57 protein-coding genes (2 of these 57 cut by a window edge) are annotated in these 56,379 nt (G+C 56.2%); 45 read left to right on the top strand and 12 right to left on the bottom strand.

Annotation, left to right across the window (positions count from 1 at the left end):
- Window positions 1-903: the 5' portion of a flagella biosynthesis regulator Flk gene (gene flk, locus AC2FAJ_RS07705; protein WP_028013964.1), read on the bottom strand. Its footprint begins 102 nt before the window's first position; only the first 903 of its 1,005 coding nucleotides appear in the window; it begins with the start codon at window positions 901-903; its stop codon lies beyond the left edge, outside the window.
- Between the two features lie 113 nt (window positions 904-1,016).
- Between flk and pdxB the strand changes: the two genes are divergently transcribed.
- The 15 genes from pdxB to hisP all read left to right on the top strand — a co-directional run bounded on the left by pdxB (window position 1,017) and on the right by hisP (window position 15,015).
- A complete protein-coding gene (gene pdxB, locus AC2FAJ_RS07700) occupies window positions 1,017-2,153 on the top strand; it encodes a 4-phosphoerythronate dehydrogenase PdxB (protein ID WP_319880248.1) in 1,137 nt (378 codons plus the stop codon).
- A gap of 67 nt (window positions 2,154-2,220) precedes the next feature.
- A complete protein-coding gene (locus AC2FAJ_RS07695; RefSeq protein WP_319880250.1) occupies window positions 2,221-3,234 on the top strand; it encodes an aspartate-semialdehyde dehydrogenase in 1,014 nt (337 codons plus the stop codon).
- Window positions 3,234-4,046, top strand: a complete 813-nt coding sequence (truA, locus tag AC2FAJ_RS07690) for a tRNA pseudouridine(38-40) synthase TruA (protein WP_041908896.1) — start codon at window positions 3,234-3,236, stop codon at window positions 4,044-4,046. Before AC2FAJ_RS07695 ends, truA begins: the two co-directional genes overlap by 1 nt.
- A gap of 28 nt (window positions 4,047-4,074) precedes the next feature.
- Window positions 4,075-4,734 (top strand): DedA family protein, encoded by a 660-nt coding sequence (locus AC2FAJ_RS07685; protein ID WP_008502599.1) that lies wholly within the window; start codon window positions 4,075-4,077, stop codon window positions 4,732-4,734.
- A 154-nt stretch (window positions 4,735-4,888) separates the two neighbouring features.
- Window positions 4,889-5,794 (top strand): acetyl-CoA carboxylase, carboxyltransferase subunit beta, encoded by a 906-nt coding sequence (accD, locus tag AC2FAJ_RS07680; RefSeq protein ID WP_003861408.1) that lies wholly within the window; start codon window positions 4,889-4,891, stop codon window positions 5,792-5,794.
- 70 nt (window positions 5,795-5,864) lie between these two features.
- Window positions 5,865-7,133 carry a bifunctional tetrahydrofolate synthase/dihydrofolate synthase gene (gene folC / locus AC2FAJ_RS07675; RefSeq protein WP_041908898.1) on the top strand — a complete coding sequence of 423 codons (1,269 nt, stop codon included), beginning with the start codon at window positions 5,865-5,867 and terminating at the stop codon, window positions 7,131-7,133.
- Entirely contained in the window at window positions 7,123-7,815 is a 693-nt protein-coding gene (gene dedD, locus AC2FAJ_RS07670; RefSeq protein WP_045631481.1) for a cell division protein DedD, read from the top strand. The genes folC and dedD overlap by 11 nt, the downstream gene beginning before the upstream one ends.
- A gap of 164 nt (window positions 7,816-7,979) precedes the next feature.
- Entirely contained in the window at window positions 7,980-8,468 is a 489-nt protein-coding gene (cvpA, locus tag AC2FAJ_RS07665) for a colicin V production protein (protein WP_000262116.1), read from the top strand.
- A 33-nt stretch (window positions 8,469-8,501) separates the two neighbouring features.
- Window positions 8,502-10,019: an amidophosphoribosyltransferase gene (gene purF / locus AC2FAJ_RS07660; protein WP_014884664.1), complete on the top strand. Its 1,518-nt coding sequence runs from the start codon at window positions 8,502-8,504 to the stop codon at window positions 10,017-10,019.
- Between the two features lie 88 nt (window positions 10,020-10,107).
- Complete coding sequence (locus AC2FAJ_RS07655; RefSeq protein WP_028013957.1) at window positions 10,108-10,677, top strand: UbiX family flavin prenyltransferase; 570 nt, start codon at window positions 10,108-10,110, stop codon at window positions 10,675-10,677.
- 290 nt (window positions 10,678-10,967) lie between these two features.
- A complete protein-coding gene (argT, locus tag AC2FAJ_RS07650; protein ID WP_028013956.1) occupies window positions 10,968-11,750 on the top strand; it encodes a lysine/arginine/ornithine ABC transporter substrate-binding protein ArgT in 783 nt (260 codons plus the stop codon).
- Between the two features lie 213 nt (window positions 11,751-11,963).
- Entirely contained in the window at window positions 11,964-12,746 is a 783-nt protein-coding gene (gene hisJ, locus AC2FAJ_RS07645; protein WP_028013955.1) for a histidine ABC transporter substrate-binding protein HisJ, read from the top strand.
- A gap of 87 nt (window positions 12,747-12,833) precedes the next feature.
- Window positions 12,834-13,520, top strand: coding sequence for a histidine ABC transporter permease HisQ (locus tag AC2FAJ_RS07640; protein WP_028013954.1), 687 nt, complete (start codon window positions 12,834-12,836; stop codon window positions 13,518-13,520).
- On the top strand, window positions 13,517-14,233 hold the full coding sequence (locus AC2FAJ_RS07635) for an ABC transporter permease (RefSeq protein WP_028013953.1): 717 nt from the start codon (window positions 13,517-13,519) through the stop codon (window positions 14,231-14,233). Before AC2FAJ_RS07640 ends, AC2FAJ_RS07635 begins: the two co-directional genes overlap by 4 nt.
- Window positions 14,234-14,241: 8 nt before the next feature.
- Entirely contained in the window at window positions 14,242-15,015 is a 774-nt protein-coding gene (gene hisP, locus AC2FAJ_RS07630) for a histidine ABC transporter ATP-binding protein HisP (protein ID WP_010433274.1), read from the top strand.
- Between the two features lie 99 nt (window positions 15,016-15,114).
- Here hisP and AC2FAJ_RS07625 read toward each other — a convergent pair whose 3' ends face one another.
- The 4 genes from AC2FAJ_RS07625 to yfcG all read right to left on the bottom strand — a co-directional run bounded on the left by AC2FAJ_RS07625 (window position 15,115) and on the right by yfcG (window position 17,649).
- A complete protein-coding gene (locus AC2FAJ_RS07625) occupies window positions 15,115-15,624 on the bottom strand; it encodes a GNAT family N-acetyltransferase (RefSeq protein ID WP_041908905.1) in 510 nt (169 codons plus the stop codon).
- A 44-nt stretch (window positions 15,625-15,668) separates the two neighbouring features.
- Window positions 15,669-16,562, bottom strand: a complete 894-nt coding sequence (locus AC2FAJ_RS07620; protein WP_045631478.1) for a TIGR01777 family oxidoreductase — start codon at window positions 16,560-16,562, stop codon at window positions 15,669-15,671.
- A gap of 13 nt (window positions 16,563-16,575) precedes the next feature.
- Complete coding sequence (gene folX, locus AC2FAJ_RS07615) at window positions 16,576-16,944, bottom strand: dihydroneopterin triphosphate 2'-epimerase (protein ID WP_028013950.1); 369 nt, start codon at window positions 16,942-16,944, stop codon at window positions 16,576-16,578.
- A 75-nt stretch (window positions 16,945-17,019) separates the two neighbouring features.
- Window positions 17,020-17,649, bottom strand: a complete 630-nt coding sequence (gene yfcG, locus AC2FAJ_RS07610) for a GSH-dependent disulfide bond oxidoreductase (RefSeq protein WP_028013949.1) — start codon at window positions 17,647-17,649, stop codon at window positions 17,020-17,022.
- A 140-nt stretch (window positions 17,650-17,789) separates the two neighbouring features.
- Between yfcG and yfcF the strand changes: the two genes are divergently transcribed.
- From yfcF to yfcD, 3 genes are read left to right on the top strand one after another with little or no spacing between them, the layout of a single operon-like run.
- Window positions 17,790-18,434, top strand: a complete 645-nt coding sequence (yfcF, locus tag AC2FAJ_RS07605) for a glutathione transferase (RefSeq protein ID WP_041908907.1) — start codon at window positions 17,790-17,792, stop codon at window positions 18,432-18,434.
- Between the two features lie 55 nt (window positions 18,435-18,489).
- Window positions 18,490-19,041 (top strand): phosphodiesterase, encoded by a 552-nt coding sequence (gene yfcE / locus AC2FAJ_RS07600; protein ID WP_309257373.1) that lies wholly within the window; start codon window positions 18,490-18,492, stop codon window positions 19,039-19,041.
- Between the two features lie 55 nt (window positions 19,042-19,096).
- On the top strand, window positions 19,097-19,663 hold the full coding sequence (gene yfcD, locus AC2FAJ_RS07595) for an NUDIX hydrolase YfcD (protein WP_006811396.1): 567 nt from the start codon (window positions 19,097-19,099) through the stop codon (window positions 19,661-19,663).
- 3 nt (window positions 19,664-19,666) lie between these two features.
- On the opposite strand, the gene AC2FAJ_RS07590 is transcribed toward yfcD, so the two are convergent.
- Window positions 19,667-20,686 (bottom strand): LacI family DNA-binding transcriptional regulator, encoded by a 1,020-nt coding sequence (locus AC2FAJ_RS07590; protein ID WP_041908911.1) that lies wholly within the window; start codon window positions 20,684-20,686, stop codon window positions 19,667-19,669.
- Between the two features lie 232 nt (window positions 20,687-20,918).
- Here AC2FAJ_RS07590 and AC2FAJ_RS07585 point away from each other — a divergent pair, with 232 nt between their 5' ends.
- The 5 genes from AC2FAJ_RS07585 (at window position 20,919) to AC2FAJ_RS07565 (ending at window position 24,901) form a co-directional block, all read left to right on the top strand.
- Window positions 20,919-21,362, top strand: a complete 444-nt coding sequence (locus AC2FAJ_RS07585; protein WP_028013945.1) for a PTS sugar transporter subunit IIA — start codon at window positions 20,919-20,921, stop codon at window positions 21,360-21,362.
- A gap of 80 nt (window positions 21,363-21,442) precedes the next feature.
- Window positions 21,443-21,715 (top strand): PTS sugar transporter subunit IIB, encoded by a 273-nt coding sequence (locus AC2FAJ_RS07580; RefSeq protein WP_041908914.1) that lies wholly within the window; start codon window positions 21,443-21,445, stop codon window positions 21,713-21,715.
- 21 nt (window positions 21,716-21,736) lie between these two features.
- Complete coding sequence (locus AC2FAJ_RS07575) at window positions 21,737-23,128, top strand: PTS ascorbate transporter subunit IIC (protein ID WP_045631476.1); 1,392 nt, start codon at window positions 21,737-21,739, stop codon at window positions 23,126-23,128.
- The gene (locus AC2FAJ_RS07570; protein WP_028013942.1) at window positions 23,125-23,955 is read left to right on the top strand and encodes a transketolase; all 831 of its coding nucleotides are present in this window, start codon (window positions 23,125-23,127) and stop codon (window positions 23,953-23,955) included. Before AC2FAJ_RS07575 ends, AC2FAJ_RS07570 begins: the two co-directional genes overlap by 4 nt.
- Complete coding sequence (locus AC2FAJ_RS07565; RefSeq protein WP_485453971.1) at window positions 23,948-24,901, top strand: transketolase family protein; 954 nt, start codon at window positions 23,948-23,950, stop codon at window positions 24,899-24,901. The genes AC2FAJ_RS07570 and AC2FAJ_RS07565 overlap by 8 nt, the downstream gene beginning before the upstream one ends.
- A 112-nt stretch (window positions 24,902-25,013) precedes the next feature.
- Here AC2FAJ_RS07565 and pta read toward each other — a convergent pair whose 3' ends face one another.
- Window positions 25,014-27,155, bottom strand: coding sequence for a phosphate acetyltransferase (gene pta, locus AC2FAJ_RS07560; RefSeq protein WP_041908921.1), 2,142 nt, complete (start codon window positions 27,153-27,155; stop codon window positions 25,014-25,016).
- Window positions 27,156-27,230: 75 nt separating this feature from the next.
- Complete coding sequence (ackA, locus tag AC2FAJ_RS07555) at window positions 27,231-28,433, bottom strand: acetate kinase (protein WP_041908924.1); 1,203 nt, start codon at window positions 28,431-28,433, stop codon at window positions 27,231-27,233.
- A 337-nt stretch (window positions 28,434-28,770) separates the two neighbouring features.
- Between ackA and yfbV the strand changes: the two genes are divergently transcribed.
- The 4 genes from yfbV to AC2FAJ_RS07535 all read left to right on the top strand — a co-directional run bounded on the left by yfbV (window position 28,771) and on the right by AC2FAJ_RS07535 (window position 32,392).
- Window positions 28,771-29,226 carry a terminus macrodomain insulation protein YfbV gene (gene yfbV / locus AC2FAJ_RS07550; protein ID WP_028013938.1) on the top strand — a complete coding sequence of 152 codons (456 nt, stop codon included), beginning with the start codon at window positions 28,771-28,773 and terminating at the stop codon, window positions 29,224-29,226.
- A 92-nt stretch (window positions 29,227-29,318) separates the two neighbouring features.
- Window positions 29,319-29,813: a YfbU family protein gene (locus AC2FAJ_RS07545; RefSeq protein WP_003861461.1), complete on the top strand. Its 495-nt coding sequence runs from the start codon at window positions 29,319-29,321 to the stop codon at window positions 29,811-29,813.
- Between the two features lie 11 nt (window positions 29,814-29,824).
- Complete coding sequence (locus AC2FAJ_RS07540) at window positions 29,825-30,484, top strand: sugar phosphatase (RefSeq protein WP_485453970.1); 660 nt, start codon at window positions 29,825-29,827, stop codon at window positions 30,482-30,484.
- Window positions 30,485-30,559: 75 nt separating this feature from the next.
- On the top strand, window positions 30,560-32,392 hold the full coding sequence (locus AC2FAJ_RS07535; RefSeq protein WP_252008246.1) for an SLC13 family permease: 1,833 nt from the start codon (window positions 30,560-30,562) through the stop codon (window positions 32,390-32,392).
- Window positions 32,393-32,444: 52 nt separating this feature from the next.
- Here AC2FAJ_RS07535 and yfbR read toward each other — a convergent pair whose 3' ends face one another.
- The gene (gene yfbR, locus AC2FAJ_RS07530; RefSeq protein WP_028013935.1) at window positions 32,445-33,044 is read right to left on the bottom strand and encodes a 5'-deoxynucleotidase; all 600 of its coding nucleotides are present in this window, start codon (window positions 33,042-33,044) and stop codon (window positions 32,445-32,447) included.
- Window positions 33,045-33,138: 94 nt separating this feature from the next.
- On the bottom strand, window positions 33,139-34,353 hold the full coding sequence (alaA, locus tag AC2FAJ_RS07525) for an alanine transaminase AlaA (RefSeq protein ID WP_485453969.1): 1,215 nt from the start codon (window positions 34,351-34,353) through the stop codon (window positions 33,139-33,141).
- 938 nt (window positions 34,354-35,291) lie between these two features.
- On the opposite strand from alaA, the gene lrhA reads away from it, so the two are divergent.
- The 14 genes from lrhA to nuoN all read left to right on the top strand — a co-directional run bounded on the left by lrhA (window position 35,292) and on the right by nuoN (window position 51,801).
- Window positions 35,292-36,230 carry a transcriptional regulator LrhA gene (lrhA, locus tag AC2FAJ_RS07520; RefSeq protein ID WP_028013934.1) on the top strand — a complete coding sequence of 313 codons (939 nt, stop codon included), beginning with the start codon at window positions 35,292-35,294 and terminating at the stop codon, window positions 36,228-36,230.
- A gap of 630 nt (window positions 36,231-36,860) precedes the next feature.
- Complete coding sequence (gene nuoA / locus AC2FAJ_RS07515; RefSeq protein WP_014171000.1) at window positions 36,861-37,301, top strand: NADH-quinone oxidoreductase subunit NuoA; 441 nt, start codon at window positions 36,861-36,863, stop codon at window positions 37,299-37,301.
- Window positions 37,302-37,316: 15 nt separating this feature from the next.
- Complete coding sequence (nuoB, locus tag AC2FAJ_RS07510) at window positions 37,317-37,991, top strand: NADH-quinone oxidoreductase subunit NuoB (protein ID WP_003861482.1); 675 nt, start codon at window positions 37,317-37,319, stop codon at window positions 37,989-37,991.
- Between the two features lie 89 nt (window positions 37,992-38,080).
- The gene (gene nuoC / locus AC2FAJ_RS07505; RefSeq protein ID WP_028013933.1) at window positions 38,081-39,883 is read left to right on the top strand and encodes an NADH-quinone oxidoreductase subunit C/D; all 1,803 of its coding nucleotides are present in this window, start codon (window positions 38,081-38,083) and stop codon (window positions 39,881-39,883) included.
- 2 nt (window positions 39,884-39,885) lie between these two features.
- Window positions 39,886-40,386 (top strand): NADH-quinone oxidoreductase subunit NuoE, encoded by a 501-nt coding sequence (gene nuoE / locus AC2FAJ_RS07500; RefSeq protein WP_006176513.1) that lies wholly within the window; start codon window positions 39,886-39,888, stop codon window positions 40,384-40,386.
- Window positions 40,383-41,720, top strand: a complete 1,338-nt coding sequence (gene nuoF / locus AC2FAJ_RS07495) for an NADH-quinone oxidoreductase subunit NuoF (RefSeq protein ID WP_006811381.1) — start codon at window positions 40,383-40,385, stop codon at window positions 41,718-41,720. Before nuoE ends, nuoF begins: the two co-directional genes overlap by 4 nt.
- Window positions 41,721-41,775: 55 nt before the next feature.
- Window positions 41,776-44,499 (top strand): NADH-quinone oxidoreductase subunit NuoG, encoded by a 2,724-nt coding sequence (gene nuoG, locus AC2FAJ_RS07490; protein ID WP_045629895.1) that lies wholly within the window; start codon window positions 41,776-41,778, stop codon window positions 44,497-44,499.
- Window positions 44,496-45,473 (top strand): NADH-quinone oxidoreductase subunit NuoH, encoded by a 978-nt coding sequence (nuoH, locus tag AC2FAJ_RS07485; protein WP_008500211.1) that lies wholly within the window; start codon window positions 44,496-44,498, stop codon window positions 45,471-45,473. Before nuoG ends, nuoH begins: the two co-directional genes overlap by 4 nt.
- 13 nt (window positions 45,474-45,486) lie before the next feature.
- Complete coding sequence (nuoI, locus tag AC2FAJ_RS07480; protein ID WP_003861491.1) at window positions 45,487-46,029, top strand: NADH-quinone oxidoreductase subunit NuoI; 543 nt, start codon at window positions 45,487-45,489, stop codon at window positions 46,027-46,029.
- 10 nt (window positions 46,030-46,039) lie between these two features.
- Window positions 46,040-46,594, top strand: a complete 555-nt coding sequence (gene nuoJ / locus AC2FAJ_RS07475; RefSeq protein WP_008500212.1) for an NADH-quinone oxidoreductase subunit J — start codon at window positions 46,040-46,042, stop codon at window positions 46,592-46,594.
- Window positions 46,591-46,893 (top strand): NADH-quinone oxidoreductase subunit NuoK, encoded by a 303-nt coding sequence (gene nuoK, locus AC2FAJ_RS07470; RefSeq protein WP_003861496.1) that lies wholly within the window; start codon window positions 46,591-46,593, stop codon window positions 46,891-46,893. Before nuoJ ends, nuoK begins: the two co-directional genes overlap by 4 nt.
- Window positions 46,890-48,731 carry an NADH-quinone oxidoreductase subunit L gene (nuoL, locus tag AC2FAJ_RS07465; protein ID WP_028013930.1) on the top strand — a complete coding sequence of 614 codons (1,842 nt, stop codon included), beginning with the start codon at window positions 46,890-46,892 and terminating at the stop codon, window positions 48,729-48,731. Before nuoK ends, nuoL begins: the two co-directional genes overlap by 4 nt.
- Before the next feature lie 76 nt (window positions 48,732-48,807).
- On the top strand, window positions 48,808-50,337 hold the full coding sequence (gene nuoM, locus AC2FAJ_RS07460) for an NADH-quinone oxidoreductase subunit M (protein ID WP_008500214.1): 1,530 nt from the start codon (window positions 48,808-48,810) through the stop codon (window positions 50,335-50,337).
- A 6-nt stretch (window positions 50,338-50,343) separates the two neighbouring features.
- Window positions 50,344-51,801: an NADH-quinone oxidoreductase subunit NuoN gene (gene nuoN / locus AC2FAJ_RS07455; protein WP_028013929.1), complete on the top strand. Its 1,458-nt coding sequence runs from the start codon at window positions 50,344-50,346 to the stop codon at window positions 51,799-51,801.
- Window positions 51,802-51,892: 91 nt separating this feature from the next.
- Here nuoN and AC2FAJ_RS07450 read toward each other — a convergent pair whose 3' ends face one another.
- Both AC2FAJ_RS07450 and rbn read right to left on the bottom strand, forming a co-directional pair.
- The gene (locus tag AC2FAJ_RS07450) at window positions 51,893-52,897 is read right to left on the bottom strand and encodes a chemotaxis protein (RefSeq protein ID WP_028013927.1); all 1,005 of its coding nucleotides are present in this window, start codon (window positions 52,895-52,897) and stop codon (window positions 51,893-51,895) included.
- A 64-nt stretch (window positions 52,898-52,961) separates the two neighbouring features.
- Window positions 52,962-53,879 carry a ribonuclease BN gene (gene rbn / locus AC2FAJ_RS07445; RefSeq protein WP_447087532.1) on the bottom strand — a complete coding sequence of 306 codons (918 nt, stop codon included), beginning with the start codon at window positions 53,877-53,879 and terminating at the stop codon, window positions 52,962-52,964.
- Window positions 53,880-53,950: 71 nt separating this feature from the next.
- On the opposite strand from rbn, the gene AC2FAJ_RS07440 reads away from it, so the two are divergent.
- The 4 genes from AC2FAJ_RS07440 to menD form a co-directional block, all read left to right on the top strand.
- Entirely contained in the window at window positions 53,951-54,412 is a 462-nt protein-coding gene (locus tag AC2FAJ_RS07440; RefSeq protein ID WP_045629890.1) for a GNAT family N-acetyltransferase, read from the top strand.
- 53 nt (window positions 54,413-54,465) lie between these two features.
- Complete coding sequence (gene elaB / locus AC2FAJ_RS07435; RefSeq protein WP_028013924.1) at window positions 54,466-54,771, top strand: stress response protein ElaB; 306 nt, start codon at window positions 54,466-54,468, stop codon at window positions 54,769-54,771.
- Between the two features lie 85 nt (window positions 54,772-54,856).
- The gene (menF, locus tag AC2FAJ_RS07430) at window positions 54,857-56,152 is read left to right on the top strand and encodes an isochorismate synthase MenF (RefSeq protein WP_045259697.1); all 1,296 of its coding nucleotides are present in this window, start codon (window positions 54,857-54,859) and stop codon (window positions 56,150-56,152) included.
- Between the two features lie 88 nt (window positions 56,153-56,240).
- Window positions 56,241-56,379: the 5' portion of a 2-succinyl-5-enolpyruvyl-6-hydroxy-3-cyclohexene-1-carboxylic-acid synthase gene (gene menD, locus AC2FAJ_RS07425; RefSeq protein WP_060571949.1), read on the top strand. It continues 1,532 nt past the right edge of the window; 139 of the gene's 1,671 nt are visible here — the first part of the coding sequence; the start codon lies at window positions 56,241-56,243; the stop codon falls past the right edge of the window.

Genomic DNA, 56,379 nt, shown 5'->3' with positions numbered 1-56,379 from the left:
CAGCGGGCTGTAGATCGGCTGAACGTTTCTTACCTCCGGCACGCCGCCTTCCCGCTCGGCGCGGCGAACAAAGATCTGATTCAGCACATCCTGCACCTGCGCGGTGGTCAGTACCGTTTGCGGCGTGGCCTGCCAGTTCTGCTGGGCGTAATCCCGAATCACCTCGAACTCGTGCGGTTCCAGCGGCTGTTTAAGCGCCGCCTGAACGGTATGCAGGGTAGGGGCGCTCTGGGTGCTGAGCGTCTGGCGCGCCTGGAGCCAGGTCACCAGATGGGTAAACTGTTTGGCCGGAATCAGCTCGCCCGCCTTCACGCCGGACAGTTCCAGCATGGATTGCCAGATAAGCTTCGTCGACTCGCCGGTGGCGGCGGCCAGTTTGGTCACCATCTGGTTCAGCGTGTTGTGCTCGGCAGGCTGCAGCGGGCGCTCGGTTGAGGGGCGCACCTGAGGCTGCGGAATAGACAACTGATTGTTCTGCAACAGCGTCAGCACGGTTTTAAGCTGGTCTGGCGTCAGCTGGCTCAGGGCGGTCTGGCCATACTGCTGACGGATAAAGTCACTGACAGCCTGACGGTTATTTCCCTGGCCCAGCAGCTCAGTCAACTGCGTGACAATCTGACGCGTGGTGTGGTTCTGCTGCGCGGTCGTAATACGCTGGTTGAGATTTTGCTCGGCGGCAGGGAAATGGCGCGACTGCAGCGGTGCGTCGTTCCTCACGCCTAAATCATGCTTTACCCCGGCCCAGACTTCCGCGTTTTGCTGCGAAGTCAGCGCTATCAGGCGCGTGATCAGTCGCTCCAGCACGGTGCGCTGTTGCGTGGATAGTGGCTGTTCACCGGCAACGTTTGGCGTGACAGGGCCTTCACCCGGAGGGCGTGGCGGCGTACCTGAAATGGGCTGCATCGTCAAAAATCCTTAAAGTCAAAACTCAGCGTAAACCCGGCATACGTATATGCCTGGCGGCCAGATTATGGCACACTTGGCAGGTTTTCTTCCTCTCAAACAGGTACTCAGACGTGAAAATCCTCGTTGATGAAAATATGCCTTACGCCCGCGAGCTGTTTAGCCGCCTCGGCGACGTTAAGGCTGTCCCTGGTCGCCCGATCCCGGTTAACGAACTGGATGACGCAGACGCGCTGATGGTGCGCTCGGTGACCAATGTAAATGAGGCGTTGCTTGCCGGTAAAGCGATTAAGTTTGTCGGAACCGCAACGGCAGGGACCGATCATGTGGATGATCAGTGGCTGAAGCAGGCCGGAATCGGTTTTTCCGCCGCGCCGGGCTGTAACGCCATTGCCGTCGTGGAATACGTTTTCTCCTCGCTGCTGATGCTGGCCGAGCGCGATGGTTTTGCGCTGAAAGACCGCACCGTGGGGATTGTCGGCGTGGGTAACGTCGGCGGGCGTCTGCAAAAGCGCCTTGAAGCGTTAGGTATCCGCACGCTGCTGTGCGATCCGCCGCGTAAAGACAACGGTGACGACGAGGATTTCCGCGCGCTGGATGAGCTGGTTGAACAGTGCGATGTGCTGACGTTCCACACGCCGCTGTTTAAAGAGGGGCCGTATAAGTCCCTGCATCTGGCGGACGAGGCGCTGATTCGCCGTCTGAAGGCTGGCACTATTCTGATAAATGCCTGTCGTGGCCCGGTGGTGGATAATGCCGCGCTGCTGAAATGTCTGAATGAAGGACACGATCTCAGCGTGGTGCTGGACGTCTGGGAGCCGGAGCCGGATCTCAACGTTGAGTTGCTGAACAAGGTTGACGTTGCCACCGCGCATATCGCGGGCTATACGCTTGAAGGCAAAGCGCGCGGCACGACGCAGGTATTTGAAGCCTACAGCGCCTTTATCGGCCATCCGCAGCAGGTGGCGCTTGATACTTTACTCCCCGCGCCTGAATTTGGCCGCATTACCCTGCATGGCCCGCTCGATCAGGCAACGCTGAAAAGGCTGGTGCATTTGGTGTATGATGTGCGCCGCGACGATGCGCTGCTGCGTAAGGTGGCGGGGATCCCGGGTGAATTTGATAAGCTGCGCAAGAACTACGTTGAGCGCCGCGAGTGGTCTTCCCTGTATGTGATGTGCGACGACGCAGCGGCTGCGACGTTGCTCAAGAAACTGGGTTTTAACGCCGTTCATCACCCGGCGCATTAATGTCTTCTTAATGCTCCCTGTCGGATACGCCGACAGGGACGCTTTTTTATTTCTGGAGTAAACCACCATGTCTGAAGGCTGGAACATTGCCATTTTAGGTGCCACGGGTGCCGTGGGCGAAGCCCTGCTCGAAACTCTTGCCGAGCGTCAGTTCCCGGTGGGAGATATCTATGCGCTGGCGCGCACCGACAGCGCTGGCGAACATCTGCGTTTTGGCGGTAAATCCGTGATGGTTCAGGATGCGGCCACGTTTGACTGGACCCAGGCGCAGCTGGCGTTTTTTGCCGCAGGTGCTGAAGCCACGGCGTCTTACATTGAAGAGGCGACCAATTCGGGCTGCCTGGTGATCGACCTGAGCGGTCTGTTCTCCCTGGAGCCGGACGTGCCGCTGGTGGTCCCGGACGTCAATCCGTTTGTGCTGGCTGACTACCGCAACCGTAACGTTATCGCGGTACCGAACAGCCTGACCAGCCAGCTGCTGACTGCCCTGAAACCGCTGATTGACGACGGCGGCCTGTCGCGCATTACCGTCACCAGCCTGCTGTCCGCGTCGGCGAACGGTAAAAAGGCCGTTGACGCGCTGGCCGGGCAGAGTGCGAAGCTGCTGAACGGCATCCCGATCGACGAAGATGATTTCTTTGGCCGCCAGCTGGCGTTCAACATGCTGCCGCTGCTGCCGGATCGTGAAGGTTCCGTGCGCGAAGAGCGTCGTCTCGTCGACGAAGCGCGCAAGATTCTGCAGGACGAGGGGCTGATGATTTCCGCCAGCGTCGTACAGTCCCCGGTATTCTACGGCCACGCGCAGATGGTCGGTTTTGAAGCCCTGCGCCCGCTGGCGGCAGAGGAAGCGAGCGACGCGTTTGGCCGCGGTGAAGATATCGTCCTTTCCGAAGAGAGCGAGTTCCCGACCCAGGTGGGCGACGCCACCGGCAGCGCGCATCTTTCCGTTGGCTGTGTGCGTAACGACTACGGTATGCCGGAGCAGGTTCAGTTCTGGTCCGTTGCCGATAACGTTCGCTTTGGCGGCGCGCTGATGGCGGTCAAGATCGCCGAGAAGCTGGTGCAGGAGTATCTGTACTGATGTCCGAAGTGGATCAAAAGCCGGTTCATAAAATTGCCCTCGGTATTGAGTACGATGGCAGTAAATATTATGGCTGGCAGCGTCAGAATGAGGTGCGCAGCGTTCAGGAAAAGCTGGAGAAAGCGCTCTCTCAGGTAGCAAACGAGCCGATTAACGTCCTGTGCGCGGGGCGTACGGACGCGGGTGTTCATGGCACGGGGCAGGTGGTTCACTTTGAAACCACCGCCGTGCGTAAGGATGCCGCCTGGACGCTGGGTGTAAATGCGAATTTACCTGGTGACATCGCGGTGCGTTGGGTGAAATCTGTGCCGGATGATTTTCACGCGCGCTTCAGCGCAACGGCGCGTCGCTATCGCTATGTCATCTACAACCAGCGTCTGCGTCCGGCGGTGTTAAGCCAGGGCGTGACGCATTTTTATGAACCGCTCGATGCAGAACGCATGCATCGCGCGGCGCAGTGTCTGATTGGTGAAAATGACTTTACGTCGTTTCGTGCGGTGCAGTGTCAGTCCCGTACGCCGTGGCGTAACGTCATGCACATTAACGTCAGTCGTTTTGGCGCGTATGTGGTGGTGGATATCAAAGCCAATGCCTTTGTACATCATATGGTGCGGAATATTGTGGGCAGCCTGATGGAAGTGGGCGCCGGACACCAGCCGGAGAGCTGGATTGCAGAACTGCTGGCAGCGAAGGACAGAACGCTTGCGGCAGCAACGGCGAAAGCGGAAGGGCTTTATCTGGTCTCGGTAGACTATCCGGATCGGTTTGACCTGCCAAAACCGCCAATGGGCCCGCTGTTTTTAGCGGACTAAACAAAGGTGCAATTAAGGCTTAGACAATATGGACGTAATACGTTTTCTGATTGATTTCATTCTGCATATTGATGTTCACCTGGCGGAGCTGGTCGCACAGTACGGCGTCTGGGTTTACGCCATTCTGTTCCTGATTCTGTTCTGTGAAACCGGTCTGGTCGTTACCCCGTTCCTGCCGGGAGACTCGCTGCTGTTTGTGGCCGGTGCGTTGTCGGCGCTGCCCACCAATGATTTGAACGTGCATCTGATGGTGGTGTTGATGGTGATTGCCGCGATTGTCGGGGATGCGGTCAACTATACGATTGGCCGGGTGTTCGGTGAGCGGTTGTTCAGTAATCCGGACTCGAAAATTTTCCGCCGCAGCTATTTAGACAAGACCCATGCCTTCTATGAACGTCATGGTGGAAAAACCATTATCCTTGCGCGTTTTGTGCCTATTGTGCGCACATTTGCGCCGTTTGTGGCGGGAATGGGCCATATGTCCTATCGTCATTTTGCAATGTATAACGTGGTGGGCGCACTGCTTTGGGTGTTGCTCTTTACCTATGCAGGCTACCTGTTTGGCGACTTGCCGGTGGTTCAGGAAAACCTTAAGTTACTGATTGTAGCGATTATTGTGCTTTCCGTACTGCCTGGCGTGATTGAAATTATTCGTCACAAACGCGCGGCAGCAAAGCAAGCGAAGTAAATGCACGCTGGCGGTTCGACCACTTTTTTATCCAAAGTTTCGGGCTGTTATGTTTTAATGTGCAACATTCATGGTCTGTTGGAGGCAAAAATGGCATTATTCGCCTCTTATAGCAAAACTGGCATACGACCAGGTTCAGGCAGAAAGGTTATCAATGAGCTGGATTGAACGAATTAAAAGCAACATTACCCCGACGCGCAAAGCGAGCATTCCTGAAGGGGTATGGACGAAGTGTGATAGCTGCGGCCAGGTTCTGTATCGTGCAGAGCTGGAACGCAATCTTGAGGTGTGTCCGAAGTGTGACCACCACATGCGTATGTCGGCGCGCAACCGCCTGCATAGCCTGCTGGACGAAGGTTCTCTGGTAGAACTGGGCAGCGAACTGGAGCCAAAAGATGTGCTCAAGTTCCGCGACTCCAAAAAATACAAAGATCGTCTGGCCTCTGCACAGAAAGAGACCGGCGAGAAAGACGCGCTGATCGTCATGAAAGGCACCCTGCACGAGATGCCGGTGGTTGCCGCTGCGTTTGAGTTCTCCTTTATGGGCGGCTCAATGGGCTCCGTGGTCGGCGCGCGTTTCGTGCGTGCCGTTGAGCAGGCGCTGGAAGACAACTGTCCGCTGATCTGCTTCTCCGCCTCCGGTGGTGCACGTATGCAGGAAGCGCTGATGTCCCTGATGCAGATGGCGAAAACCTCTGCAGCGCTGGCGAAAATGCAGGAGCGCGGTCTGCCGTACATCTCGGTACTGACCGACCCAACCATGGGTGGCGTCTCCGCAAGCTTCGCGATGCTGGGTGACCTGAACATCGCTGAGCCAAAAGCGCTGATCGGCTTTGCCGGTCCTCGCGTCATCGAGCAGACCGTTCGTGAAAAACTGCCGCCGGGCTTCCAGCGCAGTGAGTTCCTCATTGAGAAAGGCGCTATCGATATGATCGTCCGCCGTCCGGAAATGCGCCTGAAACTGGCCAGCATTCTGGCGAAGCTGATGAATCTGCCAGCGCCTAACCCGGATGAGCCGCGCGAAGGCGTGGTGGTACCGGATCAGGAACCCGAGGCCTGATAACTGAAAAGGGCAGGGCCAGATGGCGCTGCCCTTTTGCTTTATAACCTGTTAATGACAACCGGGCATTATGGAAAATAAAAGCATTCCCCAAGCCACGTCGCCCCTGGCCGCGTGGCTTTCTTATCTGGAAAACCTGCACAGTAAAACCATCGATATGGGCCTTGAGCGCGTAAGCCAGGTTGCCGCGCGTCTCGACGTGCTGAAACCGGCTCCGTTCGTGTTCACCGTTGCAGGTACTAACGGTAAAGGGACGACCTGCCGCACGCTGGAGTCAGTCCTGATGGCGGCGGGGTACAAGGTTGGCGTTTACAGCTCACCGCATCTGGTGCGCTATACCGAGCGCGTGCGGGTGCAGAACACCGAGCTGGCGGAATCTGCCCATACGGCGTCGTTCGCGGCTATCGAAGCGGCGCGCGGGGAAACCTCATTAACCTATTTTGAATACGGCACCCTGTCGGCGCTGTGGCTGTTCAAACAGGCGCAGCTGGACGTGGTGATCCTGGAAGTGGGGCTGGGCGGGCGTCTGGATGCCACCAATATGGTGGATGCGGACGTGGCGGTGGTCACCAGCATCGCGCTGGATCATACCGACTGGCTGGGCCCGGACCGTGAAAGCATTGGCCGCGAGAAGGCCGGTATTTTCCGGGCGAATAAGCCCGCCGTGGTGGGCGAGCCGGACATGCCGCATACCATTGCCGACGTGGCGAAAGAGAAGGGCGCACATCTGTTGCGCCGAGGCGTTGACTGGCAGTATGCGGTGCAGGGCAACGGCTGGCGCTTTAGCGATGCGCAGGGCGTGCTGGAGAATCTGCCGCTGCCGCAGGTGCCACAGCCGAACGCGGCAACCGCGCTGGCGGCACTGCGCGCCAGCGGATTAGCTGTAAGTGAGCAGGCGATCCGTGACGGCATTCAGAATGCGCTGCTGCCGGGGCGTTTCCAGATAGTCAGCGAGTCACCGCGTCTGATTCTGGATGTGGCGCACAACCCACATGCGGCGGCGTATCTCGCAGGACGTCTCAAATCGTTACCAAAAACCGGGCGCGTGCTGGCGGTTATCGGTATGCTTCATGATAAAGATATCGGCGGCACCCTGGCCTGCATGGAGAGTGTGGTCGATAGCTGGTATTGTGCTCCTCTGGAGGGGCCGCGCGGTGCGACTGCTGAGCAGTTGATGGAACATCTCGGTAAAGGTGCAATCTACAGTAGCGTGGCGCAGGCCTGGCATGCCGCGATGGCGGATGCAAAACCAGAAGATACCGTGCTGGTGTGTGGCTCTTTCCACACGGTGGCACATGTCATGGAAGTGATGGACGCGGGGAGAACCGGTGGCGAGTAAGTTTCAGAACCGTTTAACAGGAACCATTGTGCTGGTCGCGCTCGGGGTGATTATTCTTCCCGGGCTGCTCGACGGGCAGAAAAAACATTATCAGGACGAGTTTGCAGCCATTCCGCTGGTGCCGAAGCCGGGCGACCGCGATGAGCCGGATATGCTGCCTGCGGCGACTCAGGCGCTGCCTGCTCAGCCGCCTGAAGGGGCGGCGGAAGAAGTTCGCGCGGGCGATGCCGCTGCACCGTCACTCGACCCGTCGCGTCTGGCGGCGAATAACAACATCGAGATCGATCCGGTACCGGTAGAGAAGCCTAAGCCTGCTGAAAAACCGAAGCCGGTAGAGAAACCGCAGCCGAAGCCTCAGCAACAGCGAGATAAAGCAGCAGAGCAGCTTGCTGCAGCGTCTGAAACTCCACCACCTGCGAAGCAAGACGCAGCGCCGACCGGCAAAGCCTACGTTGTGCAGCTGGGTGCGCTGAAAAACGCCGATAAAGTCAACGAGGTTGTGGGTAAACTGCGCAGCGCGGGCTATCGCGTTTACACTTCACCTTCCACGCCGGTACAGGGTAAAATTACCCGTATCCTCGTGGGGCCGGAGGCGTCGAAAGACAAGCTGAAAGGGTCGTTGGGCGAGCTGAAGCAGATCTCCGGGCTGAGTGGTGTGGTGATGAGCTACAGCGCGAACTAAGTACGACCTGCTCCTTTAGAGAGAGGCGATAAGCCACGGCGTTGAACATTTTTTCAGCGCCTTTTTTATTTACGCGCGGGAAGGAAATCCCTACGCAAACGTTTTCTTTTTCTGTTAGAATTCGCCCCGAATTGGATGACAGGGCGTTTAATCGTGGGACACATATGGTCTGGATTGATTACGCCATCATTGCGGTGATTGGTTTTTCCTGTCTGGTTAGCCTGATCCGTGGCTTTGTTCGTGAAGCGTTATCGCTGGTAACCTGGGGTTGTGCTTTCTTTGTTGCCAGTCATTACTACACTTACCTGTCTGTCTGGTTCACGGGCTTTGAAGATGAACTGGTCCGAAATGGAATCGCCATCGCGGTGCTGTTTATCGCGACGCTGATTGTCGGCGCTATCGTGAATTACGTGATAGGTCAGCTGGTCGAGAAAACCGGTCTGTCAGGAACGGACAGGGTACTCGGGATCTGTTTCGGGGCATTACGAGGCGTGCTGATTGTGGCCGCGATCCTGTTCTTCCTGGATACCTTCACCGGGTTCTCCAAAAGCGAAGACTGGCAAAAATCGCAGCTCATTCCAGAGTTCAGCTTCATCATCAGATGGTTCTTTGACTATCTGCAAAGCTCGTCGAGTTTTTTGCCCAGGGCATAAACCCTGAGATGTGGCTTAACGAGGAAAAGACGAATGTGCGGTATTGTCGGTATCGCCGGTTTCATGCCGGTAAACCAGTCGATTTATGACGCGTTAACGGTGCTTCAGCACCGTGGGCAGGATGCTGCGGGTATCATCACCATTGATGCAAACAACTGCTTCCGTTTACGTAAGGCCAATGGCCTGGTAAACGATGTGTTTGAAGCCCGCCATATGCAGCGTCTGCAAGGTAATATGGGGATCGGTCACGTTCGTTATCCTACTGCTGGCAGTTCCAGCGCCTCTGAGGCACAGCCTTTCTACGTCAACTCACCGTATGGCATCACGCTTGCCCATAACGGCAACCTGACCAACGCTCATGAGCTGCGTAAGAAGCTGTTCGAAGAGAAACGTCGCCACATTAATACCACCTCTGATTCAGAAATCCTGCTCAATGTGTTCGCCAGCGAGCTGGATAACTTCCGTCACTACCCGCTGGAAGCAGACAATATCTTCGCTGCCATTGCCGCGACCAACCGCCAGATCCGCGGTGCGTACGCCTGCGTGGCGATGATCATCGGTCACGGCATGGTCGCCTTCCGCGATCCAAACGGCATTCGTCCGCTGGTGCTGGGCAAGCGCGACCTCGGCGATGGCCGTACCGAATATATGGTTGCCTCTGAGAGCGTGGCGCTGGATACCCTGGGCTTCGAATTCCTGCGCGACGTTGCGCCGGGCGAAGCGGTGTATATCACCGAGAAGGGCCAGCTGTTCACCCGGCAGTGTGCCGACAACCCGGTCAGCAACCCGTGCCTGTTTGAATACGTCTATTTTGCCCGTCCGGATTCGTTCATCGACAAGATTTCCGTCTACAGCGCGCGCGTCAATATGGGCACGAAGCTCGGCGAGAAGATTGCCCGCGAGTGGGACGATCTCGACATCGACGTGGTGATTCCTATCCCGGAAACCTCCTGCGATATCGCCCTGGAGATCGCCCGCATTCTGGACAAGCCGTACCGTCAGGGCTTCGTGAAGAACCGCTACGTTGGCCGCACGTTTATCATGCCGGGCCAGCACCTGCGCCGTAAGTCCGTGCGCCGCAAGCTGAACGCCAACCGCGCGGAATTCCGCGACAAAAACGTTCTGCTGGTGGATGACTCCATCGTTCGTGGCACCACCTCTGAGCAGATTATCGAGATGGCGCGCGAAGCGGGTGCGAAGAAAGTCTACCTGGCGTCTGCCGCGCCGGAGATTCGCTTCCCGAACGTATACGGCATTGATATGCCAACCGCCAACGAGCTGATTGCCCACGGCCGTGAAGTGGATGAGATTCGCCAGATCATCGGTGCCGACGGCCTGATTTTCCAGGATCTGAACGATCTCATCGACGCGGTGCGCGCCGAGAATCCGGAGATTCAGCAGTTCGAATGCTCCGTGTTCAATGGCGTCTACGTGACGAAAGACGTTGATCAGCAGTACCTCGACTACCTTGATTCGCTGCGCAACGACGATGCGAAAGCCGTTCAGCTGCAAAACGATCTCGAAAGCTTAGAGATGCACAACGAAGGTTAATCTCTCCGCAGGTGAGGGCGCTCGCCCTCACTTGCAACTCCCCGCAAAATCCTGCACAGTCAGCCCAGAATTCAGCAAGGGCGAAATCATGAAACGACTCATAATAGGCATCAGCGGTGCCAGCGGCGCGATTTACGGCGTACGCCTGCTACAGGTTTTGCGTAACGTGGCAGAAGTGGAAACGCATCTGGTGATGAGCCAGGCGGCGCGGCAAACCCTCTCCCTTGAAACGGATCTCTCCCTGCGCGATGTCCAGGCGATGGCGGACGTGGTTCACGATGCCCGCGATATCGCCGCCAGCATCTCCTCAGGCTCGTTTAAAACCGCCGGTATGGTGATCCTGCCCTGTTCAATCAAAACGCTCTCCGGGATTGTGAACAGCTATACCGACACGCTGGTGACGCGCGCGGCGGACGTGGTGCTGAAGGAGCGCCGCCCGCTGGTGCTCTGCGTGCGGGAAACGCCGCTACACCTGGGCCATCTGCGCCTCATGACCCAGGCCGCCGAGCTGGGCGCGGTGATCATGCCGCCGGTGCCGGCGTTCTATCACCGGCCACAGTCGCTGGACGATGTGATTAATCAGACCGTCAATCGCGTGCTGGATCAGTTTGACATCGACCTGCCCGAAGACCTCTTCACCCGCTGGCAGGGAGCCTGATTCTGTGCACAAATGCTGTGCATGAAAAGAGACGTTGCCCTGTTTCAGGGCAATTATGCAACGGCGATCATATCCTCGACATTTAATTCGCTTTTTCCCTTTTTCTCTTTCCGGTTCGTTCGGCAGACCTGCTATCTTTCACCATTAAGGCAATATCGCAACGTTTTATTAACATATTTAACGTCGAACTTTTGACCAGACGGCAATGTGGCATAAGACCTGCAAGAGAAGCCTGCAACACAACACACAACACAATACATAATAAAATCACGGTACTTGAGGGTAAATGTATGAAGAAGACGGTTCTGGCTCTGTCTTTGCTGGTGGGGTTAAGTGCGGCGGCAGGTAGCTACGCAGCGCTTCCACAGACGGTTCGTATCGGTACAGACGCAACCTACGCGCCATTCTCTTCCAAGGATGCGAAAGGCGATTTCGTGGGGTTTGATATCGATCTGGGAAATGAAATGTGCAAACGTATGGAAGTGAAATGCACATGGGTGGGCAGCGACTTCGACGCGTTAATCCCGTCGCTGAAGGCAAAGAAAATCGACGCCATTATCTCTTCTCTCTCCATCACCGAAAAACGCCAGCAGGAGATTGCCTTCTCTGACAAGCTCTACGCTGCGGATTCGCGTCTGATTGCCGCGAAAGGTTCCCCGATCCAGCCGACCATCGACTCGCTGAAAGGCAAGCATGTGGGCGTGCTCCAGGGCTCGACCCAGGAAGGTTACGCGAATGCCAACTGGCGCGAGAAGGGGGTCGACGTGGTGGCTTACCAGAACCAGGATCTGATCTACTCTGACCTGGCGGCAGGCCGTCTGGATGCCGCGTTCCAGGATGAAGTCGCGGCGAGCGAAGGCTTCCTGAAGCAGCCGGCCGGTAAAGATTACGCCTTTGCGGGCCCGTCCGTGAAAGACAAAAAATACTTTGGTGACGGCACCGGCATCGGCCTGCGTAAGGACGATAAAGAGCTGAAAGCCGCCTTTGACAAAGCATTCACGGAGCTGCGCAAAGACGGTACCTACGACAAACTGGCGAAGAAATACTTCGACTTCAACGTCTACGGTGATTAACGCACCAGCGTGGTGCGTGGCGGGTGTGGGTGATTCAATATGGTGCAATTTGTGCACCATATTGGGTCGCTATGTGCATACTTAAGCATTTATAATGCAAAAATTCCCGTCTGAAAGGCATTATTCTTTGCCTGACAGCGTGGATTAATGGCACATTAACCCCACCCCGTCGTCGTAAAAAAACCGTATGAAGACAGTTTGTTGAGGACAAATATGAAAAAACTCGTGTTGTCATTATCTCTGGTACTGGCCTTTTCCAGCGCCACCGCGGCCTTCGCAGCCATTCCGCAGAAAATTCGTATTGGCACCGATCCCACCTACGCGCCGTTTGAATCGAAGAATTCAAAGGGTGAACTGGTGGGTTTTGACATCGATCTGGCCAATGAGCTGTGCAAACGCATCAAAGCACAGTGTACTTATGTAGAGAACCCGCTGGATGCGCTGATCCCTTCACTGAAAGCTAAAAAAATAGACGTGATTATGTCCTCGCTTTCCATCACCGAGAAACGTCAGCAGGAGATTGCCTTCACCGACAAGCTCTATGCGGCCGATTCACGTCTGGTAGTGGCTAAGTCTTCTGACATTCAACCGACCCTCGAGTCGCTGAAGGGGAAACGCGTAGGCGTGCTGCAGGGCACCACGCAGGAAACCTACGGTAACGAACACTGGGCGCCGAAGGGGATCGAAATCGTCTCCTATCAGGGCCAGGAAAATATTTACGCAGACCTGACGGCAGGCCGTATTGATGCGGCATTCCAGGATGAAGTCGCGGCAAGCGAAGGTTTCCTGAAAACGCCGGTGGGTAAAGATTATAAGTTCGGCGGTCCGTCCATTAAGGACGAGAAGCTCTTTGGCGTGGGTACCGGTATGGGCCTGCGTAAGGAAGACAACGAACTGCGTGAGGCGCTGAACAAAGCGTTTGCTGAAATGCGCGCTGACGGTACCTACGACAAGCTGGCGAAAAAGTACTTTGATTTCAATGTGTACGGCGGCTAATCGCTCCGTCAAATAACGTGCGGCCCCTCCCGCTGGGGGAGGGGATAAGACACGGTTTACCACTCACGATACGACAGGGCTCGCGGTATGCTGTACGGATTTTCTGGCGTTATTTTACAGGGCGCGCTTGTCACCCTTGAGCTGGCTATCAGCTCCGTGGTGCTGGCGGTGCTGATAGGTCTGGCGGGCGCAGGGGCGAAGCTTTCGGCAAACAAACCGCTGGCGCTCATTTTCGAAGGCTATACCACGCTCATTCGCGGCGTACCCGATCTGGTGCTGATGCTGCTTATTTTTTACGGCCTGCAGATTGCCCTGAACAGCGTGACGGATGCGATGGGCATGGGACAAATTGATATCGACCCGATGGTGGCCGGTATTATCACCCTCGGTTTTATCTACGGTGCCTACTTCACGGAAACCTTCCGTGGCGCTTATATGGCGGTTCCCAGAGGACACATTGAAGCGGCAACCGCATTTGGTTTTACCTCTTCACAAACGTTTCGCCGGATTATGTTCCCGGCCATGATGCGCTATGCGCTGCCGGGCATCGGCAACAACTGGCAGGTTATCCTCAAAGCGACGGCGCTGGTCTCGCTGCTCGGTCTGGAAGACGTCGTGAAAGCGACTCAGCTGGCGGGCAAGAGCACCTGGGAGCCGTTCTACTTTGCGGTGGTCTGCGGCGCGATCTATCTGGTCTTTACGACCGTCTCCAATGGTGTGCTGCTTCTGCTCGAGCGTCGCTACTCCGTGGGTGTGAAGAGGGCTGACCTGTGATTGAGATTATTCAGGAATACTGGAAATCCCTGCTGTGGACGGATGGCTACCGCTTTACCGGCGTGGCGATCACGCTCTGGCTGCTGATTTCTTCCGTGGTGATGGGCGGCATTCTGGCGGTGTTTCTCGCCATCGGTCGCGTGTCGAACAATAAATTTATTCAGTTCCCGATTTGGCTATTTACCTATGTGTTTCGCGGCACGCCGCTGTACGTGCAGCTGCTGGTGTTCTATTCGGGGATGTATACGCTGGAGATCGTAAAAGGCACTGAAATGCTGAATGCGTTCTTCCGCAGCGGCCTGAACTGTACGGTGCTGGCGCTAACGCTCAACACCTGCGCCTATACCACCGAGATTTTCGCCGGGGCCATTCGTTCCGTGCCGCACGGTGAGATCGAGGCGGCGCGCGCGTACGGCTTCTCCTCGGTGAAGCTTTACCGCTGCATTATTCTGCCGTCGGCGCTGCGCATTGCGCTACCGGCCTACAGCAACGAAGTCATTTTGATGCTGCACTCCACCGCGCTCGCCTTTACCGCCACGGTGCCGGACCTGCTCAAAATCGCGCGCGATATCAACTCCGCGACCTATCAGCCGTTTACCGCGTTTGGCATTGCGGCGGTGCTCTATTTAATTATCTCTTATGTTCTGATTAGCCTGTTCCGTAAGGCTGAAAAACGCTGGTTGCAGCATATAAAACCTTCTTCGACGCACTGAGAAAGATGATGGCTGAGAACAAATTAAACGTTATTGATTTGCACAAACGCTACGGCGAACATGAAGTGCTGAAAGGGGTGTCGCTGCAGGCTAACGCAGGCGACGTGATCAGTATCATCGGTTCATCCGGTTCGGGTAAAAGTACCTTCCTGCGCTGCATTAACTTCCTCGAAAAGCCGAGCGAAGGCTCGATTGTGGTGAGCGGGCAGAACATCAACCTGGTGCGTGACAAAGACGGCCAGCTGAAGGTGGCGGATAAGCATCAACTGCGCCTGCTGCGTACTCGCCTGACAATGGTGTTCCAGCATTTCAACCTCTGGAGCCACATGACGGTGCTGGAGAACGTGATGGAAGCGCCGGTTCAGGTGCTCGGTCTAAGCAAGCAGGAAGCCCGGGAACGCGCGGTGAAATACCTGGCGAAAGTGGGTATCGACGAGCGCCAGCAGATGAAGTATCCGGTACACCTTTCCGGCGGCCAGCAGCAGCGTGTCTCCATCGCCCGCGCGCTGGCGATGGAGCCGGAAGTGCTGCTGTTCGACGAACCGACCTCCGCGCTGGACCCGGAACTCGTCGGCGAAGTGCTGCGCATCATGCAGAAGCTGGCCGAAGAGGGCAAAACGATGGTGGTGGTGACGCACGAGATGGGCTTCGCCCGTAACGTCTCGAACCACGTGATTTTCCTGCATCAGGGGAAAATTGAAGAGCAGGGGCACCCTGACGAGGTGCTGGCAAACCCGCAGAGCCCGCGTTTGCAGCAGTTCCTTAAAGGATCTCTGAAATAAAGAGGGCATCAGCCCGCAGTGCAGCCCAATCGCCCGGTGACGCTTCGCTTACCGGGCCTACACAACCCCAGGCCGGGCAAACGCAGTGCCGCCCGGCATTCAGGCCGCACCACACTCCAGGCGATACACCCAGTCGTCATACCGCACACCGTCAATCTCATACGCCTTTTCAAGCACCTGCGTGCGCACAAACCCGGCTTTCTCAAGCACCCGCACAGACCCGCCGTTGTCCGCCAGCACGTACGCGTTAATCGCCTTCACGGCGGTCTGGTTAAACGCGTAGTCACATACCGCGCGCAGCGCCTCGCTGGCGATGCCTTTTCCCTGCGCGGCAGGCACAACCGTGTAGCCGATGTCCGCCTCTTCACGATTCTCAGGGCTGATTTGCAGGCCGATATCGCCGAGTGGCGTATCTTCATTCAGAAAGCGGATCACGAAGACATGCTCCGCCATCAGGCGTGCGGCAAACACGCGTCGGGTCTCTTTCTCAGGCGCAATCGCGGCCATATAGCGCATAATGTCGCGGTTTTCGCGCAGCGAGCGGAAGAACGCCCAGTCAGAGAGTTCGAAAGGGGTGAGATGAAGCCGGGGAGTGGTGATGGTTGCCATTGTTACGCCATTTCATCGGAACATGGCGTATCACTGTAACATATTCAGCGTACCACATCCCCCAGCGCCTCTTCTAAGTCATACCAGCGAAACGCAAACCCCGCCGCTTCCAGCCGTTTTGGCAGCGCGCGCTGACCGCCCAGCACCAGCACGGACGCTTCGCCCATCAACAGGCGAATCGCCGTCGCAGGCACGCGTAATATCGCCGGGCGATGCAGGGCATGCCCCAGCGCGTGGGCAAACTGTTCATTTCGCACCGGATACGGCGCAACCATGTTAAATGGCCCGCGCAGTTCGTTATCCAGCAGCCATATAATGCCGTTCACCATATCGTCGATATGGATCCAGGCCAGGTACTGTCGCCCGTTGCCGATCGGCCCGCCGAGCCCCAGCCTGAAGGGCGGAAGCATTTTACCCAGAATGCCGCCTTTCGGCGCAAGCACCACGCCGGTACGCAGCAGGCAGACGCGGGTAATATCGCTTTGCGCCGCGCAGGCGATGCGCTCCCACTGGGCGCAGAGTTTATGGGTGAACTCGTTGTGGGGCGGCTCTTCCTCGGTCACCACCACTTCGCCGAGATCGCCGTAATAGCCCGTTGCAGAGCCTGAAATCAGCACCGACGGCGGGGTCTGGCTGTTGCGAATCAGCTCAACCAGTTTCTCAGTGATGTTCCAGCGGCTGCTGCACAACCGCTGTTTCTGCTCTTCGGTCCAGCGCTTATCGGCGATGGGTTCACCCGCAAGGTTGATGACGGCGTCGAAGCCGTCCAGATTCTGCCGATCGGCCAGCCCTTTCCAGATATCGACCCCCGCGCCCAGCACCTGGCGCGCTTTCTCCGGGCTGCGGGTCACTACGGTAATGTCGTGATGCAGCGCCTGCAAACGCGCAATGAGATGGCGCCCAATCAGGCCTGTACCGCCGGTCAGCAGAATCTTCATACAACCTCCAGGTTTACGCCTGGCGTCGCCAGCTTAACGTCATGGAGACGGAGTCGGCATAGCGCAGGGCGTGAAGTTTATCGATCTCTACTTCAGCATAAGTGACCCAGTGATGATCGCGTGCGATATCGAGCACATCCTGGGTTAATTTCTCCAGCAGCGAGAAGCGGTTGTTTTCCACGTACTGGATGATGTTTTTAGTGATCGTGCGATAGTTCAGCGCGTCATTGATGTCTTCGCTGGCCCGCGCTTTGTCTGCCGGGTAGTGAATCACCACATTAATGACAATATCCTGACGGTTGGCAATCTCTTCCTCTTTGATACCAATGAACGTGCGCAAGCGTAAATTTTTTATACGAATAATAGCGTCTGGCTGTGACATTGCAGGTCTTCTCCGTGTCAGTATTTCCCGCCCATAATACATGAGAGCCTCTCAGCCACCCAGCCTCATAGGTGATTAAACCTGCTGGATTTTTTGCATTGCGCGTTCGGTGGCCGGGCGGGTCCGGATACGCTCAAACCAGTTGTTCACCGCCGGGTAAGACGCTAAGTCAATCCGGTGTTTATCATGCGTATTTACCCACGGCCAGCAGGCGATATCGGCAATGCTGTAATGGTCGCCCCCGAGCCACGGCGTTTTCTCCAGCCGCTGGTTCAGAACGCCGTAAAGACGCTGGGTTTCAACCTGATATCGCTCAATGGCGTAGGGAATGGTCTGCGGCGCGAAGGCGGTGAAGTGGTGGTTCTGCCCCAGCATCGGCCCAAAGCCGCTTGACTGCCAGAAAAGCCACTGCAGAGTGTGGTGACGCTCGCGCAGTTCACCGCTCAGCAGCTTGCCGGTTTTCTCTGCCAGATAAAGCAAAATTTCACCGGATTCAAACAGGCTTAACGGCCTGCCTCCGTCCGCCGGCTGGCTATCAATAATGGCCGGAATTTTATTGTTGGGCGAGATAGCCAAAAACACAGGGTTGAACTGTTCGCCTTTGCTGATATCCACGCGGATGATTCTGTAATCCAGTTCGGCTTCTTCGAGAAAGAGGGTGATCTTGTGGCCATTTGGGGTAGGGGCGTAATAAAGGTCAATCATTCTCAACTCCTGTCCATGCGAATAGTGGTGCCATGACAAATGAGTATAGGTGCTTGTTGTAAATCGTGAGTTTTCATCAAGTGACAGCGAAGCAAAGAGATTATATGTTGAGTAAAAACCGATCAGCCGATGAGGATGTTATGAACCAGCCCGTAATTACGTTGTGGTCCGATGCAAATTTCTTTTCTCCCTATGTTATGAGCGTTTACGTCGCGCTGGCCGAAAAGGGGCTCTCTTTTACGCTGAAGACCGTCGATCTCGACGGTGGTGAACACCTCAAACCCCAGTGGCAGGGTTACGACCTGACGCGACGCGTGCCGGTGCTGGAACTGGATGGTTTTGCACTGAGCGAATCCTCGGCGATCGATGAATATCTGGAAGATCGTTTTGCGCCGCCGGAGTGGGAGCGCATCTATCCTCACGATCTGCAAAAGCGCGCCCGCGCCCGGCAGATCCAGGCGTGGCTGCGTAGCGACCTGGTGCCGATTCGCGTCGAGCGCTCCACGGATGTCGTGTTTGCCGGTGTGAAAAAGCCAGCGCTCAGCGCAGAAGGCGTCGATAGCGCGCAAAAGCTGATTGAAACTGCAACCTCGCTGCTCGCTCACGGCAACCCGAACCTGTTCGGTGAATGGTGTATTGCCGATACCGATCTGGCGCTGATGCTGAACCGTTTGATCCTCAACGGCGATGAGATCCCTCAACTGCTGGTGGACTATGCGGCGTTCCAGTGGCAGCGAGCCTCCGTACAGCGCTATGTGGCACTCTCCGCTAAGCGCGCGGGCTGATAAGCCCTGACGCTTCAGGTATGATAAGGGGAGTTTTTTTACCAGGGAGTGACGGATGAAACTGATGTTTGCGTCAGATATCCATGGATCGCTGCCCGCGACCGAGCGAGTGCTTTCTCTGTTTTCGCAAAGCGGGGCCCAATGGCTGGTGATTCTGGGGGATGTGTTAAATCATGGTCCGCGTAATGCGCTGCCGGAAGGCTATGCCCCGGCGCAGGTGGCGGAAAAGCTTAACCCGTTTGCCTCGCGCATTATCGCCGTTCGCGGTAATTGCGACAGCGAAGTCGACCAGATGCTGCTGCATTTTCCCCTTACCGCGCCATGGCAACAGGTTCTGCTGGAAAACAGCCGCCTGTTTCTTACCCACGGACACCTTTTCGGCCCGGATAATCTCCCGGCGCTCGCGGCTGGCGATGTCCTGGTTTACGGCCATACTCATATTCCGGTGGCTGAAAAACGCGGTGAGATTTATCACTTTAATGCGGGGTCGGTCAGCATCCCGAAAGGCGGATATCCTGCGAGCTATGGCCTGCTGGATGGAAATACCCTGAGCGTTATCGCACTTAATGATCAGCAAGTTATTGCGCAGGTAGCGATTAATCCGTAAGTTACACCACAACTGCAAACGCGCCGAAAGAGCGCTTAGACGAGAAGGTTTCCCGATGGTGGAGCAGAATCATTTGGCAAGTACTGAATGGGTTGACATTGTCAGCGAAGAAAATGAAGTGATCGCGCAGGCGAGCCGCGAACAAATGCGTGCAGAGCGCCTGCGTCACCGTGCAACGTACATCGTTGTGCATGACGGCATGGGCAAGATTCTGGTCCAGCGCCGCACGGACACCAAAGATTTTCTTCCGGGCATGCTTGATGCCACCGCAGGCGGCGTCGTGCAGGCCGATGAAGTGCTGCTGGATTCCGCACGTCGTGAAGCGGAAGAAGAGTTAGGTATCGCCGGGGTGCCGTTTGCCGAGCACGGGCAGTTCTATTTCGAAGACGAACATTGCCGCGTCTGGGGTGGACTGTTTAGCTGCGTTTCCCATGGGCCTTTCGCCCTGCAGGAAGAGGAAGTGAGCGAAGTCTGCTGGATGACGCCGGAAGAGATTACCGCCCGCTGCGACGAGTTCACGCCGGATTCGTTAAAAGCGCTGGCGCTGTGGATGACCCGCAACGCCAAAAACGAATCCGCTAAGCCGGAAAACAAAGCGGAAAAAGAGGAAGAGGCTGAGTAAGCCTTAACAGCTTTCCCGCAGGCACAGGCTGGACGCGATGGGTTTTTGGTCGCGCCAGTCTCCGTCATTCAGACGTTCCAGTAGCGCTTTACCTGCCTCAATCCCAATCTTTCGATGCGGTACCGCCATCGTCGTCAGCGGCGGCTGGCAGACGCGGCTCACGTCGCTATCGCCAAAGCCCACGACAGCCAGATCGTCCGGCACTTTAATGCGTCGACGCTGACACTCATACAGCGCGCCGCAGGCCAGCTCGTCTGATACGCACACCAGCGCATCCAGCTCCGGCCACGCCAGCAAGAACTCTGGCAGCTGTGCCGCGCCGGTCGAGAAGCTCGGCGGCATCGCCGCGTTAATCACCCGGTTCGGCGACAGATGATGGCGCAGCATCGCCTTGTACCAGCCCTGCAAATGCTGCTGGAAAATCCACTGCTCCTGGTTGGCGCACAGCAGGCCGATATTCTGGTAGCCGCGCCTGATCACCATTTCCGTCAGCTCGTACATGGCCGCCACGTTATCGATCCCGATATTCATATCGATCGGATCGGCGCGCATCGCACCCATCTCCATTACCGGAATCGAGGCGTTTTTCAGCCAGTGGCGAACGGTGTCGGTGTGCTCGACGCTGAGCAAAATCGCGGCGGCGATATTTGACGCCAGCAGGGTCTCAAGCAGCTTCTCTTCCTGCTCAAGCCGATGCTGGGACTCTGCCAGCATAATCTGGTATCCGGCGGGCTGCAGCACCTGCTGTAGGCCCGCAAACATTTCAGAGCAACCGGCTTCGGAAAGATTGGGAACAACCATCGCAATCGTCCATGAGGACGCGGATGCCAGTGCGCTGGCGGCGAGATTGGGCATATAGCCCAGCTCCTGCACCGCAGCTTCAATTTTTTCACGCAGTTTATCGGAAACCTGTTCGGGCGTGCGAAGCGCACGGGAGACGGTCATCGTGCCGACTCCGGCAAGCTGCGCGACATCAGCGAGCGTGACTTTTCCGGTACTGCGCCGTTTTCGGGTTAAAGACATACACCTTCCTGCTGACCAGACGCGTTCTTTTTTCCTTCATTTCAGGTGACAGGCAGTATACGCCTTAAATCCCTTTTTTTGCTGTGATTTCACACCATGATTACATTTTGATAGCGCTATCACATTTCTGCATGTTGGTAATTGGTAGCGCTATCTTTGTGATCGCGATCGCAGTCAATGATTGAGGGGTTGAATAAAGTTTGCCCATCTTTAGCGTTTGGCGGGAGGGAAAATGCTCAAAAAGTGGATATATGATACAACCATCACGCTGCAGGATAGCGTGGAAAGCTGGCCACAGGCGCTGGAGATATGCGCGAAACCGCTGCTGGATCTGCAGGTGATTGCACCGGAATACGTGACGGCAATCATTCAGCAGCACCATACGTTAGGACCCTATTATGTGCTGGCACCAGGGCTAGCCATGCCGCATGCGCGGCCGGAGGAAGGCGCCAAAGGATTGGGTTTGTCATTACTAAAACTAAAACAGGGCGTCTCTTTTGGTGCCGGAGAGTTTGACCCTGTCGATCTGATTATTATGCTCGCGGCACCGGATAAACATAGCCATATCGAAATGATATCCGCGCTCGCTGAATTATTTTCCAGCGACGAAGATATGGAGAAATTACATCAGGCGAATACCCTGGAGGATATTAAAGCCATTATTGACCGCTTCTGATTTAATTTTTTAATCCGATTATTCACAACATTACGCGCCAGCGTGATGGGGCGTGCTCTACTCAAAATAAGGGGACAACAATGAAAATCATGGCTATTTGCGGTTCTGGCCTGGGCAGCAGTTTTATGGTCGAAATGAACATTAAAAAAGTGCTTAAAAAGCTGGACATTGAGGCCGAGGTTGAACACTCCGATCTCTCCTCCGCCACGCCGGGCGCGGCGGACCTGTTCGTGATGGCGAAAGACATCGCGGCCAGCGCCAGCGTGCCGGAAAGCCAGCTGGTGGTGATCAACAACATCATTGATATCAACGAACTCGAAGCGCAGCTGCGCGCCTGGTTCGACAGACAATAACCCTGATAAGGCGAGGTGGATATGTTTATCCTTGAAACGCTGAATTTCGTTGTCGATATTTTAAAAGTCCCTTCGGTGCTGGTGGGTTTAATTGCGTTAATTGGTCTGGTCGCGCAGAAAAAAGCGTTTTCTGATGTCGTAAAAGGCACAATTAAAACGATTCTCGGCTTTATTGTACTGGGCGGTGGCGCCACGGTGCTGGTGGGGTCGTTAAACCCGTTAGGCGGCATGTTTGAGCACGCTTTTAATATCCAGGGCATTATTCCAAACAATGAAGCGATTGTGTCGATCGCGCTGGAAAAATACGGTGCCTCGACCGCGCTGATCATGGCCTTCGGCATGGTGGCGAACATTGTCGTCGCGCGCTTTACCCGCCTGAAGTACATCTTCCTGACCGGGCACCACACCTTCTACATGGCGTGCATGATCGGCGTGATCCTGACGGTCGCAGGCTTCGAGGGAGTAGGGCTGGTCTTTACCGGTTCACTGATCCTCGGCCTGATTATGGCCTTCTTCCCGGCGATTGCGCAGCGCTATATGAAGCGTATTACCGGCAACGATGAGATCGCCTTCGGTCATTTCGGTACGCTGGGCTACGTGCTGTCCGGCTGGATTGGCAGCAGGGTCGGCAAAGGCTCGCGCTCCACCGAAGAGATGAACCTGCCGAAAAACCTCAGCTTCCTGCGCGACAGTTCGATCTCCATCTCCCTGACCATGATGATTATCTACCTGATCATGGCGGTAAGCGCCGGGCGTGAGTATGTGGAGTCCACCTTCAGCGGCGGGCAAAACTACCTGGTCTACGCCATCATCATGGCGATCACCTTCGCGGCGGGCGTGTTCATCATCCTGCAGGGCGTGCGCCTGATTCTGGCGGAAATCGTCCCGGCCTTTACCGGCTTCTCGGAAAAACTGGTGCCGAACGCGCGTCCGGCGCTGGACTGCCCGGTGGTCTACCCGTATGCGCCAAACGCGGTGCTGATTGGCTTCCTGTTCAGCTTCCTCGGGGGAATTGTGGGGTTGTTGATCTGCGGTCAGTTTAGCTGGGTGCTGATCCTGCCGGGCGTAGTGCCGCACTTCTTCACCGGCGCAACGGCAGGCGTGTTCGGTAACGCCACCGGTGGACGCCGCGGGGCAATGATAGGCGCCTTTGCTAACGGCCTGCTGATTACCTTCCTCCCGGTCTTGCTGCTGCCGGTACTGGGTGCGATTGGTTTTGCTAACACCACCTTCTCGGACGCCGACTTCGGCGCGGTCGGGATTGTGCTGGGCAACCTGGCGCGCTTCCTGTCACCGCTTGCCATCACCGGGCTGGTTGTGGCGCTGTTCGCGCTGCTGGTGGCCTACAACATCTTCGCGAAAAACAAACCTGCGGGTAGTAACGCGCAGGAAAATACCGGAGCCAAATCATGAATGAGAACGAGATAACCGAACTGGCGCGTCAGATCCGTCTTGAAACCCTCAAATCCCTGACGCAGCTGGGCTTTGGGCACTACGGCGGCAGCATGTCGGTGGTGGAAACCCTGGCGGTGCTGTACGGCGCAGTGATGAAGATCGACCCGGCGGATCCGGACTGGCCTGAGCGCGATTACTTTGTGCTGTCGAAAGGTCATGCAGGCCCGGCGCTCTACAGCACCCTGGCGATTAAGGGCTACTTCCCGGTTGAAGAACTGAGCACGCTGAACCAGAACGGAACGCGTCTGCCCAGCCACCCGGACCGCCTGAAAACGCGCGGCGTGGATGCCACCACCGGCTCGCTGGGGCAGGGGATCTCCATTGCGGGCGGTATGGCACTCTCGCACAGGCTGGCCGGGCGACCGAATCGGGTCTTCTGCATCGTTGGCGACGGCGAGCTGAACGAAGGCCAGTGCTGGGAAGCGTTCCAGTTTATCGCTCACCATCGTCTGAACAACCTGACCGTGTTCGTGGACTGGAACAAACAGCAGCTCGACGGCGAACTGGACGAAATCATCTGTGCCTTCGACCTGGAGGGCAAATTCCGCGCCTTTGGCTTTGACGTGGTGACGGTCAAAGGGGACGACATTCCGGCACTGCTGAAGGTGACTTCAAGGGTACCGGAGGCCGATGCGCGTCCGCGGGTGGTGATCCTCGACAGCATCAAAGGGCAGGGGGTGCCGTACCTGGAACAGCTCAGCAACTCGCACCACCTGCGATTGACCGCGGAGAGCAAAGCGGCCCTCAATGAGACCATTCGCCAACTGGAGGCTTCACATGATTAAGGTTGCACCGGCAGGACAGAAAGACGCCGTTGAGATGCGCAAGGTCTACGCGGGCTTTGTGGCAAAGCAGATTGAGGCCGGCAGCGAAATTATCGCCCTGGAAGCGGACCTGATGAGCTCAATGGCGATGGACGGCGTAGCGCGCGATTATCCGCAGCACGTGATTAACTGCGGCATTATGGAGGCCAACGTCATCGGCACTGCGGCGGGGCTGGCGCTCACCGGCCGTAAGCCGTTCGTGCACACCTTCACCGCGTTTGCCAGCCGCCGCTGCTTCGACCAGCTGTTTATGTCCCTGGACTACCAGCGCAACAACGTGAAGGTGATTGCCTCGGATGCGGGCGTGACGGCCTGCCACAACGGCGGGACGCACATGTCCTTCGAGGATATGGGCATCGTGCGCGGTCTGGCGCATTCGGTGGTGCTGGAAGTCACCGATGCGGTGATGTTCGAGGATGTGCTGCGCCAGCTTATCGAGCTCGAAGGCTTCTACTGGGTGCGCACCATCCGCAAGCAGGCGCCGAGCGTCTATGCGCCGGGCTCAACCTTCACCATTGGCAAAGGCAACGTGTTGCGCGAGGGAAGCGATATCACGCTGATTGCCATCGGTATCATGGTGGCGGAAGCGCTGGAGGCGGCGCGCCAGCTTGAACAGGAAGGGGTAAGCGCAGCGGTCATCGACATGTTTACCCTGAAGCCCATCGATCGGATGCTGGTGAAAAACTATGCCGAGAAAACCGGGCGCATCGTCACCTGCGAAAACCACAGTATTCACAACGGTCTCGGGTCAGCGGTGGCGGAAGTGCTGGTGGAGACCTGCCCGGTGCCGATGCGTCGCGTGGGCGTGAAGGAGCGTTACGGCCAGGTGGGCACACAGGACTTCCTGCAAAAAGAGTATGGCCTGACGGCGCGTGACATTGTGTCGGCGGCGCGCGAGCTGCTGTAATAAAAAAAGGCGACCAATTAAGTGGTCGCCTTTCTTGCCGGATGGCGCTTCGCTTATCCGGGCTACAACACCGTAGGCCCGGTAAGCGCTAGCGCCACCGGGCTTTTTAACATTACTGCTGCTGCGAAGACTGAATCGCCGTCAGCGCGATGGTGTAGACGATATCGTCAACCAGCGCACCACGGGACAGGTCGTTCACAGGCTTGCGCATGCCCTGCAGCATTGGCCCGATGGAGATCAGGTCGGCAGAACGCTGTACCGCTTTGTAGGTGGTGTTACCGGTGTTCAGATCCGGGAAGATGAACACGGTAGCGCGACCGGCAACCGGCGAGTTCGGCGCTTTGGATTTCGCCACGTCAGCCATGACCGCGGCGTCGTACTGCAGCGGGCCGTCGATCATCAGATCGGGACGTTTTTCCTGCGCAATACGGGTCGCTTCACGGACTTTCTCTACGTCGCTACCTGCACCAGAGGTGCCGGTGGAGTAGGAGAGCATCGCTACGCGTGGTTCAATACCGAAGGCAGTCGCGGAGTCCGCAGACTGGATAGCGATTTCTGCCAGCTGTTCTGCGGTAGGATCCGGGTTGATCGCGCAGTCGCCGTAAACGTAAACCTGTTCAGGCAGCAGCATGAAGAACACGGAGGAGACCAGAGAGCTGCCCGGTGCGGTTTTGATCAGCTGCAACGGTGGACGGATGGTGTTCGCGGTGGTGTGAACCGCACCGGAAACCAGACCGTCAACTTCGTCCTGCTCCAGCATCAGCGTGCCCAGCACGACGTTGTCTTCCAGCTGCTCGCGCGCAACGGCTTCGGTCATGCCCTTGTTCTTACGCAGCTCAACCAGACGGGCAACGTAGCTTTCGCGCACCACTTCCGGGTCAACGATTTCGATGCCTGTGCCCAGCTCAACGCCCTGAGACGCCGCAACGCGGTTGATCTCATCCGGGTTACCCAGCAGCACACAGGTCGCGATGCCGCGCTCTGCACAGATAGCCGCCGCTTTAACGGTACGTGGTTCGTCGCCTTCTGGCAGAACCACGCGTTTGCCCGCTTTACGCGCCAGCTCGGTCAGCTGGTAGCGGAAGGCTGGAGGAGACAGACGGCGGCTGCGCTCGGAGGTCGCGGTCAGGGATTCAATCCAGTCTGCGTCGATGTAGCCCGCAACGTATTCCTGAACTTTCTCGATACGCTCGTGGTCATCAACCGGCACTTCCAGGTTGAAGCTTTGCAGGCTCAGAGAGGTCTGCCAGGTGTTGGTGTTCACCATAAAGACTGGCAGGCCTGTCGCGAACGCACGTTCGCACAGCTTGCTGATGCGCGCGTCCATTTCGTAGCCGCCGGTCAGCAGAATTGCACCGATTTCCACGCCGTTCATCGCCGCCAGACAGGCAGCAACCAGCACGTCCGGACGGTCTGCGGAGGTCACCAGCAGGGAACCTGCGCGGAAGTGTTCCAGCATGTGCGGAATGCTGCGCGCGCAGAAGGTCACGGACTTCACGCGGCGGGTGTTGATATCGCCTTCGTTAACGATGGTCGCGTTCAGGTGACGCGCCATATCGATTGCACGGGTGGCAATCAGATCGAAGCTCCATGGCACTGCGCCGAGTACAGGCAGCGGGCTGGATTCCTGCAGCTTTGCCGGATCAACCTTGATGACTTTCGCTTTGGAAGAGTCGTCGAAGATTTCGGACAGGTCAGGACGCGTACGGCCCTGTTCATCAACCGGTGCGTTCAGTTTGTTAACGATCACGCCAGTGATGCTGGTGTTTTTCGCGCCGCCGAAGCTGCTGCGCGTCAGTTCGATACGCTCTTTCAGCTGCTCTGGGGTATCAGTACCCTGAGACATCACGAAAACAATCTCTGCATTCAGGGTTTTCGCGATTTCAAAGTTCAGGGACTGGGCAAACTGGTGTTTGCGGGTCGGGACCAGGCCTTCAACCAGCACCACTTCCGCGTCCTGCGCGTTAGCGTGGTAGTTGGCGATGATCTCTTCCATCAGCACGTCTTTCTGGTTGCTGGAGAGCAGAGACTCAACGTGGCTCATCTTCAGCGGTTCAGCCGCAGGAAGATTGGAATTCTTACGCACGATGGTGGTGGTCTGGTCTGGCGCATCGCCACCGGCACGAGGCTGGGCAATAGGCTTAAAGACGCTCAGACGAACGCCTTTGCGTTCCATAGCGCGGATCACGCCGAGGCTGACGCTGGTCAGGCCGACGCTGGTTCCGGTAGGGATCAGCATAATAGTACGGGACACGGTTTATCCTCTTTCGTTACCGCCGCGTTGGGCGGGTTACAAAACAGCACCGCCAGCATTGCTGGCGGTGTGGAATCAGGCAGTCAGGCGGCACGCGTCTTGCGCGATGACCAGCTCTTCGTTAGTTGGGATAACGATAGCCGGGCGGGTGCCTTCTTTGTTGATGAAGCCAGACTTGCCGAAGCGGGCAGCCAGGTTACGCTCGTGATCGACTTCGAAGCCCAGAACGCCCAGTTTGCCCAGGGACAGTTCACGTACCATTGCCGCGTTCTCACCGATGCCACCGGTGAAGATAACCGCGTCCAGACGACCATCCATCAGCGCGGTGTAAGAACCGATGTACTTCGCCAGACGGTGGCAGTAAACGTCCATTGCACGCTTCGCGTCTTCTTTGCTGTCGTAGTTGTCTTCAACGTAACGGCAGTCGCTGGTGACTTCGGTCAGACCCAGCAGGCCAGACTCTTTGGTCAGCATTTTGTTGATGTCGTCAACGCTCATGCCCAGAGTGTCGTGCAGGTGGAAGATGATCGCCGGGTCGATATCACCGGAACGGGTACCCATCACAAGACCTTCCAGCGGGGTCAGACCCATAGAGGTATCAACACATTTACCGTTGCGGATAGCAGAAACAGAACCACCGTTGCCCAGGTGGCAGGTGATGATGTTGACTTCTTCAACTGGCTTGTTCAGGACTTTTGCGGCTTCCTGAGTCACATAGAAGTGGCTGGTGCCGTGCGCGCCGTAGCGACGTACGCCGTGCTCTTTGTACAGGCTGTACGGCAGGGCATAGAGGTAAGACTCTTCCGGCATGGTCTGATGGAACGCGGTGTCAAACACGGCCACGTTTTTGTCTTTCAGATTCGGGAAGGACTTCAGCGCTTCAGCGATACCGATCAGGTGCGCCGGGTTATGCAGCGGAGCAAAAGAGGCAGAGTCTTTGATGCCCTGGATAACAGAGTCGTCGATGACAACGGAGCTGGTGTATTTTTCGCCGCCGTGGACGATACGGTGACCAATCGCAGTCAGCTGAGCAGACAGTTCTGGTTTTTGTGCCAGAATAGTGTTAACGATAAAGTTCAGCGCTTCACTGTGAGCGGCGCCTGCACCTAAAGCCGCTTCTTGTTTGCTGCCGTCCATCTTCCACTTGATACGTGCTTCAGGCAGATGGAAACATTCGGCCAAACCAGAGAGGTACTCGTCACCGTTGAGCGCATCGATGATGGCGAATTTCAGTGAAGAGCTACCGCAGTTCAGAACCAGTACTAACTTACTCGACATGGAAGTACCTATAATTGATACGTGGCTAAAAAAACGTCAATGAGCCTAAAAGCGTAACGCAAGCTGACCCAGACGTTTATGATTAACATCATGCCAAACGAACATTCTGGCAGGATGGAAGAAATACCTATGATTTTAAGCCATTTTGAACATTTTTCAGACAATGGCATAATATGCGATAATTTGACGAGTTAACGCTTCTCGTCTACGGCCCTATCAGGCTGGCACAGAATACCCGATACGGGGTAGCGATGACAAAATATTTTGAACGTTGTCATAGCCTGTTGTGGTTTTGCACAAAAATTTTAATTTTTATATGTGAAGTTGAGGTACAGCCATGTCGACACCCGAAATCCCGTCCGTGAGCTTTTTCAGTCTGTTTCGTCGGGGACAGCATTACGCAAAGACGTGGCCAATGGAAAAGCGCCTTGCGCCAATGTTTATTGAGAATCGCACGATCCGCGCCACGCGCTATGCGATTCGCTTTATGCCTCCGGTCGCTATCTTTACTCTGTGCTGGCAAATCGCCCTCGGTGGACAGCTTGGTCCTGCCGTCGCAACGGCGCTCTTCGCGTTAAGTCTGCCGATGCAGGGGCTGTGGTGGTTAGGCAAACGCTCCATTACGCCGCTTCCGCCTTCAATTTTACACTGGTTTTATGAAGTGCGTGGAAAACTGGAGGAGGCCGGGCAGGCGCTGGCCCCGGTTGAAGGCAAGCCGGATTACCAGGCGCTGGCGGACACGTTAAAGCGTGCTTTTAAGCAGCTGGATAAAACATTCCTCGATGACTTGTGATTGATCATCGAAACGACTAACAAAAGAAGGCACAGTAACACACCGTTACCGTGTCTTTTTTTTACAGTGCAATGCGCTACAGGAGTCGAAAGATGGAAATGACCCATGCTCAACGTCTGATTTTGTCTAACCAGTACAAGATGATGACTATGCTTGATCCCGATAACGCTGCGCGCTACAGCCGCCTGCAAACCATCGTCGAACGCGGTTTTGGTTTGCAAATGCGCGAACTGGACCGCGAGTTTGGCGAGCTGAAAGAAGAAACCTGCCGCATCGTGATCGACATTATGGAGATGTATCACGCTCTGCACGTCTCCTGGACGAATCTCAAAGACCAGCAGACCATTGACGAACGTCGCGTGACCTTTTTAGGCTTTGATGCCGCGACGGAAGCGCGCTACCTGAGCTATGTTCGCTTTATGGTGAACACCGAAGGGCGCTACACCCATTTTGATGCGGGAACGCACGGCTTCAACGCCCAAACCCCCATGTGGGATAAATATCAACGTATGCTGAGCGCATGGCACGCCTGCCCGCGTCAGTACCATTTAAGCAGCAACGAAATTCAACAAATCATTAATGCCTGACGGAGGTGCGTGTGCAGTGTAAAGGTTTTCTGTTTGATCTGGACGGTACGCTGGTGGATTCGCTGCCGGTGGTGGAACGCTCGTGGTGCCACTGGGCCGACCGGCACGGCATCGACCATCAGGACGTGCTGAATTTTATCCATGGCAAACAGGCCATTACCTCATTGCGGCACTTTTTAGCGGGGCGTTCTGAGGAAGAGATCCAGGTGGAGTTCAAATACCTGGAGCAGATTGAGGCCACCGACACCGAGGGCATTACCGCGCTGCCCGGGGCGCGCGAACTGCTTGAGCATCTGAATGAAGCGCAGATCCCGTGGGCTATCGTCACCTCCGGCTCTGTTCCGGTCGCGCATGCCCGCCATAAGGCGGCCGGTTTACCGAAGCCAGAGGTGTTCATTACGGCTGAGCGCGTTAAACGCGGCAAGCCGGAGCCGGATGCGTTTCTGCTTGGTGCAGAAATGCTGGGCTTCGCGCCTGCAGAGTGTGTGGTGGTGGAAGATGCGGCCGCTGGCGTGCTGGCCGGGCTGAACGCCGGGAGCCACGTCATTGCCGTTAACGTTCCGGCGGGATCTCCACGCCTGGACGAGGCGGACTTTGTGATTCATTCCCTGACGGCGCTGGCGGTGTCAAAAGCGCCCGACGGAGTTGTAACCGTCTCGCTAAAAATGTAATCCCATGATATAGCCCCACGCTGCTGGGGCTTTTTTATGGCAAAATTTCTCATCTTCCACTGACAAGGATAGGTTGTGAACGGTGAACTGATCTGGGTTCTGAGCCTGCTTTTAATCGCCATTATTCTCTTCGCCACAGGCAAGGTGCGCATGGATGCCGTCGCCCTGTTTGTCATCGTCGCGTTTGTGCTGAGCGGCACGCTCACGCTACCGGAAGCCTTCTCCGGGTTCAGCGACCCCAACGTTATCCTTATAGCTGCCCTGTTTATCATCGGCGACGGCCTTGTTCGCACCGGCGTGGCGACCATCATGGGCGCGTGGCTGGTTAAGGTGGCCGGCAGCAGTGAAACCAAAATGCTGATCTACCTGATGCTGACGGTCGCCGGACTGGGGGCGTTTATGAGCTCAACGGGCGTGGTCGCTATTTTTATCCCGGTGGTGCTGAGCGTTTCAATGCGGATGCAGAGCTCGCCGTCGCGCCTGATGATGCCCCTGAGCTTTGCCGGTTTGATCAGCGGAATGATGACGCTGGTGGCCACGCCGCCGAACCTGGTTGTCAACAGCGAGCTGATTCGTGAAGGGTTTCAGGGCTTCAGCTTTTTCAGCGTCACCCCGCTTGGGCTGGTGATTCTGGCGATGGGCGTGGTCTACATGCTGCTGACCCGTTTTGCCCTCAAAGGCGACAAACAGGATAAGAATAAAGAGGGGTGGAAGCGACGTACCTTCCGCGATCTGATCAAAGAGTACCGTCTCACCGGGCGGGCGCGCCGTCTGGCCATTCGCCCCGGCTCGCCGATGGTCGGCCAGCGGCTCGACGACCTTAAGCTGCGCGAGCGTTATGGCGCGAACGTGATCGGGGTTGAGCGCTGGCGTCGTTTTCGTCGGGTGATCGTTAACGTGAACGGGGTATCAGAGTTCCGCGCGCGTGATGTCCTGCTGATTGATATGTCAACGGCGGACGTGGATCTGCGAGAGTTCTGTAGCGAGCAGCTGCTGGAGCCGATGGTGCTACGCGGCGAGTATTTCTCCGACCAGGCGCTGGATGTGGGGATGGCCGAAGTGTCGCTGATACCGGAATCGGAACTGCTGGGTAAAACCGTGCGTGAAATGGAGTTCCGTACCCGCTATGGCCTGAATGTAGTGGGGCTGAAGCGTGATGGCGTGGCGATGGAAGGGGCCGTCGTCGATGAGCCGATCCTGCTGGGAGATATCTTCCTCGTGGTCGGCAACTGGAAGCTGATAAGCCAGCTCGGGCAAAAAGGGCGTGATTTTGTGGTGCTCAACATGCCGGTCGAGGAGAGCGATGCCTCCCCGGCGCACAGCCAGGCGCCCCATGCGATTTTCTGTCTGGTGCTGATGGTGGCGCTGATGCTGACCGATGAAATCCCTAATCCGGTCGCGGCCATTATCGCCTGCCTGCTGATGGGGAAATTCCGCTGCATTGACGCCGAAAGCGCGTATAAAGCCATTCACTGGCCGAGCATTATTCTTATCGTCGGGATGATGCCCTTTGCCCTGGCATTGCAAAAAACCGGCGGGGTGGATCTGATCGTAAAAGGCTTGATGGACGTGGGCGGCGGGTATGGACCGTACATGATGATGGTCTGTCTGTTTGTCATGTGCGCCACGATAGGGTTATTTATCTCGAATACCGCGACGGCGGTGCTGATGGCGCCCATTGCGCTGGCGATGGCGAAATCTATGGGCGTGTCGCCGTACCCGTTTGCGATGATGGTCGCGATGGCGGCATCCGCGGCGTTTATGACGCCGGTTTCATCGCCGGTGAACACGCTGGTGCTGGGGCCGGGGAATTATAAGTTCAGCGATTTCGTGAAGCTGGGCGTGCCGTTCACCGTGCTGGTGATGGTGGTGTGCGTGGTGTTAATTCCGGTGTTATTCCCGTTTTAGCGTGAGCGCAGAAACGTAGGCCGGGTAAGGCGAAGCCGCCACCCGGCTAAAATTACAACGGTGAATCCTGGCTAATCTCGTCCAGCGATAGATGGAAGCTCGGCACAAATACCTGCATGAAGTAGTCCATCTCTTCGCTGCGGCGGGATTCCAGCGTTTTTTCCAGACGCGTTTTCGCCAGTAAAAACTCATTATTGCCCGCAGACAGCTCTTCCAGACACTTCAGATAGGCGCACAGCGCGTCGGCTTGCTTGACCAGCGACTTTTCATCTTCCGTATACTGATGCTCGTCGATGAGCGGTTCAAAGATATCGCGCAGCTCTTCGGGCACCATCTCGATAAGCTTTTGCTGGGCAATCTTCTCGATAGCCTTATATTCCTGAGCAATCTGAGAATTGAAATATTTCACTGGGGTAGGCAGGTCGCCGGTCAGCACCTCTGATGCGTCGTGGTACATCGCCAGCAAAGCGATGCGCTCGGCATTCACCTGCCCGTTAAATTTGCGATTCTTAATGGCAGCCAGCGCATGAGCGACCATAGCAACCTGCAGGCTATGCTCAGACACGTTCTCTGTACGCACGTTGCGCATCAGCGGCCAGCGGTTGATCAGTTTCAGGCGGGAGAGGTGGGCAAAGAAATGGCTCTGACTCATAGGTTACCTTTTGTCTTCACTGCGACAGGACTTCATTGTGCGGGGAGGGGAGGGAAGATGCAAATCAGGCTACCGAAGTAGCCTGATTTTAAGATTACTGATGGTATCCAGAGAGGAATCGCCCGAAGCGGCTGATGGCCATTTCGAGATCGTCTTCACGCGGCAGGGTCACGATACGCACGTGGTCCGGCCACGGCCAGTTAAACGCCGTCCCCTGAACCAGCAGCACTTTTTCCTGCAACAGGAAATCGAGCACCATTTTCTGATCGTCGTGGATATTGAAGCGCTTCGCGTCAATTTTCGGGAACATATACAGCGCCCCGTTCGGCTTCACGCAGGAGACGCCCGGGATATCGTTGATCAGTTCCCATGCGCGGTTACGCTGTTCGTACAGGCGACCGCCAGGGACGATAAACTCGCTGATGCTCTGGTAGCCGCCCAGCGCCGTCTGGATCGCGTGCTGCGCAGGCACGTTGGCGCAAAGACGCATCGACGCCAGCATCTCAAGCCCTTCAATATAGCCTTTTGCGTGCTTTTTCGGGCCGTTCAGCACCATCCAGCCCTGACGGAAACCGGCCACGCGGTAGGTTTTAGACAGTCCGTTAAAGGTGACGGTCAGCAGGTCGGGTGCCAGCGCGGCGATAGAGAGGTGCTGCGCCGCGTCGTACAGGATCTTGTCGTAGATTTCGTCAGCGAAGATGATCAGGTTGTGCTGGCGGGCGATCTCCACGATCTCCATCAGCAGCTCTTTTGAATAGACCGCGCCCGTCGGGTTGTTCGGGTTGATGATCACAATCCCACGCGTGCGAGGCGTGATTTTCGCGCGAATGTCATCCAGATCCGGGAACCAGTCAGAGGATTCGTCGCAAAGATAATGTACCGCTTTACCGCTGGAGAGCGATACGGCAGCGGTCCACAGCGGATAGTCCGGCGCGGGAACCAGCATTTCGTCACCGCTGTTCAGCAGCGCCTGCATGGCCTGAACGATAAGTTCGGAGACGCCGTTGCCGATATAGATATCTTCGACGGTAACGTCACGCATACCGCGCGCCTGGTAGTGCTGCATAATGGCTTTACGGGCGGAGTAAAGTCCCTTTGAGTCACAATAGCCTTGTGCCGTAGGCAGGTTGCGGATCACATCAACCAGAATTTCATCCGGCGCTTCAAAACCAAATGGCGCGGGGTTGCCGATGTTGAGCTTCAGAACCTTGTTGCCTTCTTCTTCAAGGCGTTTTGCCTCTTTCAGAACCGGGCCACGGATGTCATAACAGACGTTATCTAGCTTGCTGGATTTTTCGATAGGGGACATGAACCTTTAACCTTTTCGCTATTATTGCCACTCCCTGCCGTGGAAGTCAGCACGGAATAATGTACTCCCCCCACGCTTCGTTTTGAAGGGTGTGCAGAAGAAGATTTTGTGCTCATAGCGAAATTGTAATGAATCTTTTTAACTATTGACTGACGCTTTCACTGCCTTAACGTCATGTGCAAACCATAAATAAAGGTTGATTGTGCTACTGATTCATGTGAATTATGTATATTGTTCTGATGGAAAATAAAAAACGCGCAGACAACAAGCAGAAGTTACGCTGGGTGACATTTCGTAAAACCTGAGTGTTGAAGGGACCTTGCAGTAATAGCCCGGAGCGGCTAAAAGTTAATCATGTGAAATTAATGTTAAGTGTTATTAATGAATGACCATAATCTAAATTAAAATTTATTTATTATTAACCAACAAAATGCAACTTTAGTTAATTCTAATAAAATTAGTTTAGAAGCTTAACAAACCTCTTTAATCCCGAATATTGCAATAAGACTTATAAATAAAGTGGATTTGGGTTAAGATGTCTATACGGAAAGCAGTAGAAAGATGCAGTGGTTTTGCATTTTTGAAACTGATTTTTCGATTTAATTGATTGTTATTGTTGGAGTTATCTCTGGCTGGAATGTGTCAAACATCTCCTGCTACGTTGACAGCGCTGCGAAAAAGATGGCAGAAAAAGTGTTACGCCTTTAATGTAATTTACATAACCCTGCGAACATCTAAATATCCTGAACGTTTAAGAGAATAAAAATAACGTCATGAAACGTGCTTTCTGACTGTTGATATAAAGCAGCACAATAACTATCTGTCAGGCAGTCTGCCGGGCCGGGATGCGAGGGAAAACCTTCAGAAGGAATTGCTTAACTGTTACACACAGCTTCAACCCGGGCAGCTCCGCACGAGCAACCTGAAAGTGAATAGATATGATAAATGCAAATCGTCCGATAATGAATCTCGACCTCGATCTGCTGAGAACGTTTGTTGCGGTCGCCGATCTCAACACTTTTGCAGCAGCTGCTGCCGCCGTCTGCCGAACTCAGTCCGCCGTTAGCCAGCAAATGCAGCGGCTGGAGCAACTGGTTGGGAAAGAGCTTTTTGCCCGTCACGGGCGTAATAAGCTCTTAACGGAACACGGTATTCAGCTACTGGGTTATGCCAGGAAAATTCTTCGCTTTAATGATGAAGCATGTATGTCATTAATGTTTAGCAACCTTCAGGGGGTGTTAACCTTAGGGGCATCTGATGAGTCAGCGGATACAATATTGCCGTTTCTTCTCAACCGAATTAGCTCGGTTTATCCGAAGCTTGCGCTGGATGTGAGCGTAAAGCGTAATGCCTTTATGGTTGAGATGTTAAATGAGAACAAGGTCGACCTGGTGGTCACGACGCATCGTCCCGGACAGTTTGATTGTCTGACCTTGCGCACATCGCCAACGCACTGGTATTGCGCAGCGGAATACGTGTTGCAAAAAGGGGAACCCGTACCGCTGGTTTTACTGGACGATCCGAGTCCTTTCCGGGATATGGTGCTTACGGCGTTAAATGAAGCCAACATTCCGTGGCGTCTGGCCTATGTAGCGTCCACGCTGCCCGCAGTGCGTGCTGCCGTGAAAGCGGGTCTTGGCGTAACGGCCCGTCCGGTAGAGATGATGAGCCCCGATCTGCGCGTTCTCGGTAAATCTGATGGTCTCCCAGCACTGCCGGATACCGAGTATCTGCTTTGCCATAACGCGTCCAGTCATAACGAGCTGGCGAAGGTGGTGTTTGAGGCGATGGAAAATTACCATAACCCATGGCAGTTCGAGCATGTTACCTCCGAAGGGGGGGATGATTCCCTGATCGTTGAAGGTGACTTTGAGTGATCAAAAGCTCAAAATTCTGGTAACAAATTGTAAGTGTAAAAAAAAGCCACTCGTGCCGTTTTCGCACGCAGTGGCTTTTTTTTGCCATTATTATCCTCTTTCGTTACAGGGTTTTCATAAATAAAACATACATATCAAGGGAATAAATGCTTCTGCTTAAATCTTGTTCACTTTCCGTTCTAACTTCATCCATAACCCCTTGATGTTAAAAAAGCAGCAAATATGTTGCCGGTTTTTTGGGTGAATTAACAAAAGCGTGTCTCAGATCAAGAAAATACTCCTATTTGGGGGGAGGAATCGTTGGCAAATCCTGTCAAAATAGGAGGGTTATTTTTTTTACTTCCAAAACGGACACGATTCAACAACATGCATTTGACGAAAAGTCAGGTAACCACCAGGGTTAAAGGGCACCAAATGTTAATGAGAATCGCTCGATGTAATTTAATGTGAAGAAACCTTTGTTAAAGTTGACAATAGGTTATAGAAAGGAGTAAAAAACCCCATCATTTTGCTGTCTACGTCTCATTTCAGACAGTTAGTGTAAGGTTATTTGTTCCTCCCCATGAATCGATGTGATGCCCATCTGCCAGCAAGAGCAGTGTCGTCGGTATCACTTTTGATGAGTAAGCAATGAGTATGTCAACATCCACAGAAGTCATCGCTCATCACTGGGCATTCGCAATCTTTCTTATTGTAGCCATTGGCCTGTGCTGCCTGATGTTAGTCGGCGGCTGGTTCCTGGGCGGTCGCGCCCGTGCAAGGCACAAAAACACACCTTTCGAATCAGGTATTGATTCAGTAGGTTCCGCTCGCTTACGCCTGTCTGCCAAGTTCTATCTGGTAGCGATGTTCTTCGTCATCTTTGACGTGGAAGCGCTCTACCTGTTCGCATGGTCGACTTCCATTCGCGAAAGTGGTTGGGTGGGCTTTGTCGAGGCCGCAATTTTCATTTTAGTGCTACTGGCCGGTCTGGTTTATCTGGTGCGTATTGGCGCGCTTGACTGGACGCCTGCGCGTTCACGTCGTGAACACATCAACCCGGAAAACAGTATCTCTAATCGTCAGCAGTAACAGCGAGGCAATAAGATGGATTATACGCTCACCCGCATAGATCCTAACGGTGAGAATGACCGTTACCCCCTGCAAAAACAGGAGATCGTAACCGACCCCCTGGAGCAAGAAGTCAACAAAAGCGTGTACATGGGCAAACTCGAACATGCCATGCACGATATGGTCAACTGGGGTCGTAAGAACTCCATCTGGCCATACAACTTTGGCCTTTCTTGCTGCTACGTTGAAATGGTGACGTCATTCACTGCGGTGCATGACGTTGCGCGTTTTGGGGCCGAGGTACTGCGTGCTTCCCCGCGTCAGGCTGACCTGATGGTGGTGGCCGGTACCTGCTTTACCAAAATGGCACCTGTTATTCAGCGTCTGTATGACCAGATGCTGGAGCCAAAATGGGTTATTTCCATGGGCGCATGTGCAAACTCCGGCGGTATGTACGACATTTATTCCGTTGTACAGGGCGTTGATAAGTTCATTCCAGTGGATGTTTACATCCCGGGCTGCCCGCCGCGCCCAGAAGCCTATATGCAGGCGCTGATGCTGCTGCAGGAGTCTATCGGTAAAGAACGTCGCCCACTCTCATGGGTTGTTGGCGATCAGGGTGTCTATCGCGCGAACATGCAGTCCGAGCGCGAGCGTAAACGCGGTGAACGTATTGCCGTCACCAACCTGCGTACGCCTGACGAAATTTAATTTGCGCCTGTAGGCCTGGAGAAAACCTTCGCATATCACTACTCAAATAGCGCGAAGCCAGGCTTAACAGTCACCACGGACCATTTGCAATGGTGAACAATATGACCGACTTAACCGCGCAAGAAGCCGCCTGGCAGACCCGGGATCATCTTGATGACCCCGTTATTGGCGAACTGCGCAACCGTTTTGGGCCGGATGCCTTTACCGTTCAGGCGACCCGCACCGGGGTACCCGTTGTTTGGGTGAAGCGTGAACAATTGCTGGAAGTTGTCGATTTCCTCAAGAAATTGCCAAAACCTTACGTCATGCTGTTTGACTTACACGGCATGGACGAACGTCTGAGAACGCACCGCCAGGGTCTCCCTGCTGCGGATTTTTCCGTTTTCTACCACCTGATCTCAATAGACCGCAACACGGATATCATGCTCAAGGTGGCATTGTCTGAAAACGACATGCATCTGCCGACGATCACCAAACTTTTCCCGAACGCTAACTGGTATGAGCGTGAAACCTGGGAAATGTTCGGCATGACCTTCGACGGCCACCCGCACCTGACGCGCATCATGATGCCGCAGACCTGGACCGGCCACCCGTTGCGTAAAGACTACCCGGCACGTGCGACCGAATTCGATCCGTTTGAGCTGACCAAAGCCAAGCAGGATCTGGAGATGGAAGCGCTGACCTTCAAGCCGGAAGACTGGGGCATGAAGCGCGGTACTGAAAACGAGGACTTCATGTTCCTCAACCTCGGTCCGAACCACCCGTCTGCGCACGGTGCATTCCGTATTATTCTTCAGCTTGATGGCGAAGAGATTGTCGACTGCGTCCCTGACATCGGCTACCACCACCGCGGTGCTGAGAAGATGGGCGAGCGTCAGTCCTGGCACAGCTACATTCCGTATACCGACCGTATCGAGTACCTCGGCGGCTGCGTAAACGAAATGCCATACGTGCTGGCCGTTGAGAAACTGGCAGGCATCACCGTACCGGATCGCGTTAACGTGATTCGCGTTATGCTGTCTGAACTGTTCCGCATCAACAGCCACCTGCTGTACATCTCCACGTTCATTCAGGACGTCGGCGCGATGACCCCGGTCTTCTTCGCCTTTACCGACCGTCAGAAAATCTACGATTTGGTGGAAGCGATTACCGGCTTCCGTATGCACCCGGCCTGGTTCCGTATTGGCGGTGTGGCGCACGATCTGCCGCGCGGCTGGGACCGCCTGCTGCGTGAATTCCTCGACTGGATGCCGAAACGTCTGGCCTCCTACGAGAAAGCCGCGCTGCGCAACACCATCCTGAAAGGCCGTTCCCAGGGCGTTGCTGCCTACGGCGCGAAAGAAGCGCTGGAGTGGGGTACCACAGGTGCAGGTCTGCGTGCGACCGGTATTGATTTCGACGTGCGTAAAGCCCGTCCTTACTCTGGCTACGAGAACTTCGACTTTGAAGTGCCGGTTGGCGGCGGCGTTTCCGACTGCTACACCCGCGTGATGCTGAAAGTGGAAGAGCTGCGCCAGAGTCTGCGCATCCTTGAGCAGTGCCTCAACAACATGCCGGAAGGCCCGTTCAAGGCGGATCACCCGCTGACCACGCCGCCGCCGAAAGAGCGCACGCTGCAGCATATCGAAACCCTGATCACCCACTTCCTGCAGGTTTCCTGGGGCCCGGTCATGCCGGCGCAAGAATCCTTCCAGATGATTGAAGCGACCAAGGGTATTAACAGTTACTACCTGACAAGTGACGGCAGCACCATGAGCTACCGTACCCGCGTGCGTACGCCGAGCTTTGCGCACCTGCAACAGATCCCGTCCGCCATCCGCGGCAGTCTGGTCTCTGACCTGATTGTGTATCTGGGTAGTATCGATTTTGTTATGTCAGATGTGGACCGCTAATTATGCACGAGAATCAACAACCACAAACCGAGGCTTTTGAGCTGAGTGAAGCAGAGCGTGCCGCCATTGAGCACGAGATGCACCACTACGAAGACCCGCGTGCGGCGTCCATTGAAGCGCTGAAAATCGTACAGAAACAGCGTGGTTGGGTGCCGGATGGGGCGATTTACGAGATCGCAAAAGTGCTGGGCATTCCGGCAAGTGACGTAGAGGGCGTAGCCACGTTCTACAGCCAGATCTTCCGTCAGCCGGTAGGCCGCCATGTGATCCGCTACTGTGACAGCGTCGTCTGCCACATTACCGGCTATCAGGGCATTCAGGCTGCGATTGAGAAAAAGCTCAATATCAAGCCGGGCCAGACCACGTTCGATGGACGCTTTACTCTGCTGCCAACCTGCTGCCTGGGTAACTGCGACAAGGGGCCGACCATGATGATTGATGAGGACACTCACAGCCATCTGACGCCGGAAGCGATTCCTGACCTGCTGGAGCAGTACAAATGAAAACTGTAATTCGTACTGCTGAGACGCATCCGCTGACCTGGCGTCTGCGCGATGACAAACAGCCGGTATGGCTCGACGAATACCAGAGCAAAAACGGCTATGCCGGTGCGCGTAAAGCCCTTGGCGGCATGGCGCCGGACGACATCGTTAATGCGGTGAAAGATTCCGGTCTGAAAGGCCGCGGCGGTGCGGGCTTCTCCACTGGTCTGAAGTGGAGCCTGATGCCAAAAGACGAATCCATGAACATCCGTTACCTGCTGTGTAACGCCGATGAAATGGAGCCAGGCACCTACAAAGACCGCCTGCTGATGGAGCAGCTGCCGCACCTGCTGGTGGAAGGCATGCTGATCTCCGCGTTTGCGCTGAAAGCGTACCGTGGCTACATCTTCCTGCGCGGTGAGTACATCGAAGCGGCAGAAAACCTGCGTCGCGCGATTGCCGAAGCCACCGAAGCCGGCCTTCTGGGTAAAAACATCCTGGGTACTGGGTTTGACTTCGAACTGTTCGTGCACACCGGTGCCGGGCGTTACATCTGCGGTGAAGAAACTGCGCTGATTAACTCCCTGGAAGGCCGCCGTGCGAACCCGCGTTCCAAGCCACCGTTCCCGGCAAGCTCCGGCGTGTGGGGTAAACCGACCTGCGTAAACAACGTCGAAACCCTGTGTAACGTCCCGGCTATCCTCGCCAACGGCGTGGAGTGGTATCAGGGCATCTCCTCAAGCAAAGATGCCGGTACCAAACTGATGGGCTTCTCCGGTCGCGTTAAAAACCCTGGCGTCTGGGAACTGCCGTTCGGTACCACCGCACGCGAAATTCTTGAAGACTACGCCGGCGGCATGCGCGATGGCCTGAAATTTAAAGCCTGGCAGCCGGGCGGGGCAGGGACGGACTTCCTGACCGAAGCCCACCTTGACCTGCCGATGGAATTCGAAAGCATTGGGAAAGCAGGCAGCCGTCTGGGTACGGCGCTGGCGATGGCCGTCGACCACGAGATCGGCATGGTATCGCTGGTACGTAACCTGGAAGAGTTCTTCGCCCGTGAGTCCTGCGGCTGGTGTACACCGTGCCGTGACGGTCTGCCGTGGAGCGTGAAGATCCTGCGCGCAATCGAACGTGGCGAAGGCCAGCCTGGCGATATCGAGACACTTGAGCAACTGTGTCGATTCTTAGGGCCAGGTAAAACCTTCTGCGCCCACGCACCGGGTGCCGTCGAGCCGCTGCAGAGCGCGATTAAATATTTCCGCGACGAATTCGAAGCAGGCATCAAGCAGCCGTTCAGCAATACCCATTCGATCAATGGTATTCAGCCGAACCTGCTGAAAGCGCGCTGGTAACGACAAGAATTTTGATTAACGCTCGGTTTCGACTGAGCCAACTGGAAGCATGCTAATGGCTACGATTCATGTAGACGGCAAAGAATACGAAGTCAACGGGGCGGACAACCTGCTGGAAGCTTGTCTGTCTCTTGGCCTCGATATTCCGTACTTTTGCTGGCATCCGGCGCTGGGCAGCGTCGGTGCTTGCCGCCAGTGTGCGGTGAAGCAATATCAAAACGCGGAAGACACGCGTGGTCGCCTGGTGATGTCCTGTATGACGCCAGCCACCGAAGGTACCTTTATTTCGATTGATGACGAAGAAGCCAAACAGTTCCGCGAAAGCGTGGTGGAGTGGTTGATGACCAACCACCCGCACGACTGTCCGGTTTGTGAAGAGGGCGGTAACTGCCACCTTCAGGATATGACCGTGATGACCGGTCACAGCTTCCGTCGCTATCGCTTTACCAAGCGTACCCACCGTAACCAGGATCTGGGGCCGTTCATCTCTCACGAAATGAACCGCTGCATCGCCTGCTACCGCTGCGTGCGTTACTACAAAGACTACGCGGATGGTCAGGATCTGGGCGTCTATGGCGCGCACGACAACGTCTACTTCGGCCGTCCGGAAGACGGCGTGCTGGAGAGCGAATTCTCCGGTAACCTGGTAGAAATCTGTCCGACCGGCGTATTCACGGATAAAACCCACTCCGAGCGTTACAACCGTAAATGGGACATGCAGTTTGCGCCAAGCATCTGCCAGCAGTGTTCCCTCGGCTGTAACACCAGCCCCGGTGAGCGCTACGGCGAACTGCGTCGTATCGAAAACCGTTACAACGGTACCGTTAACCACTACTTCCTGTGCGACCGCGGTCGTTTCGGCTATGGCTATGTGAACCTGAAAGACCGTCCGCGTCAGCCGGTCCAGCGCCGTGGCGACGACTTCATTACCCTGAATGCTGAACAGGCGATGCAGGGCGCGGCAGATATTCTGCGCCAGTCGAAGAAAGTGATCGGCATCGGCTCCCCGCGCGCCAGCATCGAAAGCAACTTCGCACTGCGCGAGCTGGTTGGAGCGGAAAACTTCTACACCGGCATCGCTCAGGGCGAGCAGGAACGTCTGCAGCTGGTACTGAAAGTGTTGCGTGAAGGCGGTATCCATACCCCTGCGCTGCGCGAAATTGAATCCTATGATGCGGTTCTGGTGCTGGGTGAAGACCTGACGCAGACCGGCGCACGCGCGGCTCTGGCGGTTCGTCAGGCGGTGAAGGGTAAAGCACGTGAAATGGCAGCGGCGCAGAAAGTGGCTGACTGGCAGATTGCGGCGATCCTCAACATCGGCCAGCGCGCGAAGCATCCTCTGTTTGTGACTAACGTCGACAATACCCGTCTGGACGATATCGCGGCGTGGACCTACTGCGCGCCGGTTGAAGACCAGGCGCGTCTTGGCTTTGCCATTGCCCACGCGCTGGACAACAGCTCACCGGCCGTTGAGCTGGATCGCGACCTGCAAAACAAGGTCGACGTGATTGTTCAGGCCCTCGCAGGTGCGAAGAAACCGCTGATTATCTCCGGAACCAACGCCGGTAGCGCTGAAATCATTCAGGCCGCCGCGAACGTTGCCAAAGCCCTGAAAGGCCGCGGTGCAGACGTCGGCGTGACCATGATTGCCCGTGCGGTAAACAGCATCGGTCTGGGCATGATTGGCGGCGGCTCGCTGGAAGAAGCGTTAAGCGAACTGGAATCCGGTTCCGCTGACGCCGTGGTGGTGCTGGAAAACGATCTGCATCGTCATGCGTCTGCCGCTCGCGTTGATGCCGCGCTCTCCAAAGCGCCGCTGGTGATGGTCATTGACCATCAGCGCACCGCGATCATGGACAAAGCGCACCTGGTGCTCTCTGCGGCAAGCTTCGCAGAAAGCGACGGTACCGTTATCAACAACGAAGGCCGTGCCCAGCGTTTCTTCCAGGTTTATGACCCGGCGTACTACGACAGCAACACCGTGATGCTGGAAAGCTGGCGCTGGCTGCACTCCCTGCACAGCACCGTGCAGAGCCGTGAAGTGGACTGGACGCAGCTCGACCACGTTATCGACGCGGTGGTGGAAAAACTGCCTCAGCTGGCAGGCATTAAAGATGCCGCGCCTGAAGCAAGCTTCCGCATCCGCGGCCAGAAGCTGGCGCGTGAACCGCACCGCTACAGCGGCCGTACCGCGATGCGTGCCAACATCAGCGTGCACGAACCGCGCCAGCCGCAGGATAAAGACACCATGTTCGCCTTCTCCATGGAAGGGAACAACCAGCCGTCTGCGCCGCGTTCGCAAATCCCATTCGCGTGGGCACCGGGCTGGAACTCCCCGCAGGCATGGAACAAGTTCCAGGCTGAAGTGGGTGGCTCCCTGCGCCACGGCGATCCGGGCGTGCGTCTGATTGAAGCTTCCGAAACCGGTCTGGACTTCTTCACCACCGTACCGGCGAGCTTCCAGGCGCAGGACGGTAGCTGGCGTATTGCCCCGTACTACCACCTGTTCGGTAGCGACGAGCTGTCCCAGCGTTCACCGGTCTTCCAGACCCGTATGCCGCAGCCTTACATCAAGCTCAACCCGGCGGATGCCGCGAAGCTTGGCGTTAACGCGGGCGCGAACATCGCCTTTAGCTATGACGGCCAGACCATCAGCCTGCCGCTGATTATTTCTGAAAATCTGACAGCAGGGCAGGTCGGTCTGCCGATGGGTATGCCTGGCATCGCGCCGGTTCTGGCGGGTGCGCGTCTTGATAATCTGCAGGAGGCAAAAGCATGAGTTGGTTAACGCCGGATCTTATCGACATCCTGCTGAGCATACTGAAAGCGATTGTTATCCTGCTGGTGGTGGTCACCTGCGGCGCGTTCATGAGCTTTGGTGAACGTCGTCTTCTCGGTCTGTTCCAGAACCGTTACGGACCGAACCGCGTGGGCTGGGGTGGTTCACTCCAGCTGGTGGCGGACATGATCAAGATGTTCTTTAAAGAGGACTGGATTCCGCGCTTCTCGGATCGCGTGATCTTTACTCTGGCACCGATGATCGCCTTCACCTCGCTGCTGCTGGCGTTTGCTATCGTTCCGGTCAGCCCGACCTGGGTGGTCGCTGACCTGAACATCGGCATTTTGTTCTTCCTGATGATGGCAGGCCTTGCGGTTTACGCGGTGCTGTTCGCAGGCTGGTCCAGTAACAACAAATACTCGCTGCTGGGTGCGATGCGTGCTTCCGCGCAGACGCTGAGCTACGAAGTGTTCCTGGGGCTCTCCCTGATGGGCGTGGTGGCGCAGGCCGGTTCATTCAACATGACCGACATCGTCAACAACCAGGCCGACATCTGGAACGTTATCCCGCAGTTCTTTGGGTTTATTACCTTTGCTATCGCGGGCGTGGCCGTGTGTCACCGTCACCCGTTTGACCAGCCGGAAGCCGAACAGGAACTGGCCGACGGTTACCACATTGAATATTCCGGCATGAAGTTCGGTCTGTTCTTTGTGGGCGAGTACATCGGTATTGTCACCATTTCCGCGTTGATGGTAACGCTGTTCTTTGGTGGCTGGCATGGCCCGTTCTTACCGCCGTTCATCTGGTTCGCGCTGAAAACCGCGTTCTTCATGATGATGTTCATTTTGATTCGCGCAGCGTTACCGCGTCCACGTTATGACCAGGTAATGTCCTTCGGCTGGAAAGTGTGCCTGCCGCTGACGCTCGTCAACTTGTTGGTAACGGCAGCTGTCATTCTCTGGCAGCAGCCATAAGGGGCTATAGACCATGACCTTAAAAGAATTACTGGTAGGTTTCGGTACCCAGGTGCGCAGTATCTGGATGATCGGCCTGCACGCGTTTGCTAAACGCGAAACCCGGATGTACCCGGAAGAGCCGGTATATCTGCCGCCGCGCTACCGTGGCCGTATCGTGCTGACGCGCGACCCGGACGGTTCCGAGCGCTGCGTTGCCTGTAACCTGTGTGCGGTTGCGTGTCCGGTCGGCTGTATCTCTCTGCAGAAAGCCGAGACGGTAGACGGCCGCTGGTACCCTGAGTTCTTCCGCATTAACTTCTCACGCTGCATCTTCTGCGGTCTGTGTGAAGAAGCGTGCCCAACCACGGCGATTCAGCTGACTCCAGACTTCGAGCTGGGTGAGTACAAGCGTCAGGACCTGGTGTACGAGAAAGAGGATCTGCTGATTTCCGGTCCGGGCAAATACCCGGAATATAACTTCTACCGGATGGCGGGTATGGCAATCGACGGCAAAGATAAGGGCGAAGCAGAGAACGAAGCTAAGCCTATCGACGTCAAGAGCCTGTTACCGTAAGGAGAGGGCAATGGAATTCGCTTTTTATATCTGTGGCCTTATCGCCATCCTGGCTACGCTGCGAGTGATTACGCACACCAATCCGGTGCATGCGCTGCTGTACTTAATCATTTCGCTGCTGGCTATTTCCGGGGTGTTCTTCGCACTGGGCGCGCACTTCGCCGGTGCGCTGGAGATCATCGTTTACGCCGGGGCCATCATGGTGCTGTTCGTGTTCGTCGTGATGATGCTGAACCTGGGCGGCTCTGAAATTGAGCAGGAACGTCAGTGGTTAAAACCGCAGGTGTGGATTGGCCCGGCAATTTTGTCGGCCATCATGCTGGTGGTGATCGTTTACGCCATTCTGGGCGTGAACGATCAGGGCATCGACGGCACGCCAATTGGTGCGAAAGAGGTGGGTATCACGCTCTTTGGCCCATACGTTCTGGCGGTGGAACTGGCCTCTATGCTTCTGCTGGCAGGCCTGGTTGTGGCTTTCCACGTTGGCCGCGAAGAGCGTGCTGGCGAGGTGCTGAGCAACCGCACTGACGACCGCGCGAAAAGAAAAACGGAGGAGCGCGCATGATCCCCTTAACACATGGACTGATCCTCGCTGCGATTTTATTCGTTCTGGGTCTGACCGGTCTGGTTATCCGCCGCAATCTGCTGTTTATGCTGATCGGTCTGGAAATCATGATTAACGCCTCCGCGCTGGCCTTCGTGGTCGCCGGAAGCTACTGGGGCCAGACCGATGGTCAGGTGATGTACATTCTCGCCATCAGCCTCGCGGCTGCTGAAGCGAGTATTGGCCTGGCGCTGTTGCTGCAGCTCCATCGTCGCCGCCAGAATCTGAACATCGATTCAGTAAGTGAGTTGCGTGGATGAACATGCTTGCCTTAACCATTATTTTTCCGCTGATTGGCTTCGTGCTGCTGGCGTTTTCTCGCGGCCGCTGGTCTGAGAATCTGTCCGCGACCGTTGGCATGGGCTCTGTCGGCCTGGCCGCGCTGGTCACAGCGTATGCGGGTATCGACTTCTTTAACAACGGACGCCAGCCTTTCAGCGTGCCGCTGTGGACCTGGATGTCGGTCGGTGATTTCAACATCGGTTTCAACCTGGTGCTGGACGGCCTCTCGCTGACCATGCTCTCCGTGGTCACCGGCGTCGGCTTCCTGATCCACATGTTCGCCTCCTGGTATATGCGCGGTGAAGAGGGTTACTCCCGCTTCTTCGCCTACACCAACCTGTTTATCGCCAGCATGGTGGTTCTGGTGCTGGCCGATAACCTGCTGCTGATGTATCTGGGCTGGGAAGGCGTGGGCCTGTGCTCTTACCTGCTGATCGGTTTCTACTACACCGATCCGAAGAATGGCGCAGCGGCCATGAAAGCGTTCGTCGTGACCCGCGTGGGTGACGTCTTCCTCGCGTTCGCGCTGTTCATTCTCTACAACGAACTGGGCACGCTGAACTTCCGCGAGATGGTGGAACTGGCGCCAGCACACTTCGAGGCAGGCAATAACATGCTGTGGTGGGCAACGCTGATGCTGCTGGGTGGTGCCGTGGGTAAATCCGCGCAGCTGCCGCTGCAGACATGGCTGGCCGACGCGATGGCGGGTCCAACCCCTGTCTCCGCGCTGATCCACGCCGCGACCATGGTCACCGCCGGTGTTTACCTGATTGCGCGTACTCATGGCCTGTTCCTGATGACTCCGGAAATTCTGCATCTGGTGGGTATCGTCGGTGCGGTCACGCTGGTGCTGGCAGGCTTTGCCGCGCTGGTTCAGACCGACATCAAGCGCGTTCTCGCGTACTCCACCATGAGCCAGATTGGTTACATGTTCCTCGCGCTGGGCGTTCAGGCGTGGGACGCGGCCATTTTCCACCTGATGACGCACGCGTTCTTCAAAGCGCTGCTGTTCCTCTCATCCGGTTCGGTGATTCTGGCCTGCCATCACGAGCAGAACATCTTCAAGATGGGCGGACTGCGTAAGTCCATCCCGCTGGTCTATGTCTGCTTCCTGGTGGGCGGCGCGGCGCTGGCGGCACTGCCGCTGATCACCGCGGGCTTCTTCAGTAAGGACGAAATCCTTGCGGGTGCCATGGCGAATGGTCATATCAATCTGATGGTTGCGGGTCTGGTCGGTGCGTTCATGACCTCCCTGTATACCTTCCGTATGATTTTCATCGTATTCCACGGTAAAGAACAAATTCACGCTCACGCAGGGAAGGGGATTACCCACCACCTGCCGCTGATTGTGCTGCTGGTACTGTCCACCTTCGTTGGCGCGATGATTGTGCCACCGCTGCAGGGCGTACTGCCAGACACCACCGAGCTTGAGCACGGTCGCGTTCTGACGCTTGAAATCACCTCCGGTGTGGTCGCTATCGCGGGTATCCTGATTGCGGCATGGCTGTGGCTGGGCAAACGTACGCTGGTCACTGCCGTGGCTAACAGTGCGCCGGGCCGCCTGCTGGGCACCTGGTGGTACAACGCGTGGGGCTTCGACTGGCTGTACGACATGATCTTCGTTAAGCCGTTCCTGGGCGTTGCGTGGCTGCTGAAGCGCGACCCGCTGAACAGCCTGATGAACATCCCGGCGATCCTCTCCCGCTTTGCAGGTAAAGGCCTGCTGTACAGCGAGAACGGTTACCTGCGCTGGTATGTGGCGTCCATGAGCATCGGTGCGGTTGTCGTGCTGGCGCTGCTGATGGTATTGCGTTGATCGTTAAGTGAATTTTATTCGAATTCGTTGAAAATCAGGCCCCTGCTGGGGGCCTTAAAAAGGAATGTAAATCGCCATGTTACTACCCTGGCTAATATTAATTCCCTTCATCGGCGGCTTCCTGTGCTGGCAGACCGAACGCTTTGGCGTGAAGATGCCGCGCTGGATCGCGCTGATCACCATGGGATTGACGCTCGCGCTTGGCCTGCAACTGTGGTTGCAGGGCGGTTACTCACTGACCCAGTCTGCGGGCATTCCGCAGTGGCAGTCTGAGTTTATCCTGCCGTGGATCCCGCGTTTCGGCATTACGATCCACCTGGCGATTGACGGTCTGTCGCTGCTGATGGTGGTGCTGACCGGTCTGCTCGGCGTTCTGGCGGTACTCTGCTCCTGGCGAGAAATCGAAAAATACCAGGGCTTCTTCCACCTGAACCTGATGTGGATCCTGGGCGGCGTGATCGGCGTGTTCCTTGCCATCGACATGTTCCTGTTCTTCTTCTTCTGGGAGATGATGCTGGTGCCGATGTACTTCCTGATCGCGCTGTGGGGCCACAAGGCGTCCGACGGTAAAACGCGTATCACGGCGGCAACCAAGTTCTTCATCTATACCCAGGCGAGCGGTCTGGTAATGCTGATTGCCATTCTGGCGCTGGTGTTCGTTCATCACAACGCAACCGGCACCTGGACCTTCAACTACGAAGACCTGCTGAAGACCCCGATGTCACACGGCGTTGAATACCTGCTGATGCTGGGCTTCTTCATTGCCTTCGCGGTGAAAATGCCGGTGGTTCCTCTGCACGGCTGGCTGCCAGACGCGCACTCCCAGGCACCAACGGCGGGTTCCGTTGACCTGGCGGGCATCCTGCTGAAAACGGCGGCCTACGGTCTGCTGCGTTTCGCACTGCCGCTGTTCCCGAATGCCTCCGCGGAGTTCGCACCGATTGCCATGTGGCTGGGTGTGATCGGTATCTTCTACGGTGCCTGGATGGCCTTCACGCAATACGACATCAAGCGTCTGATTGCTTATACCTCCGTTTCCCACATGGGCTTCGTGCTGATTGCTATCTACACCGGCAGCCAGCTGGCGTACCAGGGCGCGGTGATCCAGATGATTGCGCACGGTCTGTCCGCAGCCGGTCTCTTCATCCTGTGCGGCCAGCTGTACGAACGTCTGCACACCCGCGACATGCGTATGATGGGTGGCCTGTGGAGCAAAATTAAATGGCTGCCAGCGCTCTCCATGTTCTTCGCGGTGGCTACCCTGGGGATGCCGGGTACCGGTAACTTCGTCGGCGAATTCATGATTCTGTTCGGCAGCTTCAAAGTGGTACCGGTGATTACCGTGATCTCCACCTTTGGTCTGGTGTTCGCTTCCGTGTACTCGCTGGCGATGCTGCACCGCGCTTACTTCGGTAAAGCGAAGAGCGAAATTGCTGCACAAGAACTGCCGGGGATGTCGCTGCGTGAGCTGTTCATCATCCTGCTGCTGGTCGTACTGCTGGTGCTGTTGGGCTTCTTCCCGCAGCCGATTCTGGATACCTCGCACAGCGCGATGGGCAATATCCAGCAGTGGTTTGTTAATTCTGTTTCTACTACAAGGCCGTAATTCGCCATGACAATAACTCCACAACAACTGATCGCGCTGCTACCGCTGCTGATCGTCGGATTGACGGTGGTGGTTGTGATGCTCTCCATTGCGTGGCGACGCAATCACTTCCTGAATGCCACGCTGTCGGTCATCGGCCTGAACGCCGCGTTAGTCTCACTCTGGTTTGTTGGCCAGGGCGGGGCGATGGACGTCACCCCGCTGATGCGCGTTGACGGTTACGCCATGCTGTATACCGGGCTGGTGCTGCTGGCGAGCCTGGCAACCTGTACCTTTGCTTACCCGTGGCTCGAAGGCTACAACGACAACAAAGAAGAGTTTTACCTGCTGGTACTGATTGCCGCGCTGGGCGGCATTCTGCTGGCGAATGCCAACCATCTGGCCGCGCTGTTCCTCGGTATTGAGCTGATCTCTCTGCCGCTGTTCGGCCTGATTGGTTACGCCTTCCGTCAGAAGCGCTCTCTGGAAGCGAGCATCAAGTACACCATTCTGTCTGCTGCCGCGTCGTCCTTCCTGCTGTTTGGTATTGCGCTGCTGTACGCACAGTCCGGTAACCTCTCCTTCATGGCGCTCGGCAAGAGCCTCGGCGACGGCATGCTACATGAGCCGCTGCTGCTGGCGGGTCTGGGCATGATGATCGTTGGCCTCGGCTTCAAGCTCTCTCTGGTTCCGTTCCACCTGTGGACGCCAGACGTATACCAGGGTGCGCCTGCACCGGTCTCTACCTTCCTGGCGACGGCGAGCAAAATCGCTATCTTCGGTGTGGTCATGCGTCTGTTCCTGTACGCGCCGGTGGGTGATAGTGAAGCCGTTCGCGTGGTGCTGGGCATCATCGCGTTCGTCTCCATCATCTTCGGTAACCTGATGGCGCTGAGCCAGACCAACATCAAGCGTCTGCTGGGCTACTCGTCCATCTCTCATCTGGGCTACCTGCTGGTGGCGCTGATTGCGCTGCAGAGCGGTGAGATGTCGATGGAAGCCGTAGGCGTGTATCTGGCCGGTTACCTGTTCAGCAGCCTCGGCGCCTTCGGCGTGGTGAGCCTGATGTCCAGCCCGTACCGTGGTCCGGATGCCGATTCACTGTTCTCCTACCGTGGTCTGTTCTGGCACCGTCCAATTCTGTCCGCGGTAATGACCGTGATGATGCTCTCTCTGGCGGGTATCCCGATGACGCTGGGCTTTATCGGTAAGTTCTACGTGCTGGCCGTCGGTGTGCAGGCGCACCTGTGGTGGCTGACTGCCGGTGTCGTTATCGGCTCCGCGATTGGTCTGTACTACTACCTGCGTGTGGCCGTGAGCCTGTACCTGAGCGCGCCTCAGCAGCTTAACCGTGATGCTCCAGGCAACTGGCAGTACAGCGCCGGTGGTATCGTAGTGCTTATCTCCGCGCTGCTGGTGCTGATCTTCGGTATCTATCCGCAGCCGCTGATTGATATCGTGCAGCGAGCGATGCCATTAATGTAAAAACAAAAAACCCGCCTCGGCGGGTTTTTTATGGTTTGCGCCCTCTCCCTGTGGGAGAGGGATGGGGTGAGGGCACCAGCCCGCACAGGACTTAAGCCAGCTGCTTCCGGCTAATCAACGGCCCGCCAATCTTCTTCATCGAACGATCCAGCACTTCCTCAATCACCGACGACAGCTCGTTCAGCTCAAACTTCGCCACGTACCCGTCCGCCTTCACCTTGCGAATATGATCTTCGTTGGCGTTGCCGGAAAGGGAGGAGTGGATCACTACCGGAATATCCTTCAGAACCGGGTCGGTTTTGATTTTGCGCGTCAGCGTAAATCCGTCCATCTCCGGCATTTCGAGGTCGGTCAGCACCAGAGCGATCTTATCGGTGATCGGCACGCCCTCAGCCTGCGCCTGCGCGGCCAGCACGCCAATTTTTTCCCACGCGTCTTTGCCGGTGATGTGCAGCTGCGCTGGGATCTCCATCGCCTGCAGACCTTTCTCCAGCATCGAACGCGCCACTTTGGAATCTTCCGCCACAATCGCGACTGCGCCCGGCTTGATGTTGAACTTGGTGGTTTTCAGATTGGTGGCGTGCAGATCGTGGTTGGCCGGGGTGATGTCATACAGGATCTGCTCAACGTCCAGCACCATCGCCAGATCGTTGGTATCCGTTTTCTCATCCAGGCAGGCAATGCTGGTGATATAGCGGCCGCTGACGGCCGTTTCCGCCGCGTGCACCTGCTTCCAGTCCAGACGCATGATGTTTTCAACCGACTCCACGGCAAAGGCCTGCACGCTTCGGGCATATTCGGTGATAAGCAGGATGTTCAGCCCGGTGGTAGGCTTACAGCCCGCCACGGCGGCCAGATCGATCACCGGGATCACCTGATCGCGAATATTCACCATCCCCATCAGCGGTGATTTCATCCCGGCGGGTTTTGTGAATTCCGGCATCGGCACAATTTCACGCAGCTTAAAGACGTTAATGCCAAACAGCTCGGATTTATTTTCGTTCAGAGAGGTGCCAAGACGGAACAGCAACAGTTCAAAACGGTTCGACAGGGTGAGATTCGCCCTGTCATCAATATCTTTCTGGAAATTATCCATTCTACCCTCGAGAGAAATGCTGACCTTTTAATCGTTATCGGCATCCTGAGAGAAAAATGAAGGGCTAAACGCTGACCTTAGCGAAATCTTCGGCCAGCTCGCACGCCGGGAACACCGCCAGGCACTCTGCCAGCAGGCTTGCACACCCCTGCGCGTCGTAGCGGGAACTGACGTGAGTGACGATCAGCCTTCCGACGCCTGCGTCGCGGGCAAGCAGCGCCGCCTGACGCGTTGAGCTATGGCCGCGGCCGTTGGCTTTCTCTTCCATCGCCGTTTCCAGCGTGGCTTCGTGCACCATCACGTCAACGCCCTGGGCAAGCTGAAGCGCCGCCGGGCACGGGGCCGTGTCGCCAAAGATAGCCAGCTTCTTGCCCGGCTCGGGCGCGGCGAGATAATCCTGACCGTTGATGACGCGACCGTCCTCCAGCGTGACGGTCTCGCCGTGCTTCAGGCGCTGGAACAACGGTCCGGGTTTTACGCCAGCGGCCATCAGCGCGGCGGCGTCCAGCGCGCCGGGCTTGTCATGCGCTTCAATGCGATAGCCATAGCACTCAACGGGATGATTCAGCGGCTGAGCGCTCACCTTATAATCACCGTCATCGAAAACCAGGCCTTCGCTAATCTCAACGATCTCCAGCGGATAATCCGTCCATGATCCGCTCAGGCGCAGCGCGGTTTCAACAAATTCACGCACACCCGCAGGCCCGTAAATCGTCAGCGGATTGGCGTTGCCGGCCATGGAGCGGCTGCACAGCAGGCCCGGCAGGCCAAACAGATGGTCGCCGTGCAGGTGAGTAATAAAAATTTTATCCAGCTTGCCGGGGTGATACGCGGTGTGCAGCAGCTGATGCTGCGTCCCTTCACCGCAGTCAAACAGCCACAGCCCGCCGCGGGTGGGATGCTTAAGATCCAGCAGAATTGCCGTCACGTTTCGTGAGCGGGTTGGCACGCCAGCGGACGTACCCAGAAAAATCAGTTCCATAACGCAATCAGCCCTTTGCCGAACGGGGAGGGGTTTAGTATAACGTGATGAACCCCAGGAAGGAGAAAGAGATGATCCAGTGGCAAGATTTACATCATAGTGAGCTCACCGTTCATTCGCTCTACGCGCTGCTTAAACTGCGCTGCGAAGTGTTTGTGGTTGAACAGACGTGCCCGTATCAGGACATCGACGGCGATGACCTCGTTGGCGAAAACCGCCATATCCTCGGCTGGAAGGATAACGAGCTGGTGGCGTATGCGAGGATTCTGAAAAGCGAGGACGATGTCGAGCCCGTGGTGATAGGCCGCGTCATTATCAGCGGTAACGCTCGGGGTGAGAAACTGGGCTATCAGCTGATGGAAAAAACGCTGGAGTCATGCCAGAAACAGTGGCCGGACAAGGCGTTATACCTGGGCGCGCAGGCGCACCTGCAATCCTTCTACGGTCATTTCGGTTTTATGCCGGTCACCGACATCTACGACGAAGACGGTATTCCGCACATCGGCATGGCGCGGGAAGCGAAACAGGCGTAATGGCGCGTCGTTGTCTATAGTTAGCGGACTGGTGTACTAACATGGAGAAAAATATGTCATTTCAATCCTGGGATACCCGTATCGACGACGACCTGACCTTACTGAGCGAAACGCTGGAAGAGGTGTTACGTTCCTCGGGCGACCCTGCCGATCAGAAATATATCGAGCTGAAAGCCCGTGCCGAGCAGGCGCTCCACGACGTTAAAAACCGCGTCAGCCATGCGTCTGATACTTACTACTACCGCGCCAAAAAAGCGGTTTATCGTGCCGATGATTACGTCCATGAAAAACCGTGGCAGGGCATTGGGGTGGGCGCAGCCGTAGGGCTGGTGCTGGGTCTGCTGCTGGCCCGTCGTTAAGCCGTTTAACCACTCCCTATACGTGGGTACTGATATTTCTTATGGTACCCCGTATAATATGAGGTTTTAACAGGGAGAGGTTCGCGTGAATTCGATTTTCCTCGCGCTGGAACAATTGCGTAGCCATCTTTCGCAAGCGTTACCTGCCACATCCGGCCTGCGTCATTTCGACGTCTCTTTCCCGTTAAACGATGCCTTCGATCCCCTTGCCTGGCTGGGCGAGCAGCAGTGCTATCCTCAGTTTTACTGGCAACAGCGTAACGGCGATGAAGAGCTGGCCGCGCTGGGAGCGGTGGTCCAATTCTCCTCTCTGGCGTTAGCCTCGCAGTTTTTAAGTGCGCAACACGCCCCTGAAGATACCCGAATCTGCGGCCTGAACGCGTTTAACCCGGAGCAGGGCAGCCTCTTTTTACCGCGTCTGCTGTGGCGACGTACCGCTGGCAACGCCACGTTGCGTCTGCAGCTGTGGAGCGACAGCTCGCTTGAGGACGATGCCGACACCGCGCGGGCGTTCTTACAGCAACTGCTTCCCGCCAGACCGATCCGTCCGCTCTCCGTGCAGGTTGAGCGCGAAACCCATCACCCGGAAAAACCGCAATGGCTTAGCCTTATCGGCAAAGCGACAGAGACAATTGCACGCGGTGATTTCGAAAAGGTCGTTCTCGCCCGAGCCACCGACCTGCAGTGTAAACAGCGCGTTAACCCCGTCGCGCTGATGGCCGCCAGCCGCGCCCTGAATTTAAACTGCTATCATTTCTGCATGATATTCGACGCCAGCAACGCGTTTCTCGGCTCCACGCCCGAGCGTCTTTGGCGGCGGCGCGGCAAGCTGCTGCGCACCGAAGCGCTGGCGGGCACCGTCGCCAGCCATACTGACGATAAACAGGCGCAGCGTCTGGGCGAGTGGCTGCTGAATGACGATAAAAACCAGCGCGAAAATATGCTGGTGGTGGAAGATATCTGCCAGCGTCTTCAACACCATACGCAGACGCTGGAGGTGTTGCCGGCTCAGGTCGTCCGCCTGCGCAAAGTGCAGCACTTACGCCGCTGTATCTGGACCGAGCTCAAGCAGGCCGACGATGAGCTGTGCCTGCACGTGCTACAGCCGACGGCGGCGGTTGCCGGGCTTCCGCGACAGCCAGCGCGCGAGTTTATTCAGCACGTTGAACCCTTTAACCGCGAGTGGTACGCCGGTTCGGCCGGGTATTTATCCCCCGAACAAAGCGAATTCTGCGTGGCGCTGCGCTCGGCGCGCGTACAGGAAGACGCTCTGCGGCTTTACGCTGGAGCGGGCATTGTCAGCGGCTCTGACCCGGAGCAGGAGTGGCAGGAGATCGAAAACAAAGCCGCCGGATTGCGCTCTCTGCTCCTAAGGGATTAATACTGATTCGCGCAATCCCGATTCATATCAAAATTCCAATTTTTTCTATTATTTATACTGTGTCGCATTCTTGATACCGGACAATCTCATGTCAGTAAGTTCTTTTAACCGACGCTGGGCGGCGGTGATCCTTGAAGCCCTGACGCGCCATGGCGTCAGGCACGTGTGTATTGCACCGGGTTCTCGCTCAACGCCGCTGACGCTGGCGGCGGCTGAAAACCGGGCGT

This window comes from Enterobacter cloacae complex sp. 385G4 (genome assembly GCF_057320665.1).
Note: the sequence above shows the minus strand (reverse complement) of the source record. Positions and strands in the feature narration are given on the sequence as shown.

Bases quoted from the DNA above. Each gene is read 5' to 3' on its own strand.
- AC2FAJ_RS07695 (WP_319880250.1), top strand. From the start codon at position 2,221: ATGTCTGAAGGCTGGAACATTGCCATTTTAGGTGCCACGGGTGCCGTG.
- truA (WP_041908896.1), top strand. From the start codon at position 3,234: ATGTCCGAAGTGGATCAAAAGCCGGTTCATAAAATTGCCCTCGGTATT.
- AC2FAJ_RS07685 (WP_008502599.1), top strand. From the start codon at position 4,075: ATGGACGTAATACGTTTTCTGATTGATTTCATTCTGCATATTGATGTT.
- accD (WP_003861408.1), top strand. From the start codon at position 4,889: ATGAGCTGGATTGAACGAATTAAAAGCAACATTACCCCGACGCGCAAA.
- folC (WP_041908898.1), top strand. From the start codon at position 5,865: ATGGAAAATAAAAGCATTCCCCAAGCCACGTCGCCCCTGGCCGCGTGG.
- cvpA (WP_000262116.1), top strand. From the start codon at position 7,980: ATGGTCTGGATTGATTACGCCATCATTGCGGTGATTGGTTTTTCCTGT.
- purF (WP_014884664.1), top strand. From the start codon at position 8,502: ATGTGCGGTATTGTCGGTATCGCCGGTTTCATGCCGGTAAACCAGTCG.
- AC2FAJ_RS07655 (WP_028013957.1), top strand. From the start codon at position 10,108: ATGAAACGACTCATAATAGGCATCAGCGGTGCCAGCGGCGCGATTTAC.
- argT (WP_028013956.1), top strand. From the start codon at position 10,968: ATGAAGAAGACGGTTCTGGCTCTGTCTTTGCTGGTGGGGTTAAGTGCG.
- hisJ (WP_028013955.1), top strand. From the start codon at position 11,964: ATGAAAAAACTCGTGTTGTCATTATCTCTGGTACTGGCCTTTTCCAGC.
- AC2FAJ_RS07640 (WP_028013954.1), top strand. From the start codon at position 12,834: ATGCTGTACGGATTTTCTGGCGTTATTTTACAGGGCGCGCTTGTCACC.
- hisP (WP_010433274.1), top strand. From the start codon at position 14,242: ATGGCTGAGAACAAATTAAACGTTATTGATTTGCACAAACGCTACGGC.
- AC2FAJ_RS07625 (WP_041908905.1), bottom strand. From the start codon at position 15,624: ATGGCAACCATCACCACTCCCCGGCTTCATCTCACCCCTTTCGAACTC.
- AC2FAJ_RS07620 (WP_045631478.1), bottom strand. From the start codon at position 16,562: ATGAAGATTCTGCTGACCGGCGGTACAGGCCTGATTGGGCGCCATCTC.
- folX (WP_028013950.1), bottom strand. From the start codon at position 16,944: ATGTCACAGCCAGACGCTATTATTCGTATAAAAAATTTACGCTTGCGC.
- yfcG (WP_028013949.1), bottom strand. From the start codon at position 17,649: ATGATTGACCTTTATTACGCCCCTACCCCAAATGGCCACAAGATCACC.
- yfcF (WP_041908907.1), top strand. From the start codon at position 17,790: ATGAACCAGCCCGTAATTACGTTGTGGTCCGATGCAAATTTCTTTTCT.
- yfcE (WP_309257373.1), top strand. From the start codon at position 18,490: ATGAAACTGATGTTTGCGTCAGATATCCATGGATCGCTGCCCGCGACC.
- yfcD (WP_006811396.1), top strand. From the start codon at position 19,097: ATGGTGGAGCAGAATCATTTGGCAAGTACTGAATGGGTTGACATTGTC.
- AC2FAJ_RS07590 (WP_041908911.1), bottom strand. From the start codon at position 20,686: ATGTCTTTAACCCGAAAACGGCGCAGTACCGGAAAAGTCACGCTCGCT.
- AC2FAJ_RS07585 (WP_028013945.1), top strand. From the start codon at position 20,919: ATGCTCAAAAAGTGGATATATGATACAACCATCACGCTGCAGGATAGC.
- AC2FAJ_RS07580 (WP_041908914.1), top strand. From the start codon at position 21,443: ATGAAAATCATGGCTATTTGCGGTTCTGGCCTGGGCAGCAGTTTTATG.
- AC2FAJ_RS07575 (WP_045631476.1), top strand. From the start codon at position 21,737: ATGTTTATCCTTGAAACGCTGAATTTCGTTGTCGATATTTTAAAAGTC.
- AC2FAJ_RS07570 (WP_028013942.1), top strand. From the start codon at position 23,125: ATGAATGAGAACGAGATAACCGAACTGGCGCGTCAGATCCGTCTTGAA.
- AC2FAJ_RS07565 (WP_485453971.1), top strand. From the start codon at position 23,948: ATGATTAAGGTTGCACCGGCAGGACAGAAAGACGCCGTTGAGATGCGC.
- ackA (WP_041908924.1), bottom strand. From the start codon at position 28,433: ATGTCGAGTAAGTTAGTACTGGTTCTGAACTGCGGTAGCTCTTCACTG.
- yfbV (WP_028013938.1), top strand. From the start codon at position 28,771: ATGTCGACACCCGAAATCCCGTCCGTGAGCTTTTTCAGTCTGTTTCGT.
- AC2FAJ_RS07545 (WP_003861461.1), top strand. From the start codon at position 29,319: ATGGAAATGACCCATGCTCAACGTCTGATTTTGTCTAACCAGTACAAG.
- yfbR (WP_028013935.1), bottom strand. From the start codon at position 33,044: ATGAGTCAGAGCCATTTCTTTGCCCACCTCTCCCGCCTGAAACTGATC.
- alaA (WP_485453969.1), bottom strand. From the start codon at position 34,353: ATGTCCCCTATCGAAAAATCCAGCAAGCTAGATAACGTCTGTTATGAC.
- lrhA (WP_028013934.1), top strand. From the start codon at position 35,292: ATGATAAATGCAAATCGTCCGATAATGAATCTCGACCTCGATCTGCTG.
- nuoA (WP_014171000.1), top strand. From the start codon at position 36,861: ATGAGTATGTCAACATCCACAGAAGTCATCGCTCATCACTGGGCATTC.
- nuoB (WP_003861482.1), top strand. From the start codon at position 37,317: ATGGATTATACGCTCACCCGCATAGATCCTAACGGTGAGAATGACCGT.
- nuoC (WP_028013933.1), top strand. From the start codon at position 38,081: ATGGTGAACAATATGACCGACTTAACCGCGCAAGAAGCCGCCTGGCAG.
- nuoE (WP_006176513.1), top strand. From the start codon at position 39,886: ATGCACGAGAATCAACAACCACAAACCGAGGCTTTTGAGCTGAGTGAA.
- nuoF (WP_006811381.1), top strand. From the start codon at position 40,383: ATGAAAACTGTAATTCGTACTGCTGAGACGCATCCGCTGACCTGGCGT.
- nuoG (WP_045629895.1), top strand. From the start codon at position 41,776: ATGGCTACGATTCATGTAGACGGCAAAGAATACGAAGTCAACGGGGCG.
- nuoH (WP_008500211.1), top strand. From the start codon at position 44,496: ATGAGTTGGTTAACGCCGGATCTTATCGACATCCTGCTGAGCATACTG.
- nuoI (WP_003861491.1), top strand. From the start codon at position 45,487: ATGACCTTAAAAGAATTACTGGTAGGTTTCGGTACCCAGGTGCGCAGT.
- nuoJ (WP_008500212.1), top strand. From the start codon at position 46,040: ATGGAATTCGCTTTTTATATCTGTGGCCTTATCGCCATCCTGGCTACG.
- nuoK (WP_003861496.1), top strand. From the start codon at position 46,591: ATGATCCCCTTAACACATGGACTGATCCTCGCTGCGATTTTATTCGTT.
- nuoL (WP_028013930.1), top strand. From the start codon at position 46,890: ATGAACATGCTTGCCTTAACCATTATTTTTCCGCTGATTGGCTTCGTG.
- nuoM (WP_008500214.1), top strand. From the start codon at position 48,808: ATGTTACTACCCTGGCTAATATTAATTCCCTTCATCGGCGGCTTCCTG.
- nuoN (WP_028013929.1), top strand. From the start codon at position 50,344: ATGACAATAACTCCACAACAACTGATCGCGCTGCTACCGCTGCTGATC.
- AC2FAJ_RS07450 (WP_028013927.1), bottom strand. From the start codon at position 52,897: ATGGATAATTTCCAGAAAGATATTGATGACAGGGCGAATCTCACCCTG.
- rbn (WP_447087532.1), bottom strand. From the start codon at position 53,879: ATGGAACTGATTTTTCTGGGTACGTCCGCTGGCGTGCCAACCCGCTCA.
- AC2FAJ_RS07440 (WP_045629890.1), top strand. From the start codon at position 53,951: ATGATCCAGTGGCAAGATTTACATCATAGTGAGCTCACCGTTCATTCG.
- elaB (WP_028013924.1), top strand. From the start codon at position 54,466: ATGTCATTTCAATCCTGGGATACCCGTATCGACGACGACCTGACCTTA.